The organism is Kitasatospora sp. NPDC005748 (assembly GCF_040630735.1).
In the GTDB taxonomy this organism is placed as follows: domain Bacteria; phylum Actinomycetota; class Actinomycetes; order Streptomycetales; family Streptomycetaceae; genus Kitasatospora.
Genome location: NZ_JBEXYD010000004.1, coordinates 229407 through 286456 on the forward strand (window position 1 = coordinate 229407; position 57050 = coordinate 286456).

47 protein-coding genes and 1 riboswitch (2 of these 48 cut by a window edge) are annotated in these 57050 nt (G+C 74.1%); of the genes, 27 read left to right on the forward strand and 20 right to left on the reverse strand.

The genetic code is table 11. The features are described 5' to 3' along the window. The 4 genes from ABZ495_RS05560 to ABZ495_RS05575 form a co-directional block, all read left to right on the forward strand. On the forward strand, positions 1 to 16 hold the 3' portion of the coding sequence (locus ABZ495_RS05560; protein ID WP_359804389.1) for an MFS transporter. The gene continues 1364 nt to the left of window position 1, outside the view; only the last 16 of its 1380 coding nucleotides appear in the window; its start codon lies off the left edge, out of view; the stop codon is at positions 14 to 16. After that, positions 13 to 1050, forward strand: coding sequence for a TolB-like translocation protein (locus tag ABZ495_RS05565; protein ID WP_359804388.1), 1038 nt, complete (start codon positions 13 to 15; stop codon positions 1048 to 1050). Before ABZ495_RS05560 ends, ABZ495_RS05565 begins: the two co-directional genes overlap by 4 nt. Before the next feature lie 87 nt (positions 1051 to 1137). Further along, positions 1138 to 2037, forward strand: coding sequence for a hypothetical protein (locus ABZ495_RS05570; protein WP_359834545.1), 900 nt, complete (start codon positions 1138 to 1140; stop codon positions 2035 to 2037). 3 nt (positions 2038 to 2040) lie between these two features. Then, the gene (locus ABZ495_RS05575) at positions 2041 to 2688 is read left to right on the forward strand and encodes a hypothetical protein (protein ID WP_359834546.1); all 648 of its coding nucleotides are present in this window, start codon (positions 2041 to 2043) and stop codon (positions 2686 to 2688) included. 86 nt (positions 2689 to 2774) lie between these two features. On the opposite strand, the gene ABZ495_RS05580 is transcribed toward ABZ495_RS05575, so the two are convergent. From ABZ495_RS05580 to ABZ495_RS05615, 8 genes are all read right to left on the reverse strand, one after another. Continuing rightward, positions 2775 to 3710: a hypothetical protein gene (locus tag ABZ495_RS05580; protein WP_359834548.1), complete on the reverse strand. Its 936-nt coding sequence runs from the start codon at positions 3708 to 3710 to the stop codon at positions 2775 to 2777. Positions 3711 to 3754: 44 nt separating this feature from the next. Further along, positions 3755 to 4570 carry a serine hydrolase gene (locus ABZ495_RS05585; RefSeq protein ID WP_359834550.1) on the reverse strand — a complete coding sequence of 272 codons (816 nt, stop codon included), beginning with the start codon at positions 4568 to 4570 and terminating at the stop codon, positions 3755 to 3757. A gap of 283 nt (positions 4571 to 4853) precedes the next feature. Further along, a complete protein-coding gene (locus tag ABZ495_RS05590) occupies positions 4854 to 6317 on the reverse strand; it encodes a M6 family metalloprotease domain-containing protein (protein ID WP_359804384.1) in 1464 nt (487 codons plus the stop codon). Positions 6318 to 6518: 201 nt separating this feature from the next. Continuing rightward, a complete protein-coding gene (locus ABZ495_RS05595) occupies positions 6519 to 7895 on the reverse strand; it encodes a cobyrinate a,c-diamide synthase (RefSeq protein ID WP_359804383.1) in 1377 nt (458 codons plus the stop codon). 131 nt (positions 7896 to 8026) lie between these two features. Continuing rightward, positions 8027 to 8632: a cob(I)yrinic acid a,c-diamide adenosyltransferase gene (gene cobO / locus ABZ495_RS05600; RefSeq protein WP_329490083.1), complete on the reverse strand. Its 606-nt coding sequence runs from the start codon at positions 8630 to 8632 to the stop codon at positions 8027 to 8029. 5 nt (positions 8633 to 8637) lie between these two features. Next, positions 8638 to 10737 carry a putative cobaltochelatase gene (locus ABZ495_RS05605; RefSeq protein WP_359834552.1) on the reverse strand — a complete coding sequence of 700 codons (2100 nt, stop codon included), beginning with the start codon at positions 10735 to 10737 and terminating at the stop codon, positions 8638 to 8640. Then, on the reverse strand, positions 10730 to 12247 hold the full coding sequence (locus tag ABZ495_RS05610) for a cobyric acid synthase (RefSeq protein WP_359804381.1): 1518 nt from the start codon (positions 12245 to 12247) through the stop codon (positions 10730 to 10732). Before ABZ495_RS05610 ends, ABZ495_RS05605 begins: the two co-directional genes overlap by 8 nt. Next, positions 12244 to 13215, reverse strand: coding sequence for a cobalamin biosynthesis protein (locus ABZ495_RS05615; protein WP_359804380.1), 972 nt, complete (start codon positions 13213 to 13215; stop codon positions 12244 to 12246). Before ABZ495_RS05615 ends, ABZ495_RS05610 begins: the two co-directional genes overlap by 4 nt. Before the next feature lie 93 nt (positions 13216 to 13308). Then, positions 13309 to 13501: riboswitch (cobalamin riboswitch) on the reverse strand. A gap of 212 nt (positions 13502 to 13713) precedes the next feature. On the opposite strand from ABZ495_RS05615, the gene ABZ495_RS05620 reads away from it, so the two are divergent. The 3 genes from ABZ495_RS05620 to ABZ495_RS05630 all read left to right on the forward strand — a co-directional run bounded on the left by ABZ495_RS05620 (position 13714) and on the right by ABZ495_RS05630 (position 17559). Then, the gene (locus tag ABZ495_RS05620) at positions 13714 to 14433 is read left to right on the forward strand and encodes a transcriptional regulator (RefSeq protein WP_359834554.1); all 720 of its coding nucleotides are present in this window, start codon (positions 13714 to 13716) and stop codon (positions 14431 to 14433) included. 282 nt (positions 14434 to 14715) lie between these two features. After that, entirely contained in the window at positions 14716 to 15831 is a 1116-nt protein-coding gene (locus ABZ495_RS05625; protein WP_359834556.1) for an alpha/beta hydrolase, read from the forward strand. A 402-nt stretch (positions 15832 to 16233) separates the two neighbouring features. After that, positions 16234 to 17559, forward strand: coding sequence for a hypothetical protein (locus ABZ495_RS05630; protein ID WP_329490089.1), 1326 nt, complete (start codon positions 16234 to 16236; stop codon positions 17557 to 17559). 213 nt (positions 17560 to 17772) lie between these two features. On the opposite strand, the gene ABZ495_RS05635 is transcribed toward ABZ495_RS05630, so the two are convergent. From ABZ495_RS05635 to ABZ495_RS05675, 9 genes are all read right to left on the reverse strand, one after another. Beyond that, the gene (locus ABZ495_RS05635) at positions 17773 to 18597 is read right to left on the reverse strand and encodes a CDP-alcohol phosphatidyltransferase family protein (protein WP_329492295.1); all 825 of its coding nucleotides are present in this window, start codon (positions 18595 to 18597) and stop codon (positions 17773 to 17775) included. Positions 18598 to 18637: 40 nt separating this feature from the next. Next, the gene (locus ABZ495_RS05640) at positions 18638 to 19330 is read right to left on the reverse strand and encodes a phosphatidylserine decarboxylase (RefSeq protein WP_329490090.1); all 693 of its coding nucleotides are present in this window, start codon (positions 19328 to 19330) and stop codon (positions 18638 to 18640) included. 505 nt (positions 19331 to 19835) lie between these two features. Beyond that, positions 19836 to 21038: an acyl-CoA dehydrogenase family protein gene (locus ABZ495_RS05645; protein WP_329490091.1), complete on the reverse strand. Its 1203-nt coding sequence runs from the start codon at positions 21036 to 21038 to the stop codon at positions 19836 to 19838. 183 nt (positions 21039 to 21221) lie between these two features. Continuing rightward, a complete protein-coding gene (locus tag ABZ495_RS05650) occupies positions 21222 to 21725 on the reverse strand; it encodes a MaoC family dehydratase (RefSeq protein WP_359804376.1) in 504 nt (167 codons plus the stop codon). 29 nt (positions 21726 to 21754) lie between these two features. Beyond that, a complete protein-coding gene (locus ABZ495_RS05655) occupies positions 21755 to 22732 on the reverse strand; it encodes a CoA ester lyase (RefSeq protein WP_329490093.1) in 978 nt (325 codons plus the stop codon). Positions 22733 to 22757: 25 nt separating this feature from the next. After that, complete coding sequence (locus ABZ495_RS05660) at positions 22758 to 24797, reverse strand: protein meaA (RefSeq protein WP_329490094.1); 2040 nt, start codon at positions 24795 to 24797, stop codon at positions 22758 to 22760. Further along, the gene (gene ccrA / locus ABZ495_RS05665) at positions 24797 to 26134 is read right to left on the reverse strand and encodes a crotonyl-CoA carboxylase/reductase (RefSeq protein WP_359834559.1); all 1338 of its coding nucleotides are present in this window, start codon (positions 26132 to 26134) and stop codon (positions 24797 to 24799) included. The genes ABZ495_RS05660 and ccrA overlap by 1 nt, the downstream gene beginning before the upstream one ends. Positions 26135 to 26523: 389 nt before the next feature. Further along, positions 26524 to 27432: a TetR family transcriptional regulator gene (locus tag ABZ495_RS05670; RefSeq protein WP_359834561.1), complete on the reverse strand. Its 909-nt coding sequence runs from the start codon at positions 27430 to 27432 to the stop codon at positions 26524 to 26526. A gap of 224 nt (positions 27433 to 27656) precedes the next feature. Further along, positions 27657 to 29432 carry a 3-hydroxybutyryl-CoA dehydrogenase gene (locus tag ABZ495_RS05675; protein ID WP_359804372.1) on the reverse strand — a complete coding sequence of 592 codons (1776 nt, stop codon included), beginning with the start codon at positions 29430 to 29432 and terminating at the stop codon, positions 27657 to 27659. 559 nt (positions 29433 to 29991) lie between these two features. On the opposite strand from ABZ495_RS05675, the gene ABZ495_RS05680 reads away from it, so the two are divergent. From ABZ495_RS05680 to ABZ495_RS05690, 3 genes are all read left to right on the forward strand, one after another. Next, positions 29992 to 31485 carry a glutamine synthetase family protein gene (locus tag ABZ495_RS05680; RefSeq protein ID WP_359834564.1) on the forward strand — a complete coding sequence of 498 codons (1494 nt, stop codon included), beginning with the start codon at positions 29992 to 29994 and terminating at the stop codon, positions 31483 to 31485. 3 nt (positions 31486 to 31488) lie between these two features. Continuing rightward, entirely contained in the window at positions 31489 to 32607 is a 1119-nt protein-coding gene (locus ABZ495_RS05685; protein ID WP_359834565.1) for an amidohydrolase family protein, read from the forward strand. A gap of 357 nt (positions 32608 to 32964) precedes the next feature. Next, the gene (locus ABZ495_RS05690; RefSeq protein WP_329490100.1) at positions 32965 to 34455 is read left to right on the forward strand and encodes a S8 family serine peptidase; all 1491 of its coding nucleotides are present in this window, start codon (positions 32965 to 32967) and stop codon (positions 34453 to 34455) included. Between the two features lie 122 nt (positions 34456 to 34577). Here ABZ495_RS05690 and ABZ495_RS05695 read toward each other — a convergent pair whose 3' ends face one another. Next, the gene (locus ABZ495_RS05695) at positions 34578 to 35471 is read right to left on the reverse strand and encodes a HipA family kinase (protein WP_359834567.1); all 894 of its coding nucleotides are present in this window, start codon (positions 35469 to 35471) and stop codon (positions 34578 to 34580) included. A 41-nt stretch (positions 35472 to 35512) separates the two neighbouring features. Next, positions 35513 to 36400, reverse strand: a complete 888-nt coding sequence (locus ABZ495_RS05700; protein WP_359804368.1) for a winged helix-turn-helix transcriptional regulator — start codon at positions 36398 to 36400, stop codon at positions 35513 to 35515. Between the two features lie 124 nt (positions 36401 to 36524). Here ABZ495_RS05700 and ABZ495_RS05705 point away from each other — a divergent pair, with 124 nt between their 5' ends. The 12 genes from ABZ495_RS05705 (at position 36525) to ABZ495_RS05760 (ending at position 50378) form a co-directional block, all read left to right on the forward strand. Then, positions 36525 to 37340, forward strand: coding sequence for an ABC transporter permease (locus ABZ495_RS05705; RefSeq protein ID WP_359804367.1), 816 nt, complete (start codon positions 36525 to 36527; stop codon positions 37338 to 37340). A 55-nt stretch (positions 37341 to 37395) separates the two neighbouring features. After that, on the forward strand, positions 37396 to 38403 hold the full coding sequence (locus ABZ495_RS05710; protein WP_359804366.1) for an ABC transporter ATP-binding protein: 1008 nt from the start codon (positions 37396 to 37398) through the stop codon (positions 38401 to 38403). Continuing rightward, positions 38400 to 39401, forward strand: a complete 1002-nt coding sequence (locus tag ABZ495_RS05715) for an ABC transporter permease (protein WP_359804365.1) — start codon at positions 38400 to 38402, stop codon at positions 39399 to 39401. Before ABZ495_RS05710 ends, ABZ495_RS05715 begins: the two co-directional genes overlap by 4 nt. Positions 39402 to 39527: 126 nt before the next feature. Next, entirely contained in the window at positions 39528 to 39968 is a 441-nt protein-coding gene (locus ABZ495_RS05720) for an SRPBCC family protein (RefSeq protein WP_359834569.1), read from the forward strand. Positions 39969 to 40155: 187 nt separating this feature from the next. Further along, positions 40156 to 41310, forward strand: coding sequence for a glycosyltransferase (locus ABZ495_RS05725; RefSeq protein WP_359804363.1), 1155 nt, complete (start codon positions 40156 to 40158; stop codon positions 41308 to 41310). Between the two features lie 333 nt (positions 41311 to 41643). After that, complete coding sequence (locus tag ABZ495_RS05730; protein ID WP_359834570.1) at positions 41644 to 43167, forward strand: exopolysaccharide biosynthesis polyprenyl glycosylphosphotransferase; 1524 nt, start codon at positions 41644 to 41646, stop codon at positions 43165 to 43167. A gap of 5 nt (positions 43168 to 43172) precedes the next feature. Then, positions 43173 to 44501 carry an O-antigen ligase family protein gene (locus ABZ495_RS05735; RefSeq protein WP_359834572.1) on the forward strand — a complete coding sequence of 443 codons (1329 nt, stop codon included), beginning with the start codon at positions 43173 to 43175 and terminating at the stop codon, positions 44499 to 44501. After that, positions 44498 to 46207, forward strand: coding sequence for a lipid II flippase MurJ (locus ABZ495_RS05740; protein ID WP_359834574.1), 1710 nt, complete (start codon positions 44498 to 44500; stop codon positions 46205 to 46207). Before ABZ495_RS05735 ends, ABZ495_RS05740 begins: the two co-directional genes overlap by 4 nt. Before the next feature lie 178 nt (positions 46208 to 46385). Beyond that, on the forward strand, positions 46386 to 47222 hold the full coding sequence (locus ABZ495_RS05745; protein WP_359834576.1) for a polysaccharide deacetylase family protein: 837 nt from the start codon (positions 46386 to 46388) through the stop codon (positions 47220 to 47222). Continuing rightward, a complete protein-coding gene (locus ABZ495_RS05750) occupies positions 47219 to 48334 on the forward strand; it encodes a glycosyltransferase (protein ID WP_359834578.1) in 1116 nt (371 codons plus the stop codon). Before ABZ495_RS05745 ends, ABZ495_RS05750 begins: the two co-directional genes overlap by 4 nt. Positions 48335 to 48399: 65 nt before the next feature. Continuing rightward, on the forward strand, positions 48400 to 49218 hold the full coding sequence (locus ABZ495_RS05755; RefSeq protein WP_359834580.1) for a Wzz/FepE/Etk N-terminal domain-containing protein: 819 nt from the start codon (positions 48400 to 48402) through the stop codon (positions 49216 to 49218). Next, complete coding sequence (locus ABZ495_RS05760) at positions 49215 to 50378, forward strand: GNAT family N-acetyltransferase (RefSeq protein WP_359834582.1); 1164 nt, start codon at positions 49215 to 49217, stop codon at positions 50376 to 50378. Before ABZ495_RS05755 ends, ABZ495_RS05760 begins: the two co-directional genes overlap by 4 nt. 34 nt (positions 50379 to 50412) lie before the next feature. Here ABZ495_RS05760 and ABZ495_RS05765 read toward each other — a convergent pair whose 3' ends face one another. Then, entirely contained in the window at positions 50413 to 51657 is a 1245-nt protein-coding gene (locus ABZ495_RS05765; RefSeq protein ID WP_359834584.1) for a glycosyl hydrolase, read from the reverse strand. Between the two features lie 353 nt (positions 51658 to 52010). Between ABZ495_RS05765 and ABZ495_RS05770 the strand changes: the two genes are divergently transcribed. From ABZ495_RS05770 to ABZ495_RS05790, 5 genes are all read left to right on the forward strand, one after another. Beyond that, on the forward strand, positions 52011 to 52940 hold the full coding sequence (locus ABZ495_RS05770) for a hypothetical protein (protein ID WP_359804355.1): 930 nt from the start codon (positions 52011 to 52013) through the stop codon (positions 52938 to 52940). A gap of 203 nt (positions 52941 to 53143) precedes the next feature. Then, positions 53144 to 54742, forward strand: a complete 1599-nt coding sequence (locus ABZ495_RS05775; RefSeq protein WP_329490117.1) for an ABC-F family ATP-binding cassette domain-containing protein — start codon at positions 53144 to 53146, stop codon at positions 54740 to 54742. Positions 54743 to 55114: 372 nt separating this feature from the next. Then, the gene (locus ABZ495_RS05780) at positions 55115 to 55348 is read left to right on the forward strand and encodes a helix-turn-helix domain-containing protein (RefSeq protein WP_049658450.1); all 234 of its coding nucleotides are present in this window, start codon (positions 55115 to 55117) and stop codon (positions 55346 to 55348) included. A 231-nt stretch (positions 55349 to 55579) separates the two neighbouring features. Continuing rightward, the gene (locus tag ABZ495_RS05785) at positions 55580 to 56386 is read left to right on the forward strand and encodes an enoyl-CoA hydratase/isomerase family protein (RefSeq protein ID WP_359834586.1); all 807 of its coding nucleotides are present in this window, start codon (positions 55580 to 55582) and stop codon (positions 56384 to 56386) included. 165 nt (positions 56387 to 56551) lie between these two features. Beyond that, on the forward strand, positions 56552 to 57050 hold the 5' portion of the coding sequence (locus ABZ495_RS05790) for an Asp23/Gls24 family envelope stress response protein (protein WP_359834588.1). It continues 8 nt past the right edge of the window; 499 of the gene's 507 nt are visible here — the first part of the coding sequence; its start codon is at positions 56552 to 56554; its stop codon lies off the right edge, out of view.

Below are 57050 nucleotides of genomic sequence, written 5' to 3' on the forward strand. Positions count from 1 at the left end.
CGAGGTACCGTCGTGACCCCACCGCTCCAAGGCCGGACCAGGGTGCTGATCCTGCTGGTCGCCGTCGTCCTGCTCGGCGCCGTCGGCACCGGCGCCGTCCTGCACGCGGCCGACAACTCGACCCGCACCAAGCAGGCACAGCCCGGCGCTCCGGTGGTCACCCCCGGCCCGGTGTCGCTCCGCCCGCCGGCCGGCGGCCGCCAACTGGTGTTCCGCAACATGGCCTGGGGCCCGCACCTCGACGAGCTCGTCTCCGTACCGGCCGACCAGCCGGACGGCCCGCGGACCTCCTCGGGCGTGCAGTGCCTGCGCTTCTACGCGGCGGCCGGCACCGGCATCTGCCTCCGGGCCGAGCGCGGTGCGCTGCAGGACACCTACCGTGCCGTCGTGCTCGACGACCACCTGCGCGAGCTGAAGTCCTTCCCCGCCGCCGGTATCCCGACCCGCTCCCGGGTCTCGCCCTCGGGCCACCTCGCGGCCTGGACGGTCTTCGTCAGCGGCGACTCCTACGCCGGCACCGACTTCTCCACCCGCTCGTCGATCGTCGACGTCCGCGACTGGAACCTCCGGGAGAACCTGGAGACCTTCGCGGTGATCAAGGACGGCAAGCCGTACCAGGCGTCCGACGTCAACGTCTGGGGCGTCACCTTCGCCGACGACAACACCTTCTACGCCACCGTGGCCACCGGCGGCCGGACCCACCTCGTCCGCGGCGACCTCGCCGCCCGCACCCTCACCACGCTCCACGAGAACGTCGAATGCCCCTCGCTCTCCCCGGACGGCACCCGCATCGCCTACAAGAAGCGCGTCCCCGGCCTGTCCGAGGACTCGCCCTGGCGGCTCTACGTGCTCGACCTCGCCACCATGACCGAGACGGCCACCGCCGAGCAGCGCAACGTCGACGACCAGGCGGTCTGGGTCGACGACGCGACGCTGCTCTACGCCCTCCCCGGCGACTTCGGGGCCGATCTGTGGACCGTCCCGGCGGACGGCGACGGTCTGGCCGAGCGGGTGCTCGAAGCCGCGGTGGCACCGGCCTATCCGGGCTGATCGGGCTGGGTGGTCCCACTCGGAACTTCGGGCGTAGGGTTCCACGTCGAGCAGTGAGAGCGGTGCGAGGCGGGGGAGCGGGGAGCGTTGAAGGAACAGGGGCGGGCTGCGCCCGAGCGGGTGGCCGGCGACTCCTGGCCCGCCCTGTCCGGCCGGCCGGTGCTGCGCCGCACGATCGCGGTGGGCCTGGTGCTCACCATCGCGCTGCTGGCGGCCCTCGCCGTCCGGGGCGTCAACGCGCTCACCCTGGGCCGGGGCGCGATCGAGACCGACCGGGACCGCGCCGAACTCCTGGCCGGCCTCCACCCCTCCCAGCACCCGGGCGCGGGCCGCTACTACGTCCCCGTGGGCGCGGTGTACACCCGCCTCGCCGACGGCGCGCCGGTCGCCTACCTGCACTACCGGCTGGCCGGCGGCCCGGACGTCGGCGTCGACGACTTCCTGCGGACCTACGACCTCCCGGCCCCCGGCCCGGTCGCCCCGCTGCCGTCCGACCTGACGGCGGCCCTGGGCGGCGACGAGCCGATCGAGGCCCAGGAACTGGCCCCGATGCCGGCGCCCTCGGCGAGCCCGACGCCCCTACCGGTCGCGACCCCGCCGGCCGCCGAACCCCCGACCGTCTCCGAACCGCCGTCGGAACCGGCCCCGGCCCCGGCTGAGCCGGTCGCCACCCCGTCGCCCTGCGCCTCGGACGACCCGCCGCCCTCCGCCGACCCCGACACCGAGGCCCACCCCGACCCCGAGGCCCACCCCGACCCCGAGGCCACCGCGGCTCCCGACCCCGAGGCGGCCGAGCCCGTCGCGCCCCGGCCCGCGACGGGCCTCCGCTCCGCCGACGACCCGCCCACCCCGACCGAGACCCCCACCCCCAGCCTCACCCCCACCCCGTCTCCCACCCACCCCGTCGCCGGCCGTCGGATCTACATCGTGACGGTCTCCAACGGCCTCTCGGGCGCCGCCGACATCTACGTCCGCGCCACCGGCTGACCGGTGAGACTGAGGACGACGGTCCACCGGGTGCGGACCGGCCGGGACGAGTACCGGGTGCTGACCGTCGAACCCGGCGAAGGCCGCGCCGTGCTGGTCGACGGCGAGTGGTGGACGGACCTCTTCGCGGACCGCGCCGGTGCCCGCGACCTGGCCGCCGCCTGGGCACTCGCGGCACGCTCGCCCCGCTCGCTGGTCCACCTGCCGCTGCGCTCCGGCCCCGCCCCCGGGTGCGCGGACGAGCACGCCGTCCTGCTGGACCTCGTACTGCTCCACCACGGCCTGGGCTTCCCACCGTCCCGCTGGAAGGAGGTCCGCGCCCGACTGAGCAAGGGCGGCACGCCGCACACCGCGGACCTCCCGGAGAGCGACTTCCCCGCCGAGGACGAGATCGACTACCCGAGCCACCACTACGCCGGATGGCGCGACGGGCTGCACTTCACCGGCGCGGCACGGACTCTCTTCCTCACCGGCACCGCACAGGCCTTCCGCTGGACGGGCACGCTGGTGCGCTCGCTGGACACCCGGGCCGCCCGGCTCGCCCCCACCCACTCCTGCGTCACCCTCGACCACGCCCCCGCCACCCCCACCAGCCGCCCCCCGAAGGGCACCTCAGGAAGGCTCCACATCGCGTACACCCCGCACTGGTGACGGCGCTGTCGCCCGCTCCGCGACCCGGACGGCGCCGGCGCCGATACTGGAGCCACCGCTCGTACCCCTCTCCTGCGGCGCCGCGCTCAGGGCACCTCGCGATCGATGGTGAAGGCCATGACGCTTCCGGGCTGGAGGGGGAAGGGGAGCTGGACGAGACCGGCCAGATTGTTGAACGGTGCCGGAAAGGTGGCCCGGACGCTGGCGCCGTGGGTAGCGCCGAGCGAACTGATCTCCGACGCGTTGACGCCCAGTCGGGTCGGTCTGATCGCGGGATCGATCGTGAGCCGGTACTCGGCGTCGGTGACGTGACGGAAGATCTGGGCCTGGATGCGCACGCGTCGGTCTCTGCCGACGTACTTCCGCGCCGTGACGCTCAGCTCGACCAGGTGGCCGGAGGTGACCTGGGCGTCGTGGGGCACCGAGAAGTGGTCGATCCTGGCCGTCCCGCCGGTGACGGCTTCGTGGGTCGGGGGCTTGCGTTCCAGCTCCCTGGTGTCCACCCGGACGGATCCGATCGCGAAGATCGCGGGGTCGTCCGGGTCGAGATTGTCGTCGATCATCCAGCGCAGCAGGATCTCCGGTCCGGTGAAGCGGTCCAGGCAACCGTCGTCGTTGGAGGAGAGGCACGCGATGCTCACCGTTCTGGGGAGCGTCTCGATGCGGTAGGAGATCCGGAAGCTCTGGTACAGGTAGTCAGGGTGGGCGTCGCCCGGCGGCGGGGGCGCGAGCAGGCAGTCGTAGCGGTAGGCCGACAGCGCGCCGGCGAAGAGCGGATCGCGCACCGGGCCCAGGACGTCCTGCATGCCGCGAAGCACCGCGCTGTCGACCTGCTCGGTGGTCTCGCGGACGGTGAGCGACCCGATGGCCAGGGTTACCACCGCTGCCGACACGAACGCGCCGCCGATGAGGCTCAGGACCGTCGTCACCACCTGCTGGTGTGTCAGCAGGGAGGCGGCCACGACGCAGGCCAGGCCGATGGACAGGGCGAGGACGTTGACCAGGACCAGAATCTTGCGCAATTGTCGTTCCCGTGACGCAGCCACGCGCACCCCCGCGGGCGGTGTCAGTGCGCCGCCGCTTCTGCGATGATCCGGACGATCCGCTCGGAGACCTCCCCGATCTCCTGCGCTGTACGAACGTTATCGGACTGACCATCCGTCAGGAAGACCAGCGCGACGGGTGTCACCGGGTGGAGGACGATCCCGGCGTCGTTCACGACGCCCCGGAGGCTACCGGTCTTGTGCCGCACCGGGAGGTCGTCGTCGAGGCGGGACGGGATCCGGTCGTTGCGGAGGTAGTTGACCAGATACCGCCGGAGGGGCTCCAGATGTGGAGTCCGCTCGATGTGCTCGACCAGTCGCAGCGTGTCCTCCGCGGTCGTGGTGTTCGCCCGGCCCAGGGGTCCGAGCTCCCGCTCGGAGAAGCCGGCCGGGAAGGCCGTGGAGGTCAGTTGCAGGTCCTTGATCGTCGCATCGACCCGCTCCTGTCCCAGGAGGCCCCGGATGTACTCGGCCGCCGGGTTGTCGCTGGTCACCAACGAGAAGCCGCACAACTCCCGTACGGTGAGTGTCGATGCTGCATCCAGCGCCTGCAGGATGCTCGGATACATGGTGCCCGGCAGGTCGCCGACCCGGACGCGCGCATCCATGTCGAGGTCGCCCCGCCGTCCGGCCTCGAACAGTGCGACGCCGAGGATCATCTTGGCCAGGCTCGCGGCGGGCAGTACCCGGTCCGGGTCGTGCGTGACGGTGAGCTGCGGTCCACCGAGGGTCTTCACCAGGACGCTGCGGACTCCCGCGCCGTCGCCGCCCTCCGCGAATGCCTCGACCTGCGCCTCAACGGCGGCGCGCACTGCACCGGAATCGACCATCTGGGCCATCCATTCCTCACGGCGACGGTGTTTGTCAGTCGTCTACCCGACTGTCGGGCTCTCACGCGGTGCGAGGAGGCCTGGTTGGGCGGAGACCCTACGGGACGCGACCCGACCGAGGCGTGTCGGCTCACCTCCAGGGGCGCGGCGGGCCACGGTGAGGAGGGTGGGGCACGATGCAGTGGCCGAGCACGGTCCCGGCGACGGCCGCGGAGGGTGGGATCGGGGCGACGCCTGGTCAGCCGGGTCGGCCAGGCGGCCCGTTCGGCGCGGGCCGCCCGGTGGGGGTGGGTCAGGTGATGGTGACGTCGACGCCCATCTGTTCGGCGCCTGGGGTGCCGGCGATGTCGAGGGTGACTCCGCTCCAGGTGCCGTCGGGCTCGTTGAGGGCCGGTGCGGTGTGCTGGCCGATGCCGGTGTTGCCGAGGGCCGGGTAGAGGTCGGTCCGGTCGCCCCGGTTGCCGGTGCCGAAGATCTTCCCCAGGTCGTTGCGGCCGTCGGCCTGCATCAGCGCGATGGCCAGGTGGTGTTCGTCGTTGACGTTGTCGATGGCTTCGTCCACCACGTAGGCGGCGACGCCCTGGGAGGGCAGGAACTCGTCCTGCCCGCGCTGGCGGCGGTACTCGACGATGATGTACTGGCTCTCCTTCATCCGCTGGGGGTTGCGGACGAACAGCAGGTCGCCGCCCTCGGCGACGGGCCGCAGCGCGATGCCGGTGGTGGTGCTGGAGACCTCCTGCGGGGTGGTCCAGCCGTGGAACATCCGCAGCATGCCGTTCGGGAAGACGGGGGTGACGCCGTCGTTGCCCCAGGAGCCGCCCGCCATCAGGCAGTAGTCCCCGAGGCCGTTGGAGGTCGTCGCCTCGACGCGGCCGGTGTCGTAGAAGTCGGCCCAGCGGGCGGCCAGGTGGCCCCACTCGTGGGCGCAGACGCCGACCGCGCAGTCCTCGGGGACGGTCAGGAAGGTCTGCACCCGCAGGCCGGGCGCGACCAGCACGCCGTCCTCGCCGGGCGGGTTCCACTTGAGGCTCCAGATGTCGCCGGGGCGCTCGGTCTGTTCGGCGCCGGAGCCGGCGTGGACGATGAACAGGGCGGTGACGAGGCCCTCGCCGAGGGCGTCGTAGCCGGCGGAGAAGTCGATGCCCTGGTCGAGCGCGAGTCGTAGCGCGTCGGCCGCCATGCCCTGGGAGTTCCGGGGCGGGTTGCCGGTGCCGGACTGGTTGTCGGTGTAGAAGGAGAGCGGCTGCGGCAGGCGGAACCAGCCGTGCACCTCGCCCTGGATGTCGATGCCGTGCTCGGTCGGGTGGGCGGCGTCGAATCCGCTGACCAGGCGGTAGTAGTCGCGCATCGAGCCGGTCGTGAAGGTGTCGGCACTGAACAGCATCTGTTCGAAGTGGCCGACGGTGTGCTCGGGGCTGTGCGGGTGGTCGGGGAAGTCGACCAGCAGCACCAGGGTGCGGATGGTGCCGCGCAGCTTCTTGGTCGGACGGGTGATCAACTGGGCCCCGGTGCTGGGGCCGGGGCGGACGGCGCCGTCGTCGAGGCCGATGACGTTCTCACCGCGCCGCCGGGAGCGCCAGACGTAGTAGTACTGCTCGAAGGTGAGGCTCGCCGGGATCCGCCGGTGTTCGACGAGGTCCTGGTAGCGGGCCCGGAGTTGGGCGAAGGCCTTGGGGGACAGCGGTACCGGGCAGGCGTGCCGGTGGCCGGTGGGGTCGAGGGGGTGGTGATGCTGCGGGGTTAAGGTGTGACGCATCGTGACGGCTCCTTTGAGCCAGCTCACTCCGCGGGGGAGCATGGCGACCCCGCCGAGCGGGCGGTCGCCGGCAATCGGTCGGCTCGCCAAAGGCGGTCGGGTCTGGCCGGTACCGGTTGCGAAATGGGCGATTTGCGGCTATCAGCCCTATTCTGACGCTCCGCGTGGGCAAAGCACCAGACCCGGGGCGCGCCGGTTCGCTCAGCCCGCGCGGTACGCGGCCGCGGCGGCCGCGAACGAGGCGGCGAGCTGCGGTGATCCTCCCCAGTGCAGGTGCAGGTACGAAGCGTGAACGTTGCCCAGCGTGCCCCCAGTGAAGCCCTCGGTGTTCGGCCCGGTCGGCAGTCGCCAGCCCCAGGCGGGCCGTTCCCCGGCGCCGGGCTCGCAGACCGTGCGGTGGAACTCGTGCCCGCGCACCCGGGTGCCGGTCGGCGCCAGCGGCGAGTCGGTCAGCGCGACGGCCTCCCGGTATCCGAGGGTCAGCCGCTCGGTCATCCGGGCCGAGGTGTCCAGTACGCCGCACATCGGCAGGCCGTCCAACTCCCGCCCGAGGTAGAGCAGTCCGGCGCACTCGGCGGCGATCGGCGCGCCCGAGGCGGCGAACGCGGCGATCGCAGCGCGCAGCGTCCCGTTCGCGCTGAGTTCCCGGACGTACAGCTCGGGGAAGCCGCCGCCGATCACCAGGCCGGCGGTGTCCGCGGGCAGCGCGTCGGCGTGCAGCGGGTCGAACGGCACCACCTCGGCGCCGGCCGCGGTGAGCAGTTCGGCGTTCTCGGCGTACGAGAAGGAGAACGCGGCGCCGCCGGCCACCGCGATCCGGGGCGCGCCGGCCACCCGCTCGACCTCGGCGGCCGGGTCCCACGGCGTGGCGTCCAGCGGGGGAGCCGTCCGGGCCAGCGCCAGGACGGCGTCCAGGTCGACCGACGCGGCGACCAGCTCGCCCATGTCGGCGACGGCCCGCAGCGCCTCGGCCGAACGCTCGACGGCCGGGATCAGGCCGAGGTGGCGGGACGGTGTGGCGACCGCCGCCGAGCGGCGCACCGCGCCGAGCACCGGCACCCCGGAGCCCTCCTCCAGGGCCTCGCGCAGCAGCAGTTCGTGCCGGTCGGAGGCGACCCGGTTGAGGATCACCCCGGCCAGTCGGACCTCCGGGTCCCAGGAGGCGAAGCCGTGCACCAGCGCGGCCACCGAGCGGGACTGCGAGGAGGCATCCACCACCAGCACCACGGGTGCCCGCAGCAGCTTGGCGACGTGGGCGGTGGACGCCAGCTCGCCGCGTCCGGAGGCGCCGTCGAACAGCCCCATCACGCCCTCGACCACCGCGACGTCCGCCCCGGCGGCGCCGTGCAGGAAGAGCGGCGCGATGCGCTCCGGCCCGCACATGAAGGCGTCCAGGTTGCGGCCCGGCCGGCCGGCGGCCAGGGCGTGGTAGCCCGGGTCGATGTAGTCCGGGCCGACCTTGTGCGGCGAGACGGCCAGACCGCGCGCGGCGAGCGCGGCGATCAGGCCGGTGGCGACGGTGGTCTTGCCGGAGCCGGAGGACGGCGCGGCGACGACGAGACGGGGGACGCTGTTCAAGGCTCTACTGCTTTCGCGGACTCACGGACGTGTCACGGGCTTCACGGACGTCACGGACTTCGCCGGCTTCACGGGCCCGAGGGAACCCACGGGCCCGAGGTGACGCACGGATCCCGCGAAGCCCGCCGGGCTCACCACTCGATGCCGCGCTGGCCCTTGCGGCCGGTGTCCATCGGGTGCTTCACCTTGGTCATCTCGGTGACCAGGTCGGCGGCCGAGGTCAGCGCCTCGGTCGCGTACCGGCCGGTGATGACCACGTGCTGGCTGCCCGGGCGGTCCTTCAGCACGGCGACCACCTCGTCCACGTCGACCCAGCCCCAGTGCATCGGGTAGGTGAACTCGTCCAGCACGTAGAAGCGGTAGGTCTCGGCGGCCAGGTCGCGCTTGACCTGCTCCCAGCCCTCCTTGGCGGCCGCCTCGCTGTCCATCTCCATCTCGGTGGAGCGCTGGATCCAGGACCAGCCGGAGCCCATCTTGTGCCAGTCGACGGTGCCGCCCTCGCCGGAGGCGCCGAGCACGCGCAGCGCGTTCTCCTCGCCGACCTTCCACTTCGCGGACTTGACGAACTGGAACACTCCGATCGGCCAGCCCTGGTTCCAGGCCCGCAGCGCCATGCCGAAGGCGGCGGTGGACTTGCCCTTGCCGGGGCCGGTGTGGACGGCGGTGATCGGCTGGGTGCGGCGCTGGCGGGTCGTCAGGCCGTCGTCGGGCACGCTCTCGGGGACTCCCTTGGGCATGTGGATCAGGCCGCCTTTCGCGTCGGGGTGGCTCGGTTGGCACGGTTGTCGCGGACGAGTGAGGCCACGCCCTCGGCCCGCAGCTCGTCCAGGGTCACGGCGGTGGCGCCCAGCCGGACGGCCAGGGTGCGGGCCAGGCCGAGCCGCACCGGGCCGGCCTCGCAGTCCAGCACCACGCTCGCCACGCCCTGGGCGGTGAACAGTCCGGCCGCCTGGTGGGAGCGCGCGACGGCGTCGCGGGAGCCGGTCGCCCGGCCGTCGGTCACCACGACCAGCAGCGGGCGGCGGTGCGGGTCGCGCATCCGCTCGACCCGCAGCACCTCGTGGGCCCGCAGCAGCCCGGCCGCCAGCGGGGTCCGGCCGCCGGTCGGAAGCGACTCCAGCCGGGCCGCGCCCACCTCGACGGAGGAGGTCGGCGGCAGGGCCAGCTCGGCGCTCGCGCCGCGGAAGGTGATCATGCCGATCTTGTCCCGGCGCTGGTAGGCGTCCATCAGCAGGGAGAGCACGGCGCCCTTGACGGCGGTCATCCGCTGCCGGGCCGCCATCGAACCGGAGGCGTCCACCAGGAACAGCACCAGGTTGGACTCGCGGCCCTGCCGGACCTGCTCGCGGAAGTCGTCCTTCTGCAGCAGCAGCGCGCGCGAGTCCCGCCCGCGCGCCACCTGGTGCGGCGCGGCGGCCCGCAGGGTCGCGCTCAGGTGCAGCCGGGCCAGGCGCCCCTGCGGGCGGCGGGCGCGGATGGTGTGGCCGCCGTCGGTCTCGGCGGGGGAGCGGCGGCCCTGGGCGCCCTTCCCGGTGCCCTCCACCTTGAACAGGCGGGTGCGGTACGGCTCGCCGGCCGCCACCGGCGCGGTCTGCGGCGCGCCGCCCCGGCCCTGCTGCGGGACGGCCTCCGGCTCGGCCGGCGCCTGCGGCTCGGGCCCGGCGGCCGCGGAGCCGTCGGGCGTGTCCGCGGGCGCGGGCGCGCCGCCGCCGCCGTCGGGGCCGCCACCGTCGGGGCCGGGGCCGTCGTCCTCGGGGCCGCTCCCCTCGGGGCCCTCGCCGGGCTGCTCCCCCTCCGACGGTCGCTCCGCGGGCTCGGGCTCCTCGGGCCCGGCGTGCTCCTCCAGGGTCCGCTCCAACTGCTCCTCGTCCAGCCCCGGCGCGTCGAAGGGGTTGCGCCGGCGGCGGTGCGGCAGGGCCAGCTGCGCGGCCTTGCGGACGTCCTCCTCCAGCACCTGCGTCCGGCCCGCCCAGGCGGCCAGCGCGACGGCGGTGCGGGCCATCACGATGTCCGCGCGCAGCCCGTCCACCTCGAAGGCGGCGCAGACGGCGGTGATCTGGCGCAGCGCCGTGTCGGTCAGCTCCACCTCGGGCAGCAGCTCCCGGGCCGCGGTGATCCGCCCGGCGAGCGCGCGCTCGTCCTCGGCGAACCGCGCGGCGAACCCGGCCGGGTCGGCGTCGTACGCCAGCCGGCGGCGGACCACCTCGGCGCGCTCGGCCGGCTCCCGGGTGGCGGCGATCTCCACGGTCAGGCCGAACCGGTCGAGCAGCTGCGGGCGCAGCTCACCCTCCTCCGGGTTCATCGTGCCGACCAGCAGGAACCGCGCCGCGTGGCGCACCGAGACGCCCTCGCGCTCCACGTAGGAGCGGCCCATCGCGGCCGCGTCCAGCAGCAGGTCCACCACGTGGTCCTGGAGCAGGTTGACCTCGTCGATGTAGAGCACGCCCCGGTGCGCCCGGGCCAGCAGGCCCGGCTCGTACGCCTTGACGCCCTCGGCCAGCGCGCGCTCCAGGTCCAGCGAGCCGACGATCCGGTCCTCGGAGACGCCGACCGGCAGCTCGACCAGCCGGGCCGGGCGGTGGGTCTCGTCGGCGCCGTCGTGCGCGCCGTCCGGGCAGGCCGGGTCCGGCGCGGCCGGGTCGCAGGCGAAACGGCAGCCGTCGACGGCGGCGATGGACGGGAGCAGACCGGCCAGCGCCCGCACCATGGTCGACTTGGCGGTGCCCTTCTCACCCCGCACCAGCACGCCGCCGACGGCCGGGGAGACCGCGTTGAGCAGCAGCCCGAGCCGCAGGTCGGCCATTCCGACGATCGCGGTGAAGGGGTAGCGGACGTCACTCATGATTCTCCAAGGGGGCCCCGGGCGGCAGGAACGGCAGCGAGCCCGCGGCCGGCACCCCGCCCTCGATCAGCTTCCACAGCGCGTCGGTGTCCGCGTGCTCCTCGATCAGGTCGCCCAGCCGGTCCAGCCGGGCCTCGCGCGCCTCGGCGAACGAGGTGTCCGGCGCGGGCACGAACGCCCGGCCCGACAGAGCGGCGACCTCGCGCAGCAGCGCGCGCCGGAAGCCGTCGTTCTCCAGCGCGCCGTGCCAGGTCGTGCCCCAGACCGCCCCCACCCGGCAGCCGTCCAGGAACGCCTCTCCGCCCTCCACGGTGACGATCCCGTGGTGGATCTCGTACCCCTGGACCGGCTGCCCGTAGGCCTCGCCGACCGGTCGGCCGAGCACCTTCTCGGCGCCGAACCGGACGTGCGTCGGGAGCAGCCCGAGGCCGTCGACGGCACCGGCCTTCGACTCGACCTCGTCGTGGATGGCGCGCGCGAGCATCTGGTAGCCGCCGCAGACGCCGAGGACCGGCAGCCCGGCCGCGGCCCGGGCCCTGAGGGCCGGCTCCAGGCCGCGCTCGCGCAGCCAGGCCAGGTCGGCCACGGTGGCCCGGGTGCCGGGCAGGATCACCAGGTCGGCGTCGGCCAGCTCCTCGGGCCGGGTGGCCCAGCGGACCAGCACCCCGGGTTCCTGGGCCAGTGCGTCCACGTCGGTGAAGTTGGACAGCCGGGGGAAGCGCACCACGGCCACCCGCAGCACGTCGGCGCCGAGCGGCCCGCGCCCCTCGGCGCGGTCCACCACGGTGGTCAGGTCCAGGGAGTCCTCGGCGTCCAGCCAGAGCCCGGACAGCATCGGCAGGGTGCCCAGCACCGGACGGCCGGTCAGCTCGCGCAGCATCTCCAGCCCGGGCGCCAGCAGCCGCGCGTCGCCGCGGAACTTGTTGACGAACCAGCCCGCCACATGGCGCTGGTCCTGCTCCGACAGCAGCGCCAGCGTCCCGTACATCGCGGCGAACACGCCGCCGCGGTCGATGTCGCCGACCACCACGACCGGTAGGCCGGCGGCGGTGGCCAGGCCCATGTTGGCGATGTCCCGGTCCCGCAGGTTGATCTCGGCGGGCGATCCGGCGCCCTCGCAGACCACCACGTCGTAGCGCCGGCGCAGGTCGGCCAGGCACTCCAGCGCTCGCTCCAGCAGGACGGGCTTGCGGTCGCGGTAGTCCAGCGCGCCGACCTCGGCGACCGCCCGGCCGAGCAGCACCACCTGGCTGCGGCCGTCCGCGCCGGGCTTCAGCAGCACCGGGTTCATCGCCGCCTCGGGCTCCACCCGGGCCGCCTGGGCCTGCATCGCCTGGGCGCGGCCGATCTCGGCACCGTCGGCGGTGACGAAGGAGTTCAGCGACATGTTCTGCGCCTTGAACGGCGCCACGGCGACGCCCTGACGGGCCAGCCAGCGGCAGATGCCCGCGGTGACCACGCTCTTGCCGGCGTCCGAGGTCGTCCCGGCGACCAGCAGTGCGTTGCTCATGCGCTCCCCCTTCTCGTCCCCGCCTTGAGTGCCTGCACGACGGCGTGCCCGGCGACGGTCGTACCCAGTGCGAGCAGTCCCACCCGGCGGGAGAGCCGGCAGGCGCGCTCGATGTCGTCCACCGTCACCGGTCGCAGCTCGCCGCCCAGTACCGGCCGGTGCTCGACCCGGGCGCCGTACCGCAGGGTGCCGCCGAGCCGCACGCCGACGGCGCCGGCGAAGGCCGACTCGGCCTGGCCCGCGTTGGGGCTGGGGTGGGCGGAGCCGTCCCGGCGCCAGACCCGCCAGGCCGTCCGGGGCTCGGGCGCGGCGGCGACGGTCAGCAGCGCGGTCAGCCGCGCGCCCGGCCAGCCCGCCACGTCGTCCAGCCGCGCCGAGGCCCAGCCGAACCGGGCGTGGCGCGGCGAGCGGTGGCCGACCATCGCGTCCAGGGTGTTGACCGCGCGGAACGCCAGCAGCCCGGGCGTGCCCGCGAGGGCGCCCCAGACGAGTGCGTTGACCACGGCGTCGGCGGTGTTCTCGGCGACCGACTCGACCACCGCGCGGGCGATCTGCCCCTCGTCGAGGGCGCTCGGGTCCCGCCCGCACAGGTGCGGCAGCCGCTGCCGCGCCGCCGCGAGGTCGTGCGCGGCGAGCGAGCGTCCGATCGTGCGGGCCTCCCGGGTGAGCGACGTGCCGCCGAGCACCGTCCAGGTCGCGGCGGCGGCCAGCGCGGCCCGCCCGAGCGGCCGGCGGCCCAGGGTGCGGTCGGCCGCCAGCGCGCCGGCCGCGACGGTGCCCACGCAGAGCGCCGTGAAAGCCGTTCCGACGGCGCGGTCGTTCCGCCAGATCCGCCGCTCCAGCCGGCCGGCCGCGCCGCCGAAGACGGCCACCGGGTGGCCGCGGCGCGGGTCGGCGAAGCGGGCGTCGGCGAGGTACCCGGCCGCGGCCCCCAGGGCGAAGGCGGCGGCGCGGGTCAGCGGGCGCACGGTGGACAGCAGAGGGCTCGGAAGGTCGGGGCAGCCTGCATCGCGTGCGTGTCCTCACTCAGGGTCCGCGCCCTGGATCGACGTACCGGGGGCGAGAGTCTCCTGGCTTCCGGGTCGAACGCACCCCCGGGCCCGGCGGCGGCTTCTGACGGCCCGCCGCGATGGGCCCCCTCCGGCGCCGTGGCCGGCGGAGGAGGGACTCCGAGTGTGCTCCCCGGTGACAGTGGCGGGACCGCGCCGGACTCGCACCGGCTTCCTCTGCATGCCTCCGTTTGGCTGAAGGATCCCATCACGCGGCCGAACCGTGCGTCAACCAAGGTCACGGAGGGGTTGGTCACAGCGGAGCCGGGCCGCCCGACGCCGTCGCTACCTCCGATCGGCACCCCCCGCAGGGGCATGACAGCCTGTGTGATCGTCCAGTCGCCCGGAGGAGCCTCCGGGCCCGCTTCGTGTGTTCGGCGGCTGGGGGGCGGCCGGACCGCCCCCTACCGTCGGGCCATGCGACGCAGACAGCCACCCGCCGTGCCCCCGGTGCCCTTCTCGCCCGCGGCCGCCCGCGCGCACCGCGCCGGCCTGGGGCTGACCCCCGAGCAGGTGGTCGAGGGCATGGCCGCGCACGGCGTCCGGCTGCTGCCCTCCCACGTGCTCGGCTGGGAGAGCGGCGAGCTGCGCCCCGCCGAGGACGAGTTCATCGCCCTGGCCCGGGCGCTCTGGTGCCCGCCGGCCCAGCTGATGGGCGTCCGCCCGGCCCGGCTGCGGGACTTCCGGGTCGCCCGGGAGCTCAGCCAGGAGAGCGCGGCCCACCGGATCGGCCTCGCACTGGACCGGTACCAGCGGGCCGAGGCGACCGGTCAGTGGGACGGCGACCAGGAGCAGACCCACGCGCTGGCCCAGGTGCTCGGCACGACCCTGCGCGAGCTGGTCGCGGTGACCGGCCGGGCGCAGGAGCTGGACCGGCGGCTGCGGCAGTGCGTGGACGGCCGCTGGCAGGCGCAGCTCCGGCCGATCGGCCGGATCGTGCCGGTGCACGAGGGCGATCTCACCGCCGTGCTGACGGCGCTGCAGAACGAGTACCAGGTCACCTCCCACTGGGGCGCCGGCAGCTGGGGCTCCCCGGCCCCGGCGGCGGACACCCGCGCGGCGGCCCGGCCGCTCGGCGAGCGGTTCTGGGAGCTGCTGGAGCGCCTGGAGCGCCTGGAGACCGAGATCCCGGTCTGACGGGCCGCTACCGCGCCGCCCCCCGCGCGGCGCCTCCCCCTCCCTGCCCTCTCCCTCTGCCGCTTCCCGCGCCGCCGTGACCAGAGGGCCGAGAACCGTGCCGTCGCTTCCCGCAGCCGCTTCCCGTGCCGCCGTGACCCGGCCAAGACTCCCGCCGCGGTGACCCGGCCAAGACCCGTGCCGCCGTGACCCGGACGGCCGCGTCCGGTGGCCGGGTGGCGCCCCCGCGAGTGGACTGATGGGCAGACTGCCCAGTCCGCGACCAACAGAGCGGGGAGCGATATGCGTTGGGGAACCGCAGCCGCCGTGGCGGCCGCCGCCGTCGGCACCGGGGCCGCCGTCCTGCTGATCGGCCGGAGGGCCTCCGAGCGGATGGTCCGCCCGGCTGTCGGCCGTGAGCGGGCCGCCGGCCCCGTCGTGGTGCTGACCCTCGCCGCCGGACGGGCCACCTTCACCCGCAGCGCGGAGAGCGCCCGCCCCGGCCGCTGGGCCGTCGAGTGGGGCGACGGAGGGCACGCGGTGGTCGGCGAGATCCTGCACGCCGACGAGCGGGGCGTCACCCGCCGGCTGGTCCGCGCCGACCGCGGCACCCTGGCCCCCGGTACCGCGGTCCGCTTCACGCCCCGCGTCCACCTCGGCGACCCGACCAGCGCCCTCGGCCTGCCGTACACCGAGACCGCCGTCCAGGGCGAGCTGGGCGCGCTGCCCGCCTGGCGGCTGGACGGCAAGCGGGGCACCTGGGTGATCCTGGTGCACGGCCCCGGCGCCGACCGGCAGCAGACCCTGCCGGTGATGCCCGTCCTGCACCGGCTCGCGCTGCCCGTCCTGGCCATCACCTACCGCGGCGACGAGGGCGCGCCGGCCTCCCCGGACGGCCTCGGCCACTTCGGCGAGACCGAGTGGCGCGACGTCGAGGCGGCCCTGCGGCTGGCCCTGGACAGCGGCGCCGGGCGGGTCATCCTGTACGGCTGGTCGCTCGGCGCGACCATGGTCCTGCAGACCGCGGCCCGCTCCGCCTGGGCCTCCTCGATCAGCGGCCTGGTGCTGGACTCGCCCGTGCTCGACTGGTCGGCCACCGCCCGCCGGGGCGCCGCCCGGGCCGGCTACCGGGGCGCCGCCGCCGAGCTGGGCGCGCTCGCGGCCGAGGGCCGGGCCGGCGTGGATCTGGCCGACTTCGCCCGCCTCGCGGACGGCACCGACCTGCGGGTGCCCACGCTCCTCCTGCACGGGCCCGACGACGCGCTGGCCCCCTGGCAGGCCGCCGCTCGGCTGGCCCACCGCCGCTCCGACGTGGTCGGCCTCCAGGCCGTCCCCGGCGGCGAGCACGCCGGCCTCTGGAACGCCGACCCCGACCGCTACGAGGAGCACCTGCGGCGCTGGCTCACCCCCCTGCTCTGAGGCCCGTCGCGGGCGGTCCCAGCCGTGTTCCGGACAGCCCCTCGGGCCCCTTCCCGCACCCCGTCCGCCCCGTCCTTCCCCATACTGGCGTGTCCGCGTCACACAGATCCGGCCAGGCGGTTTGGCCTCTGTTGCCCGATCTTGTCGACCCCCTGCGACCACCTGTCGGTAGTCGGGACCGATCGGATGTGACAGAAGGCCGGTACAAGGGGAAGACTGCTCGACGTGACGTCTCGGAATCCGCGCGACCGTGATGCCCAGCTCCCGCCGACGATCGGCTCCGGTGCGACGGTGACCCGTCTCCCCGGAACTGCCCACCGCCCCGCCGGCGCCAGGCCGGGCGGCTCCGGCGTACCCCGCCGACGAGGCCCCGCACCAGCCCCCGGCCGTGGCCGGGTCCCGGTGCCGGACGGCTTCCCCGCTCCCGCCGAGCTCGCCCCGCTGGCCCGTCGGATGCTGATCGACGCCGTCCGCATCGCCCGCTGGGCCGGTGAACTCGCCGAGGTCGACAAGCGCGGCGAGCTGCTCCCCGAGGACGCCCGCGACGCGGGCCGCGCCCTCGCCATGACGGTGGGCGCCGCCGGCAAGGCCTGGGGCCAGGCCCTGCTGGTCGGCCTGGTCGAGGCCCGGGACGGCGGCGCCGCCCCCGGCTGGCGCCTGCACGCCTGGGAGCACGACGACGAGGCCGTGGTCCGCGGCTGGTCCGCCCTGTTCGACGCCTGGACGCTGCTCGCCCCGGTGCCGCCCGCCGCCCTGCGCGGCGTGTTCGCGGTGCTCGCCGGGCAGGCCGTCGACCAGGCGCCGCAGCTGCTCTCCTTCCTCCACCTGGTGGCCGGCCCGGTCGCCGACAGCGAACTGCTGGAGCTGCTGCGCCGGGGCCTGGACGAGCGCCGGGTCGGCGGCGGCGACGGCGCGCTGGGCCTCTCGCCCGTGCCGCACGCCGCCTCCGCGGTCTCGGCCGTCCGCGGCACCTGCCGCGAGCCGCAGATCGACACCCCGGCCGCGCCCTCCGACGTGGCGGCCGTGCTGGACTGGATGCTGGACGGCCTGGCCGCGGTCGGCGCGGTGGTCCGCAAGGACGACGCCGCCGAGCTCTCCCCCCTCGGGCACTGGGCGGTGCGGGCCAAGCTGGAGGAGATCTGCACCGTCGCCCAGACCGCCGCCGGACACATCGAGCAGAGCGCCTTCGAGCTGCTCAACGCCTGCGCCGACTACTCGCCGGGCCCGGCCCGGGCCGAGTTCCGCGCCTGGGTGGCGGCCCGACCGGCCGACCGGGCGGTGGCCGAGCTGCTGGACGCCGCCCAGGGTGACGACGCACTGGTGCGCGGCCTCGCCTTCGAGGCGCTGCGGGTGGCCGGCTCCACCGCCGAGCAGGCCGTCCGGGCGGCCGTGGACGCCCCGGTGCTGCGCCCCTATGCGCTGCTCTGGCTGGCCGAGCAGTCGGACGAGGGCGTCGCCCCGGCCGATGTGCTGGGCGCGGAGGACGCCGCCTGGCTCTGGGTGGACACCGCGGCCGCGGTGCTCGACCACGGCGAGACCGAGCTGCTGGTGGGCCATGTCGAGGGCGCCTCGGCCGGTGACCCGGTCCGGCTGTTCGCCCGGGCCCGGCAGTCCGGCCACCCGCGGGCGGCGTCGGTGCTGACCGCCGTCTCCGGCGTCCACCCGGACCCGGTCGTGGCCCGCGCGGCCCGGCGCTCGGCCTTCAGCGTCCACCGCGGCGGCGCGTAGCCGTCAGGACGCGCCGTGGCGGCGCGGAGCCGCTCGGCCTGACCGTGGCGGCCCCACGGCCGCCACCCGGCCCGGCAGGGCCGCAGCCGGCCTCCACGGGGCCGCACGCCGCCCGCACGGCCGTCACCACCGGCCCGGCAAGGGCCGCAGGGCATGCGAGAGGGCCCGGATCCGTCGAGCGGATCCGGGCCCTTCGTCGTACGTCCCTCGGGGTCAGCCGAGCCGGGACTCCGCCCGGCGCGCCCGGACGTCCCCGACCTTCTGGCCGACCTTGCGCCGGATCACCAGCAGCGGGGCCATCGCGGCGAGCGCGATCTGGCCGTAGGCGCCGATGTGCAGCAGGTAGTCGCCGCCCTTCAGGCCGGTCGCCCAGGCCGCCAGGCAGCCGATCGAGAGCACGATCCAGCAGAGCGTCGCGGTGGCCAGCAGCCCCTGCGGCTTCGGGTACTCGATCCGGCTCATCATCAGGTACGCGGTACCGGCGATGGCGAGCAGACCGGGCAGGAACGGCGGGTCGAGCAGCACGATGGCGATCACCGTCATGGCGCCCATCGGGCAGGGCATGCCCTGGAACACCCCGGGTCGCATCTTCACGGCGGAGAACCGCGCCAGCCGCAGCACCACGGACAGCAGCACCGTCAGCGCGATCAGCGCCGAGAGACGGCTGTCGGAGCCCGGCGAGACCATGCCCCAGACCGCGACGAAGTAGGCCGGCGCGATGCCGAAGCTGATCAGGTCGGCCAGGTTGTCGAGTTCGGCCCCGAGGGCGGAGGAGCGCAGCTTGCGCGCCACCAGTCCGTCGAAGAGGTCGCACATCGAGCCGATCAGCAGCAGCGTCACCGCGGTGGCGGCGCTGTGCTTGTCCGGCGCGGCGTCCGGGTTGGTGATGTGCGGGACGAGGACCCCGGTGGTGATCGAGTAGATCGCCAGGAAGCCGCAGACGGCGTTCCCCAGGGTCAGGAAGTCGGCGGTGGACAGGTGCTGGGGAGAGCGCGGGGCGCGCAGCTCGCGGTCGCGCGCCCAACGGCGGCGGCGCAGGGCCGTCTCCTCGTCGTCCAGGCCGACGATCGTCTCAGGTTCAGTCACGGTCAAGGCGCGTCACCCCGGCTGTGGTCTTCTGGCCGACCTCGACGCCGACCTCGACGCCGGCCGGCAGGTAGGTGTCGACCCGGGACCCGAAGCGGATCAGACCGATCCGATCGCCCTGCTCGACCTTGGTACCGGCGTCGACGTACGGCACGATGCGGCGGGCCACGGCCCCCGCGATCTGCACCATCTCGATGTCGCCGAGCTCGGTGTCGAAGTGCCAGACGACCCGCTCGTTCTGGTCGCTGTCCTTGTTGAACGCGGGCACGAAACCACCCGCGACGTGCTCGACGGAGGTCACGGTGCCGGGCAGGGGCGCCCGGTTGACGTGGACGTTGAGCGGGCTCATGAAGATCGCCACCCGGGTGCGGCCGTCCGGCCAGGCGTCGATGCTCTGCACCACGCCGTCGGCGGGGGAGATCACTCTGCCCGTGCCGATCTCACGCTCGGGGTCGCGGAAGAACCACAGCATGCCGGCGCTGAGCGCACAGGCGGGCACCGCCGCCAGGGCCCACGCGCCATTGCGCCGGGTGAGGGCGGTGGTCACGGCTGCCGTGGCGAGGGTGGGGACGAACCAGGGGGTGGCTCCGCGCGCGATGGTCACGCGGGGTCGCCGGCCGGCCGTCGTGGCGGCGAGGGCATCGCTGTCCGTGACGGAGGTGTGAGGGGACGGGCTGATGGGCATCGAAGACCTTTGTCGCGGGGGATCATGGCCGCTGGACGGGGGCCACCGCGGGGATCGAGTAATAAAGGGACGGCGTCTGTCCCGGTGGATGCTATCGGGACCACACGGTGGGTGGGCAACCCGCCTGCTCGGTCATGTGTCCTGCGTGCGGCGCAGCTGCGCCTTCTGTGTATACGACCGTAGCTCGACCCGCTCCGGTTCCCAAGGGTCCGGGCGGGGCTGGTGACTCTTGTCTCAACAGGCATGCCCGGGGAACCCCGGGCCGTCGGCGCAGGGGCGCGCGCGGGGTGCGCCGAAGCGGCCGCAAGGCGCGTGACAGCAGCTGTACGCCCTACGGCCGCTTCGGGAGCCGTGCCGGACCCCAGGCGGACCAGGCCGGGGTCGTGGTGGCACGGCGGGGTGCCGGGACGGGCCCGCACGCCCGTCGACCGGCCGTCACCGGGCCGTCAACCCGCCGGGCGGAGCGTCACCGCGCCGCCCGGGCGAGTCTTCGTACTGGTCGTCCTCACTCCGCGATGCGGTACTCCTCCAGCAGACGACGTCCGACGATCATCTTCTGGATCTCCGCAGTACCTTCACCGATGAGCAGCATCGGAGCCTCGCGGTAGAGGCGCTCGATCTCGTACTCCTTGGAGAAGCCGTAGCCGCCGTGGATGCGGAAGGCGTCCTCGACGACCTCCTTGCAGTACTCGGAGGCGAGGTACTTGGCCATGCCGGCCTCAAGGTCGTTGCGCTCGCCGCTGTCCTTCTTGCGGGCGGCCATCACCATCATCTGGTGGGCGGCCTCGACCTTGGTGGCCATCTCGGCGAGCTTGAACTGGATCGCCTGGTGCTCGGCGATCTTCTTGCCGAAGGTGGAGCGCTGCTGGGCGTAGGAGATGCCCAGCTCGAAGGCGCGGCGGGCGACGCCGCAGCCGCGCGCGGCCACGTTGACGCGGCCGACCTCGACGCCGTCCATCATCTGGTAGAAGCCCTTGCCCGGGGCGCCGCCGAGGACGCGGTCGGCCGGGACGCGGACGTCCTGGAGGATCAGCTCGGTGGTGTCGACGCCCTTGTAGCCCATCTTCTCGATCTTGCCGGGCACGGTGAGCCCGGGGACGGTCGGGTTCGGGCCGAAGCCCGCCGTCTTCTCGATCAGGAAGGTGGTCATGTTCTTGTACGGGGAGCTGCCGCCCTCGTCGGTCTTGCAGAGCACCGCGACCAGGGTGGACGTGCCGCCGTTGGTGAGCCACATCTTCTGGCCGTTGAGGACGTAGGAGTCCCCGTCCCTGACGCCCTTGGTGGAGATCGCGGAGACGTCGGAGCCGAGGCCCGGCTCGGACATCGAGAAGGCGCCGCGGATCTCGCCGGCGGCCATCTTCGGCAGGAAGTAGTCCTTCTGCTCCTGGGTGCCGTGCGCGTTGATCATGTGGGCCACGATGAAGTGGGTGTTCACGATGCCGGAGACGGACATCCAGCCGCGTGCGATCTCCTCCACGACCAGGGCGTAGGTGAGGAGCGATTCGCCGAGGCCGCCGTACTCCTCGGGAATGGTGAGGCCGAAGAGGCCGAGCTGCTTCATCCCCTCCACGATGGCGGTGGGGTACTCGTCCTTGTGCTCCAGCTCGGTCGCGACCGGAATGATCTCCTTGTCGACGAAATCCCGCACGGTGGCGAGGATGTCCCGCTGGATCTCGGTGAGGCCGTCGGTCTGTGCGAGGCGTCCCATCGTGCGGCTCCTGTGGCGAAAGAGGGAGAGGGTGGGGGGAGGGCAGAACAGCGGGGGGGGGGGATTTTCCGGGGGCCCTGCCGGCGTGGCTGCGGCAGCAGGGCCCCCGGTACCGGGGTGGGGATCGGCCGATGACGGCGGCCTACCCGTCCGGGGCTCCTGGGTGGTACGGCTCTGGCCGGGCTAGGACAGCGGAGTCGGGCGGCCGGGCTGCTCGCCGCCGCGCTCCTTGATGTAGGTAGCCGTCGGCACCATCACCTTGCGGCGGAAGATGCAGACGACCGTGCCGTCCTGCTTGTAGCCCTTGGTCTCGACGTACACGATGCCGCGGTCGTCCTTGGACTTGGACGGCCACTTGTCGAGCACGGTGGTCTCGCCGTACAGGGTGTCGCCGTGGAAGGTCGGCGCGATGTGGCGCAGCGACTCGATCTCCAGATTGGCGATCGCCTTGCCGGAGACGTCCGGGACGGACATTCCGAGCAGCAGCGAGTAGATGTAGTTGCCGACCACGACGTTCTTGCCGAAGTCGGTCGTCCGCTCCGCGTAGTTGGTGTCCAGGTGGAGCGGGTGGTGGTTCATGGTGAGCAGACAGAAGAGGTGGTCGTCGTACTCGGTGACCGTCTTGCCGGGCCAGTGCTTGTAGACAGCGCCGACCTCGAACTCCTCGTAGGTGCGTCCGAACTGCATCTCAATGGTCCTTAGGAGGTCAGGAGGGGTCAGGCCTGCGGGGGCTCGAACTTGGAGGTGCGCTCGAACCCGGCGGCGCGGCCCTTGCCCGCGATGACCAGGGCCATCTTGCGGCTGGCCTCGTCGATCATCTCGTCGCCGAGCATCGCGGAGCCCTTGGCACCGCCCGCCTCGGAGGTGCACCAGTCGTAGGCGTCGAGGATCAGCTCGGCGTGGTCGTAGTCCTCCTGCGAGGGCGAGAAGATCTCGTTCGCGGCGGAGACCTGGTCCGGGTGGAGCACCCACTTGCCGTCGAAGCCGAGCGCGGCGGCGCGGCCGGCCACCTCGCGGTAGCCCTCCTGGTTGCGGATCTGCAGGTAGGGGCCGTCGATGGCCTGCAGGTCGTTGGCGCGGGCGGCCATCAGGATGCGCATCAGGATGTAGTGGTAGGCGTCGGCCGGGTAGCCCGCCGGCTGCTCGCCGACCACCAGGGACTTCATGTTGATCGAGGCCATGAAGTCGGCCGGGCCGAAGATGATCGTCTCCAGGCGCGGGGAGGACTCGGCGATCGCGTCGACGTTGATCAGGCCCTTGGCGTTCTCGATCTGCGCCTCGATGCCGATCTTGCCGACCTCGAAGCCCATGGTCTTCTCGATCTGGGTGAGCAGCAGGTCGAGCGCCCGGACCTGCTCGGCGTCCTGGACCTTCGGCAGCATGATGCAGTCGAGGTTGGGGCCGGCGCCCTCGACGACCGTGATCACGTCGCGGTACGTCCAGTGGGTGGTCCAGTCGTTGACGCGGACGACCTTGGTCTTCTTGCCCCAGTCACCGTTGTTCAGCGCGTCGACGATGTTGTGCCGGGCGCTCTCCTTGACCAGCGGGGCGCAGGCGTCCTCCAGGTCGAGGAAGACCTGGTCGGCCGGGAGGCCCTGGGCCTTCTCCAGGAAGCGCGGGTTGCTGCCCGGTACGGCGAGGCAGGAGCGGCGGGGGCGGAGCCGGTTGACGGGGGTGTCGCTGGCGTTGCTCATGAGGGGTGGTCAGTTCCTTCCACGATCAGCTGGTGGACGCGGCGGTGGTGGGCGTCCACGGCTGGAGCCTGTTGGCCAGCCGGATCTCGTCCACGATCCGGCCGATGATGGTGGTGATGCCGAAGTCCTTCGGGGTGAACACGGCGGCGACGCCGGCGGCCTTGAGGGCCTCGCCGTCCGCTGCCGGGATGATGCCACCCACGATCACCGGGACATCCTCCACCCCGGCCCGGCGGAGCCGGTGCAGGACGTCGGGCACCAGCTCGGAGTGCGCCCCCGAGAGGATCGACAGGCCCACGCAGTGCACGTCCTCCGCGACGGCGGCCGAGACGATCTGCTCGGGCGTCAGCCGGATGCCCTGGTAGACCACCTCGAACCCGGCGTCACGGGCCCGGACGGCTATCTGCTCGGCGCCGTTGGAATGTCCGTCCAGGCCGGGCTTGCCGACCAGCAGGCGCAGCTTGCCGACGCCGAGCTCGGCGGCGGTGGCGGCGACCGCCTCGCGGACCGCGGCCAGCTCGCCGCCGGGCTCGGCGGCCACCGCGACCGGGGCGCCGCCGACGCCGGTGGGCGCGCGGTACTCGCCGAAGACCTCGCGAAGGGCGAAGGCCCACTCGCCGGTGGTGACCCCGGCGCGGGCGCAGGCGAGCGTCGCCTCCATCAGGTTGACGTCGGTGCCGGCGACGGCCTTGAGCTCCTCCAGTGCCTGCTGGGCGGCGGCCTCGTCGCGCTTGCCGCGCCACTCCTCCAGTGCGGCCAGCACGGACTGCTCGGAGGCCGGGTCGACCACCATGATCGCGGTGTCGAGGTCGGCCGTGAGCGGGCTCTCCTCGGTGGTGTCGAAGCAGTTGACCCCGATGATCTTGTCCTCGCCGGACTCGATCCGGGCCCGCCGGGCGGCGTGCGAGGCGACCAGGTTGGACTTCAGGTAGCCGGACTCGACGGCCGGGATGATGCCCCGGTTGCCCGCCTTGACGCCCATCTCCAGCACCTTGGCGATCTCGGCCTCGGCGCCGGCCAGCAGCTCGGCGGTCTTGGTCTCGATCACCTCGGAGCCGTTGAAGAGGTCCCCGTACTCCAGCAGGTCGGACTCGTAGGCGAGCACCTGCTGGATCCGCAGCGACCACTGCTGGTCCCACGGGCGGGGCAGGCCGAGCGCCTCGTTCCAGGCGGGCAGCTGGACGGCCCGGGCCCGGGCGTCCTTGGAGAGCGTGACGGCGAGCATCTCCAGCACGATCCGCTGGACGTTGTTCTCCGGCTGCGCCTCGGTCAGGCCCAGCGAGTTGACCTGGACGCCGTAGCGGAAGCGGCGCTGCTTGGCGTCCTGGATGCCGTAGCGCTCCAGCGTGACCTTCTCCCAGAGCTGGGCGAAGGCGCGCATCTTGCACATCTCCTCGACGAAGCGCACGCCGGCGTTGACGAAGAAGGAGATCCGGGCGACCACCTCGCCCATCCGCTCGGCCGGCACCTGGCCGGAGTCGCGCACCGCGTCCAGCACCGAGATCGCGGTGCACATCGCGTAGGCGATCTCCTGGACCGGGGTGGCGCCGGCCTCCTGCAGGTGGTAGCTGCAGATGTTGATCGGGTTCCACTTGGGGATGTTGCCGACGGTGTAGGCGATCATGTCGGTGATCAGCCGGACCGAGGGCCCGGGCGGGAAGACGTGCGTCCCGCGCGAGAGGTACTCCTTGACGATGTCGTTCTGGGTGGTGCCGGTGAGCTTGGCGATGTCGGCGCCCTGCTCCTCCGCGACCACCTGGTAGAGCGCCAGCAGCCACATCGCGGTGGCGTTGATCGTCATCGAGGTGTTGGTCTGTTCGAGCGGGATGCCCTCGAACAGGGCGCGCATGTCCCCGACGTGGCCCACCGGGACGCCGACCCGGCCGACCTCGCCGCGGGCGAGGACGTGGTCCGAGTCGTAGCCGGTCTGGGTCGGCAGGTCGAAGGCCACCGACAGGCCGGTCTGCCCCTTGGCGAGGTTCTTGCGGTAGAGCGCGTTGGAGTCGCTCGCGGTCGAGTGCCCCGCGTAGGTGCGCATCAGCCAGGGGCGGTCGCGTCCGGCCATCAGATGTTCCGGAAGCGGTTGATGGCGTCGATGTGCTTCGCCCGGAACTCCGCGTCCCGCACGCCCAGGCCCTCCTCCGGCGCCAGGCAGAGCACGCCGACCTTGCCCTGGTGCTTGTTGTGGTGCACGTCGAGGGCGGCCTGGCCGGTGTCCTCCAGCGAGTAGACCTTCGAGAGCGTCGGGTGGATCTTGCCCTTGGCGATCAGGCGGTTGGCCTCGAACGCCTCGCGGTAGTTGGCGAAGTGCGAGCCGACGATGCGCTTGAGCGACATCCACAGGTAGCGGTTGTCGTACTGGTGCATGAAGCCCGAGGTGGAGGCACAGGTGACGATGGTGCCGCCCTTGCGGGTGACGTAGACCGAGGCGCCGAAGGTCTCGCGGCCCGGGTGCTCGAAGACGATGTCCACGTCCTCGCCGCCGGTGAACTCGCGGATCTTCGCGCCGAGCCGCTTCCACTCGCGCGGGTCCTGGTTGTGCTCGTCCTTCCAGAACTTGTACCCCTCGGCGGAGCGGTCGATGATCGCCTCGGCGCCCATCGCCCGGCAGATCTCGGCCTTCTGGTCGTTGGAGACCACGCAGATCGGGTTGGCGCCACCGGCCAGCGCGTACTGGGTGGCGTACGAGCCGAGGCCGCCGCTGGCGCCCCAGATCAGCACGTTGTCGCCCTGCTTCATGCCCGCGCCGTTGCGCGAGACCAGCTGGCGGTAGGCGGTGGAGTTGACCAGGCCGGGGGAGGCGGCCTCCTCCCAGGTCAGGTGCTTCGGCTTCGGCAGCAGCTGGTTGGTCTTCACCAGTGCCAGCTGGGCCAGGCCGCCGAAGTTGGTCTCGAAGCCCCAGATCCGCTGCTCCGGGTCCATCATCGTGTCGTTGTGGCCGTCCGGGGACTCCAGCTCGACCGAGAGGCAGTGCGCGACGACCTCGTCGCCCGGCTTCCAGGCGTTGACCCCGGCGCCGGTGCGCAGCACCACGCCCGCGAGGTCGGACCCGAGCACGTGGTACGGCAGGTCGTGGCGCTTGGTCAGCGGGGAGAGCCGGCCGTAGCGCTCCAGGAAGCCGAAGGTGGAGACCGGCTCGTAGATCGAGCTCCACACGGTGTTGTAGTTCACGGCGCTGGCCATGACGGCGACCAGAGCCTCGCCCGGGCCCAGCTCGGGCAGGGCGACCTCGTCGAGGTGGAGGGACTTGCGGGGGTCCTTGTCGCGGCTGTCGAGGCCGGCGAACATCTGCTCCTCGTCCTTGTGGAGCGTGACCGCCCGGTAGGACTCCGGCAGCTTGAGCGCGGCGAAGTCCGCCGCGGTGCTGTCGGAGTTGAGGATCGCGTCGAGGATTTCCTTCATGGCTGCCTCCGAAGGCGTACCTGTGTGAGGGGCACAGGGCGTCTGGGGGAGCCGGGAGCGGACACCGGCTTCGCTGAGATGGGTGGTTGGGTGGTCTGGCGGGTGGCCTGGCTGGGACCGTGCGGTGGATCTGCGGTGGACCTTGCTGGGCACAGCTCCCGGGGTGTGGGAGCGCCGGACGACGGCGCGCCGTGGTGGGGAGCCGCGGCGCCGCGACTGGTGGGTAACAAGGTAGTGGCACCCTGTGCCACTCGTAAAGACACCGGGTGTCATCAATTCAGGTGAATCAAATCCGCGTTCGAGCGCCCGTCGGCGGGTGCGCGAAGGGCCCGCACCGGATCGTCGGTACGGGCCCTTCGGGCTGCTCTGACCTGCGGAAACGCTACTGCTCAGGCCTGCCTGGCACTGCTCAGCGCGGCCCTGATGCTGTCCACCACGACGTCCAGCGGAGCGTCGGTCCGGGCCACTGTGATGAGTACCTCACCTCCGGGGCTGGCACTCAGTGCGCTCGCGGCCGCCTCCTCCAGGGGGGTCACACTGGCACCGGGTGCCACCAGGGACCCCCGCCGTCTCACCCCCGGTGCCGCGGAGGCCCAGAAGGTCCGCCGGATCACCTCGAAGGAGTGGTCCAGCTGCGCCTCCACGTCGCCCCGCCCACCGGCCCTCAGCCAGCGCCGCAGTACGTGGTTGTGGGCCGCGACGACCGCCGCCGCCGACACCTCGGCCAGCATCGAGTCGTCCTCGCCGGCCCGCTGCCAGCCCGAGGGGATCTCGCCCCCGGTGTCGAACCGGCCCAGCAGGTAGCGGGTGAACAGCCGCTCGTACCGGGCCACCACGGCGATCTCCCGCTCGCGCAGCGCCGGCACCTGACGGATCAGCTGGTACCGGGCGACCGAGACCGCCGGGGTGGAGGCGTACATCCGCAGCACCTCCTTGATACCGCGGCAGACCACGTCCAGCGGGTGCTCGTCGGACTCGGCGCTGGCCAGCAGGTCGGCCACCCGGACGAGGGTGTCGTCGTGGTCCGGGAAGATCGCCTCCTCCTTGGACCGGAAGTACCGGAAGAAGGTCCGCCGGGCCACGCCGGCGGCCGCGGCGATCTGGTCGACCGTGGTCTCCTCGTAGCCCTGCGAGGCGAAGAGCTCCATCGCCGCCGTGGCCAGGTCCTGACGCATCTGCTGGCGCTGCGCGGCCGCCCGGCGGTTGCCGGGATTCCCCTCGGCGCCGGTCCCGGACGGCCGGTCGGCGCCGCGCGGTCCGGCGGAGTGCTGCGGGGAGGCTGACTGAACCCGATCCATGCCCGGAACGCTACACGCCCCCGGCACCGGCGCCGCGGGCCTTCCCCGTCGTACCGGGGCGACCGGTCCGGTCACGGCCGGTCTCGGCCAGCGCGCCGACACCGCCCCGGGGCTCCAGCCGGTGCGCGGCGACCCGTACCCGGGCTGCCCCGGCAGGAGCGGTGCCGGGCCCGTCCCGGTGGGGCCCGTGCCCAGCGGCGCGGCGCCCCCGACCGACGGCGTGGTCACCGGCGCGCGTGGTCGCGGAACCCGCGGCCGGTCTTGCGGCCCAGGCAGCCGGCCGCCACCAGGTGCTCCAGCAGCGGCGCCGCCGCCAGGCCCGGCTCGCGGAACTCCTGGTGCAGCACCTGCTCGATGGTCAGCGAGACGTCCAGGCCGACCACGTCCAGCAGCTCGAAGGGGCCCATCGGGTAGCCGCAGCCGAGCTTCATCGCGGTGTCGATGTCGTCCACCGTCGCGTAGTGCTCCTGCAGCATCCGCACGGCGTCGTTCAGGTACGGGAAGAGCAGCGCGTTCACGATGAACCCGGCCCGGTCGCCGCACTCCACCGGGTGCTTGCGCACCTTGGCGCAGATCTCCAGCGCCGTCGCGGTGACGTCCGGCGCGGTCAGCACGGTGGAGACCACCTCGACCAGCTTCATGGCCGGCGCGGGGTTGAAGAAGTGCAGGCCGATCACGTCCTGCGGCCGCGAGGTGGCCGCCGCGCAGCTGATCACCGGCAGCGAGGAGGTGGTGGTGGCGAGCACCGCGCCCGGCTTGACGATCTTGTCCAGGGTGGCGAACAGCTCGCGCTTGACCGCGAGGTCCTCGGCCACCGCCTCGACCACCAGGTCGACGTCGGCCAGCTCGGTGTACTGCCCGACCGGCGTCACCAGGGCCAGCGCCGCGTCGCGCTGCTCCTCGGAGAGCCGGCCCTTGGCCACCGAGCGCTCCAGCGACCTGGCCAGCTGCGCCTTGGCGCGCTCGGCCTTCTCCTGGCTGCGGGCGGCCAGCAGCACCGGGTACCCGGCCTTGGCGAACACCTCGACGATGCCGGTGGCCATCGTGCCGGAGCCGCAGACGCCGACCCGGCGCACCTCCCGGCCGGGCGCCTTCGCCGCGGTGGCCCCGGTGGCGGCGCCGACCACCTTGGACGAGCCGGGCGCCTCGTAGGTGTAGAAGCCCCGGCCGGACTTGCGGCCCAGCAGCCCGGCGGAGACCAGCTGGCCGAGGATCGGCGCGGGTGCGTGCAGCCGGTCCCGGGACTGCTCGTACATGGCCTCCAGGACGGTCCGCGCGGTGTCCACGCCGATCAGGTCGAGCAGCGCCAGCGGTCCCATCGGCAGCCCGCAGCCGAGCCGCATCGCGGCGTCGATGTCCTCGCGGGTGGCGTACTTGGACTCGAACATCGCGGCGGCCTGGTTCAGGTACGCGAAGAGCAGCCCGTTCACCACGAAGCCGGCGCGGTCGCCCGCCGCCACCGGCTCCTTGCCGAGGTCGCGGGCGAACGCCGCGGCGTCCTCGGCGACCTGCGGGGCGGTCAGCACGGTGCGGACCACCTCGACCAGCTTCATGGTGTGCACCGGGTTGAAGAAGTGCAGGCCCAGCACGCGCTCCGGGCGCGCGGTGGCGGCGGCGATCCGGGTCACCGACAGCGCGGTGGTGCCGGTGGCCAGCACTGTCGCGGGCGGGCAGATCCGGTCCAGCTCGGCGAAGAGCTCCCGCTTCAGCTCCAGCTGCTCGGGGACCTCCTCGATCACCAGGTCCGCCGGGGCGGCGGCGTCGAGCGCGTGGCCGACCGAGATCCGCGCGAGCAGCGCGGCCCGGTCCTCGGCGGTGATCCGCTCGCGGGCGACGGCGTGCGCGGTGGCCTCCTCGATCCGGGCCAGGGCCCGGGCAGCGGAGTCCTCGGTGGCCTCGATGCCGATCACTCGGCGGCCGCTCTGCGCGACCGCCACCGCGACACCGGCACCCATCGTGCCGAGGCCGACCACGGCGACCGTGGGGAAGGGACGCTCCATCTGTCCTGACTCCTTGTCATAAGGGCCCGCGCGCGCTCCGGCGGACGCGCCGCCGGAGGAGGGTCCGCGCGCGGGGGCATGGGGAGATGACGGTTGCGGCCCACCGGCGCAGCCGCCGGTCCGCTCCGGCCGTGCTGCGGGTGTGCCGTGGTACTCAGGCGCTCGGGGTGAAGGAAGCGGCTCTGATACGAGGCGAGAATCCGGCCCGCCGCGACCCGCGGCTACGACCGGTGAAGACGCACCGCCCGCCGCCGGACCGTTCCGCGCGATCACGCGCCGGCCGGCGACCCCGTCGGTGCGGCTCCCGAAGCCCGACGGTGGTGCGTGCGGACACTGTAGCGAAGCTACTCGCCAGTAGGAAGGGGGCGGGCGCCACCGGATTCCCGGCCGCCCCGGGTCGCCGCCGGCCCGCGCCCGGGGCGGCCGGGTCCCGGGATCCGCGGCGGCCCGGTGTGCGGCCCGGGGTGCGACCCGCAGGAGTGAACGGGTGGACAGGCGTCCGCCGGAACCACCCGATAGGGGAATTCCCCCTGGTCGGCGGGCACGACAGCATGGCCGCATGAGCACCGGAGCCGTCTCCTCCGCCGGCCTCGCCGACCCGTCCGAGCCCACCCGGGGCGCGGCTCCCGCCGCCGCGTCCGGGCCCGCCGCCGCGCCCGACCCGTCCGCGGGCCCGGCGGTCGCCGTTGCCCTGCCGCCGCGGGCCGAGCGCGGCGGCAGGGCGCAGGCGGCCGTCGAGCGGCTGCGCCCGGCGGGGGTCGAGGCGGTCGCCGTCACCTGGGTGGACAACGCGGGCATCGCCCGGGTCAAGGCCGTCCCGCTGGACGGGCTGGTGCACGCCGCCGAGTGGGGTGTCGGCACGGCGCCCTGCTTCGACGTCTTCCTGGCCGACGACTCGATCGTCACCAGCCGGTCGGTCGGCGGGCCCACCGGCGACCTCCGGCTCTACCCGGACCTCGACCGGGTGGTCCCGCTGGCCGCCCAGCCCGGCTGGGCCTGGGCCCCGGGTGAGCGGTACACCCAGTCCGGCGCCCCGCACCCGGGCTGCCAGCGGCTGTTCGCCCGCCGGATGACGGCCGCCGCCGCCGAGCGCGGGATCACCGTCAAGGCCGGTATCGAGGTCGAGTGGGTGGTCGCGCTCGCCGGGCCGGCACAGGAGGAGCCCCGCTACCCGACCGACGGCCCGGCCTACGGCATGCAGCGTTTGACCGACCTCTGCGACTACCTGCGCGAGGTGCTGCACGCCCTCGGCGCGCAGGGCCTCGCCGTCCTGCAGATCCACCCCGAGTACGCGCCGGGCCAGTTCGAGGTGTCGGTCGCCCCGGAGGGGCCGGTCGAGGCCGCCGACACCTCCGTCCTGGTCCGCCAGACCGTCCGCGCCGTCTCCGCCCGGCACGGCCTGCGCGCCTCCTTCGCCCCGGTGGTCGAGGCCGGTTCGGTCGGCAACGGCGGCCACCTCCACCTCAGCCTCTGGCGGGACGGCCGGAACCTCGCCCGCGGCGGAGCCGGCCCGCACGGGCTGACGGCCGAGGCGGAGGGCTTCCTCGCCGGAGTGCTCGGCGCGCTGCCCGAGCTGCTGGTGCTCGGCTCCTCCAGCCCGGCCGGGTACCTGCGGCTGGTGCCCTCGCACTGGGCCGGCGCCTACCAGTGCTGGGGCCTGGAGAACCGGGAGGCGGCGCTGCGGCTGGTGACGGGCTCCACCGGGGAGCGCGCCACCGCGGCCAACGCCGAGATCAAGTGCTTCGACGCCACCGCCAACCCGTACCTGGCGATCGGCGGGGTGCTCGCCACCGGTCTCGCCGGGCTGGCGCAACGGCTCGCGCTCCCGCCCGAGTTCACCGGCGACCCGGCCGAGGCCGCGCCCGGCACGGTGCCCCGGCTCCCGGCGGGTCCGGGTGACGCGCTCGCGGCCTACCAGCAGTCGGCGGTGCTCCGCGAGGCGCTCGGCGAGCCGTTGTACGAGGCGGTGCTGGCCGTCCGCCGCGGCGAGAGCGAGCGCCACGCCTCGGCCACCCCGGAGCAACTGGTCGCGGCCACCCGCTGGCGGTACTGACCGGTGCGCTCGCTGGAGGTGCCGGCGCTGGTCGACCACCACTGCCACAGCGTGGTGGTGGCCGACCTCGCCGACGGCGCGCTGGCCGGGCTGCTCACCGAGTCCGACCGCCCGCCCGCGCCCGGCACCACGCCGTTCGACAGCGCCCTCGGCCTGGCCGTGCGGCGCTGGTGCCCGCCCGCGCTGGGGCTGCCCGTGCACGCCCCCGCCGCCGACTACCTGGCCCGGCGGGCGGAGCTGGGCGCCGCCGAGGCCACCCGGCGGCTGCTGGCGGCCGCCGGGCTGGACACCTGCCTGGTGGACACCGGCCTGGCCGAGGCGGCCGGCCACCCGCTGCTCCCGCTCGGCGAGTTCGCCGAGGCGGCCGGCGCCCGGGTGCGCGAGGTGGTCCGGCTGGAGTCCGTCGCCGAGACGGTCTCGGCGTCGGCCGGGTCCTGGCCGGCCCTCGTCCGCGAGGCGCTGGCCGCGTCGGCGGTCGGCGCGGTGGCGGTCAAGTCGGTGGTGGCCTACCGGCACGGCCTGGCGGTACCGGCCGAGCGCCCCGCCCCGGCGGCGGTGGTGGCGGCCGCCGGGGAGTGGCTGCGCGCCGGGCGCGGCCGGCTGAGCCACCCCGTGCTGCTGCACCACCTGCTCTGGACGGCCCTCGACGTCTGCGCCGAGCTCGGCCTGCCGCTCCAACTGCACACCGGGTTCGGCGATCCGGACCTCACCCTGCACCGGGCCGACCCGTCGCTGCTGACCGACTTCGTCCGGGCCGCCGAGCCGAGCGGCGTTCCGCTGGTGCTCCTGCACGGATATCCCTACCACCGGCAGGCGGCCTGGCTGGCCCAGGCCTTCCCGCTGGTGTACACCGACCTCGGGCTGACGGCCTCCTACGTCGGGCCCCGGGTGGCCGCCGTACTCGGCGAGATGCTGGAGCTGGCGCCGTTCGGCAAGCTGCTCTTCTCCACCGACGCCTACGGATTGCCGGAGCTTTACCTGGTGGGCGCCGCCCAGTTCCGGCACGGCCTGGGCACCCTGCTGGACGGCTGGCGCGCGGACGGCGCCTGCTCGGCGGCCGACGGCCGCCACCTCGCCCGGCAGGTCGCGGCGGACAACGCCCGTCGCCTGTACCGGCTCTGAGCGGCGGGCGGGCGCGGTAGCGGTCCGGGCCGGCCGGCCGGTGGAGCGTCCGGCCCTGGTCGGCGCGGTGCGGGCGCCCCGGCGGCGGCCCCTGACCGGGTGCGCCGAGCGGCCCCGGTGGCCCGGGAATTGTGGATCGTCTACGCCCCGGTGAGGGAAAGCGCGCGCGGGCCGGATATTCACCGTATGGATTGACACCGGGTCGGATCGGCCGGAGCCGCACCCCTCGGAAGTGGCCGAACGGTGTCGATTAGATGACTACCTCTTGCGGATTACAACGCATGTTCACTAGCGTCCCGATCATTCCACTGCACCTGCCATCCGCAGCTGCACGACGACTCGGGAGGGCCAACCCCTATGAGTGTTCCTCGGATCAGCCGGACCCGGTACGCCGCAGTGGGCGTCGCCCTCGCCGCGGCCAGTGCCCTGGCACTGCCCGCCGGGACCGCCGTCGCCGCCTCCGGGGCCGAGCCGACCACCGGGCCGCTGCTGAGCTACGTCGTCAACACCCAGGCCAACCACGGCCAGGTGCAGAAGGTCGAGAAGGCCGTCACGACCCTCGGCGGCACCGTGGTGTACTCGTACGAGCAGATCGGCGTGGTGATCGCCCGCTCGACCGACACCCAGTTCGCCGCCAAGCTGCGGAAGGCGAAGGGGGTCCAGTCGGTCGGCACCAGCCGCACCAAGGGCATCACGGCCGCCGAGACGCAGAAGGCCGAGGTCGCCGCCGAGCCGGTCACCGCCGCCGCGGCCGGCCAGGAGCCCTACTGGGCCAACCAGTGGGACATGCGTCAGATCGGCGTGGACAAGGCCCACAAGCTCTCCCTGGGCAGCCGCAACGTGACCGTCGGCGTGCTGGACTCCGGCATCGACGGGACCCACGAGGACCTCGCCGCCAACGTCGACGCCTCGCAGTCGGTCTCCTGCATCGACGGCGGCAAGCCGAACACCGACTGGGCGGCCTGGCAGCCGGGCCCCGACGGCGACCACGGCACCCACGTGGCCGGCACCATAGCCGCGGCCAAGAACGGCAAGGGCATCGAGGGCATAGCCCCGAACGTCAAGCTGGCCGCCGTCAAGGTCGTCGACGACGGCGGGTTCATCTACCCGGAGTACGCGATCTGCGGCTTCGTCTGGGCCGGTGAGCACAAGTTCAAGGTGACCAACAACAGCTACTACGTCGACCCGTGGATGTTCAACTGCCAGAACGACGCGGACCAGGCGGCGATCACCACCGCCGTGCGCCGCGCGGTCGAGTTCTCGCAGCGCAAGGGCGTCCTCAACGTGGCCGCGGCGGGCAACGAGAACATCGACCTCGCCCACAAGACCGTGGACGTCAGCAGCCCGGACGACACCACCCCGGGCACCCGCCCGATCACCCAGGACTGCCTCAACCTGCCGACCGAGCTGGACGGCGTGGTCTCGGTCTCCTCGGTGGGCGTCAACGGTGACAAGTCGTACTACTCCAGCTACGGCAAGGACAAGGTGACCGTCGCCGCCCCCGGTGGCGACCGGCTCTACCAGATCCCGGACACCCCGGACAAGAACGGCCGCACCCTCTCCACCATCCCCGGCGGCCGCTACGGCTACATGCAGGGCACCTCGATGGCCTCCCCGCACGCGGCCGGCGTCCTGGCGCTGCTCGCCAGCACCTTCCCGTGGGCGAGCCCGGAGGAGCTGACCGAGCTGCTGACCAACCAGGCCGAGTCGCACGCCTGCCCCTCGGGTCCGTACAACCCGGGCGGCACCGGCACGTGGGCGGCCACCTGCGAGGGCGGCGCGGACGACAACGGCTTCTACGGCGCGGGCATCATCAACGCCGAGAAGGCGGTCCAGTGGTGGCGCTGACGCGCTGACCGCACGGTAGGCGCCGACGGCCCGAGCGGCCGGCGCTGATCGAACCAAGGGGTGGGGAGCGGGACTTCGGGTCCGCTCCCCACCCCTCACGGGTAGCGGGGGCGCCCCGGCCCTCACTCGAAGTGGTGGTCCCAGACCGTCTCGACCGCCGGCTTGCCGTGCAGGTCCGGCACCTCCTGGAGCCAGGCGGGCCGGCCGGCCCGGCTGGCGGCGGCGCGCCGGCGCTCGGCCTCGCGCACCTGCTCGGGCGTGGCGAAGCCGTCCGGCAGCCAGTCGCGGGAGCGCGCCGCACGGGCGGCGAGGTGGGCGACGTAGGCGTGCCGCACCGCCGCCACCGAGTCGAAGCCGGGCTCGTCGGCCAGCCACGCGTCGGGGACGAGCCCCACGACCTCCTCCAGCAGCGCAGGGGTGACCAGCGGCCCGAGCTCGTCGTCGGCCAGCGCGACGTCGGGGGCGTAGCCGCCGAGGGCGTGGGCGCTCAGGTCGTAGCGCTTGCCCACCGAGCCCGCGGCGGCGGACCAGCGGTGGTGGAAGACCAGCGCGGCGCCGTTGTCGATCAGCCAGAGCTTGCCGTGCCAGACCATCAGATTGGGGTTGTGCACGCTGCGGTCGACATTGCCGGTGAGCGCGTCCAGCCAGACCACCCGGCCGGCCTCGGCCGGCCCGACGGGGATCATGCCGGGCCTGAAGTCGCGGGCGCCGGGCAGCAGGTCCATCCCGAGGTTGAGTCCGCGGCTCGCCCGGAGGATGTCCTGGACCTCCGGGTCGGGCTCGGAGTCGGCGACCGCCGGGTCGAAGTCGACCAGCCGGATTTCCGGCACCGGCAGGCCGAGCCGCCGGGCCAGTTCACCGACGATCACCTCGGCCACCAGGGCCTTGCGGCCCTGCGCGGCACCGATGAACTTGACCACGTAGGTGCCGAGGTCGTCGGTCTCCACGACGCCGGGGACGGAGCCGCCGGCCCGCAGCGGATCGACGTAGCGCACTGCTGTCACCTGATCGAGCACATCCGTCACCCTAACCCGTGCGCCTTCCGGGCCCGACCCGTTCAGCGGCTTTCCAGCGCCACCTCGCGCGCGTCCGCGAGCGCCTGCCGGACGGCGGCGGGGATGTCGGTGACCGGGAAGGCCACCCGGCGCACCACCCGGGTGCGGTCCAGCACGAGCACCGCCCGCTTCAGCCGCAGGCCCTGGCCGACGTGGAAGGTGGGCAGTCGCAGGGCGGCCGCCAGCCGGACGTCCAGGTCGGACAGGAGGGGGAAGGGGATCTCCTCCGCCGCCGCGAACTCCCGCTGTTCGTCGGGCCGTTGGGTGGATACCCCGCGCAGCGCCAGACCGGCCGCGCGGAACTCGGGGTACGCCTCGCGGAAGAGCCGGTTCTCCAGCGTGCAGCCGACCGCGCCGGGGATGTCGCCCCAGCCCGGCGGCAGTGGCCCGGGGCGGCCGGTGGCCGGGTAGCAGAACAGCACCGTGGCGCCGGCCGCCGGATCGACCGGGTCCAGCTCGCCGCCGGTGTGCGCGGGCAGGGTGAGCGCCGGCAGCCGGGTGCCGGGCAGCGCCGCCAGCCGGGCGGCCTCCGCGCTGTCGGGCGCGGCCGAGCCGGAGAGCGCGCCGTCGCCGAGCAGCCAGCGGTCCGCCCAGTCCTGCATCGCGACCAGGACCGGCAGCAGCGCCCGGCCGGCCTCGGTGAGCCGGTACTCGTGGCGCACCGGGGCGCTCTGGTACGGCACCCGGACCAGCACGCCTGCCTCGGTCAGGTGGCCGAGCCGCTCGGTGAGGACCTTCCGGGAGATGCCCAGCTCGTGCTGGAGCTCGTCGAAGCGCAGCAGGCCGCGCGCCGACTCGCGGACGATCAGGATGCTCCACCAGTCGCCGATCACGGCCGCCGACTGGGCGATCGCGCAGGTGGCGTCCCGCGCGGGTACCTCTTTGAGCACCGTCGCTCCTCTCACGTCCAGGACGGTCCATCCTCGCACCCCCTTGCGAGTTCCGAAAGGGAACTTGTAAGTTCCTGATGAAAACTCACGCGGAACGAGTGCGCCTGAGGACGAACGAGAACGAATGGGGGAGCAGATGTCCGTCGCCTGGGCGACGCTGCGCCGCACCTGGACGATGACCTTCCGGGCCTACCCGTGGTCCTACGCCGTCGGCTGTCTGCTGATCGGCGTCTTCACCCTCGGCCTGTCCTACCTGGGCCTGCACGCCATCGGCGGCGGCTCGGTGGCCGAGGACTTCACCGCCCGCACCGGAGGCGCCGACTACCTCGGCTACATCGCGATCGGCGCGGCCGGCTACATGTTCACCGTCCGGATGCTGCTCTGGAGCAGCAAGGCGCTGATCACCGAGCAGCGCCAGGGCACCCTGGGCGCGCTGTTGATCGCCCCCGCCGGGCGGCTGCCCTACCTGCTCGGCTTCACCGGGTTCGCGCTGCTCAACACCGCCGTCGAGGTCGGCCTGCTCGGCGGGTTCGCCGCGGCGCTCGGCGTCACGCTGCCCGCCTGGCACCCGCTCGCCGCCCTCGCCGGGCTGCTCGCGCTCAGCGCCGCCGTCTTCGCCGTCGCGGTGCTGCTCGGCGCGCTGATGATCGTCGCCGGCGAGGCGCACATCTCGCAGAACACCGTCTTCCTCGCCGTCTCGCTGCTCTGCGGCATCACCTTCCCCAACAGCTACCTGCCGGTGCCCGCCCGGTGGCTGGCCGAGCTGCTGCCCGTCACCTCCGCGATGGACGTGCTGCGCGGCGCGCTCGGCCGGGGGCAGCCGCTCACCGAGCTCACCGCGCGGCTGGTGACCTGCCTCGCCCTCAGCCTGGGCTACCTGCTGCTCGGTCTGCGGCTGCTGCCCGCCGCCGAGCGCCGAGCCGCCGAGCGGAGCTTCTGAACCGCCTCCGAACGGAGCCCCCGACGCATGGACCACCCGAACCGGAGCCAGTGACATGATCCGCACCACCGCCCTGCGCAAGACCTTCCGCAGCCGGGAGAAGGGCCTCTTCGGCCCGCGCGCCGTGAAGACCGCCGTCGACGGCCTCGACCTGGAGATCCCGGCCGGCCGGGTCACCGGACTGCTCGGCCTCAACGGCGCGGGCAAGACCTCCACCATCAAGATCCTCGCCACCCTGCTCCGTCCCACCTCCGGCACCGTCACCCTGGACGGCCTCGACCTGGTCGAGCACGCCCGCGCGGCCCGGCGCCGGATCAACCTGATCGCCGGCGGCGAGCGGATGGTCTACGGCAAGCTCACCGGCGCCGAGAACCTCCGCTACTTCGGCCACCTCTACGACGTCCCCGGCGCGGTCCTGCGCCCCCGGATCGGCGAACTCCTGGAGCTGGTCGGCCTCACCGGAGCCGCCGACACCCCGGTCGAGCGGTACTCGCGCGGCATGACCCAGCGGCTCTCGATCGCCCGCGGCCTGATCAACGACCCGGCCTACCTGCTGCTCGACGAGCCCACCCTCGGCCTGGACGCGCCGATCGCCCGGGACCTGCGCCGGGTGGTCGCCGCCCTCGCCGCCGAGGGGCGCGGCGTGCTGCTCACCTCGCACTACCTGACCGAGGTCGAGGAGCTGTGCGGGCACGTCTACGTGATCTCCGGCGGGCGCCACCTCGCCGCCGGCAGCCCGGCCGAGCTCAAGGCCGCGACCGGCAGCCACCGCAGCGTCCGGGTCACCGTCACCAATCCCTCTCCCGAACTGGAGGCCGCCGTGGCCGACTTCGCGCTCCGCCTCGGTGTCCGCGCCGAGCTCGGGGCCACCGGGCAGGGCGGCCTGCTGGTCACCGTCCGCCATCCCGAGGACGTGGCCGGCCCGCTGGCGGGGGCGATCGTCGCCGCCGGCGGGTCGATCGGCGGGCTGGAGGTCACCGAGGCCACCCTGGAGGACGCCGTCCTGGCGCTCACCGACACCGCCCCGGCGCCCGCCGGCGCCCCCTCGGAGGTGGCCGCGTGACCGGCCCGTCGACCCGGCCGGCGCACCCCGCGCCGCCCTCCGTCGAGCTGCTGCTGCTCGCCGCGGCCGACCGGGGCGCCCGGCCGCCCCACCCCGTCGGCCGCATCCTCCCGCCACCCCGCCCGGGCACCCGCCGCCCGCCCCGCCCGGACGGCGACCGCCTCGCCACCCGGCCGCTGCGGCACGCCGGCAAGGTGTTCGCCGCCGAGGCGCTGAAGCAGCACCGCACGCTCTTCGGCCAGCCGCTGGTGCTCGCCTCGATGCTGGTCTGGCCGGTGCTCCAACTGGCCGCCACCTACTACACGCTGCACCCGATCGCCGCCGGCTCGGCCGCCGCCGCCCGCTGGCCGCTCGCCGCCGACCCGGCCAAGCTGCTCGGCTTCCTCGCGACCGGTGCGCTGGCCTGGGCGTTCTTCTTCTCGCTCGTCCAGTCCGCGTGGAACTTCGCCTACGAGCGCACCACCGGCACGCTGGAGCTGCTCTTCCTCTCGCCCGCCGACCGGCTGGTCCTGATGCTGGCCAACGGCGCCGGCGCACTGCTGCAGAACGCCTGGCTGCTCACCTGCTTCCTGGGCGCCGCCGCCTTCGGCTTCGGCAGCCTGGACGTCGCCGGGCCCTGGGTCTACCCGGTGGTGCTCCTCGCCCTGCTGCTGCCCGCGGTGGCCTGGGGCGCGCTGCTCAACAGTCTGATGGTGTTCTCGCGCGACTCCACCTTCGTCTACACCGTGCTGGACGATCCGATGTGGTTCGTCGCCGGGGTCCGGCTGCCGGTCTTCGCGCTGCCCGGGGTGCTGCGGATGCTCGGCGCGGCGCTGCCGCTGACCGGCAGCCTGGCCGTGGTCCGCGGCGCGCTGCTGGAGCGGGAGGGGGTCGGCGAACTCGCCCCCGGGCTCGGCCGGCTGGCCGTGCTCTGCGTGCTGCTGCTGGCGGGCGCGGCACTGGCGCTGCGCCTCGGCGAGGCGCGGGCGCAGCGGACGGGGGGCCTGCGCCTGTCCTGAGCCCGGCCCGGCGCGCCCCGGCCGGCCGGGACGCGGTGCCACCCCGAGCCCCTGCACCGTCCCGGGCCGTGCGCTGTGGTTGGCTAGCCGGTGAAACCGGACGTACCAGACGAGGAGAGCACGGTCATGGGACAGGTACAGGCCACCACCGAGCGGGTCTACGACGCGGCCCCCGAGCGGGTCTACGAGGCGCTGGCCGACTACCAGGTGACCCGCCCCAAGCTGCTGCCGGCGCAGTACAGCGAGTACGAGGTCCGGGTCGGCGGCACCGGCGCGGGCACCCAGGTGCACTGGCGGCTGCAGGCCACCGAGAAGCGGGTGCGGGACTGCCTGTTCACCGTCTCGGCGCCGACGCCGGACCAGCTGGTGGAGAAGGACGCCAACTCCAGCATGGTGATCACCTGGACGGTCGCCGCGGCCGGTGAGGGCCGGTCGAAGGTCACCGTCTCGGCCACCTGGCAGGGTGCGGGCGGCATCGGCGGCTTCTTCGAGCGCACCTTCGCGCCGAAGGGCCTGAACCGGATCCACGACCAGATCCTGGCCAACCTGGCGGCCGAGGTCCGCTGAGACCGGGCGCGTCCGGGCCGGCGGGGGAGGGCCGCCGGCCGGCCGCCCCGGGCGCCGGACCAGCAAGAAGATTCGACGGCCTCGCCCACCCGTACGACAAGCAAGCCGTACGGGTGGACGGCCGCCACCTGCGGGTGACGACGGCCCCCGGGCACGGCGGAGCCACCCTAGGCTCGCCGCCGTGCATATGACGATCCTTCACATTTCGCAGCCCGTCGACGGCGGGGTCGCCCGCGTCGTCGTCGACCTGGTCCGCGGCCAGCGCGAGGCCGGCCACCGGGTCCTGGTCGCCTGCCCGCGCGGCGGCCGGCTGGCCGAGGAGGCCGCCGCCGCCGGGGCGCTGGTCCAGGACTGGCCCGCCCGCCGCTCGCCCGGCCCGTCCGTCGCCGCCGAGGCGTGGCGGCTGCGCCGGATCGTCCGCGCCGCCGCGCCCGACATGGTCCACCTGCACAGCGCCAAGGCCGGACTGGCGGGCCGGCTGGCCATCCGGGGCGCGATGCCGACCGTGTTCCAGCCGCACGCCTGGTCGTTCGCCGCCGTGGACGGCGCGCTGGCCGCGGCCACCCTGCGCTGGGAGCGCTACGCGACCCGCTGGGCGCACCGCCTGCTCTGCGTCAGTGTCCAGGAGCGGGCGGACGGCGTCGCCGCGGGCCTGCACGCCGACTGGGCGGTGGTGCCCAACGGTGTGGACGTGCGCCACTACGCGCCCGCCGACCGCCGGGCCGCCCGGATCGCGCTCGGCCTCGACCTCGACGCGCCGCTGGCGGTCTGCGTGGGCCGGCTCTGCCGCCAGAAGGGCCAGGACGTGCTGCTCGACGCGTGGCCCGAGGTGCTGCGGCTGGTGCCGCAGGCCCGGCTGGCCCTGGTCGGCACCGGTCCGGAGGAGGCCCGGCTGGCCGCCGCCGTCCGGGAGTCGGCCGAACCGTCCCGGATCCGGCTGGCCGGGGAGGTGCCGGATCCGCGGCCGTGGCTGGCGGCGGCCGATCTGGTGGTGCTGCCCTCGCGCTGGGAGGGGATGGCGCTGGCGCCGCTGGAGGCGATGGCGGCGGGCCGGCCGGTCCTGTTGACGGACGTGCCCGGAGCCCGTGAATGCCTGCCTCCGACCGAGCGGAAGTGCGCGGTCGTGCCGCCCGAGGACGCCGCCGCGCTCGCCACCCGAATGGCCGAAGCATTGTCCGACCCGATCGAGTGCGAGCGACGCGGTGCGCGCCTGCGCGAGCACGCCGTGGCGCGCCATGACGTGCGATCGGTGGTCGAACAGGTGGACGCGCTCTACCGCGATCTACTGGGCGCCGGGCCGGCGGCCGGACGCCGCCGTGCCCGTGTCCCAGAGCGGATCTGATCGTTTCACATGCCGTGAATGCCCTCCACTGGGAGCTGTCGTATTCGCACCCTCAACCGGTTTGTGGGCGAGGGGTGAAATCGGAAATACCTATTAATGGGCGGCTGGAATGAAATGGCAAGTCAACTTCCAGCATCCAGGGCCACGTTCGGTACTGTCTGATTTTGCCTGCTTCATTTCGATTTCACGCCGGGAATTCGCGAGAGAACCGAAAGCCGCCAGCGGCAGCAGGTGCAGTCAGGACCGCGCCCACCGGGCCGGGACGGCCGCCCCGGGCCAACCGGTGCCGGGCCGCCGTCACCCCGGGCACACAGCAGGGGAGTTCGTGCGCTGATGACCATTGACCACGACAGCGTGCCACGGCCCGGTCGGCCCCTGTCCGGCCCGCGCCGGCCCGCCACCGGACTGCTCGACCGCCCCGCCAGGTCCGCACAGACCCGCAGCACCCCGGCGCTCCGCCGCCACCGCCGACCGGTCCGCTCCCGGCTCGCCCTGCCCGTCACCCTGGCCGCCGTCGACGCCTTCGCCCTGTGCACCGCCACCGGGCTCGCCAACCGGGCCCTCGACCCCGCGGTCCGGGTCGATCCGCTGCTGGGCGTGGCCGCCCTGCTCCCGCTGCTGCTCCTGCTCAACCTGGCCGGCGGCCTCTACCGGGCCCGGCTCACCCTCTCCGTCCTCGACGAGCTCCCCGCGCTGACCGTCCGGGCCGTCGTGGCCACCGCCTTCGCCGTCACCCTGGCCGGCTGCCTGGACGGCCGCTGGCCCGACACCGGCCCCGCCACCCCGGCCCGGCTGACCGCGCTGCTCGGCGCCCAGCTGCTGCTCGCCGTCTGCGGCCGGACGCTGCTCTTCCACCTGGTCCGCCGGATCCGCCGCAGCCGGCCCAGCCCCGTACTGGTCCTCGGCGCCGGCCGGCTCGGCCGCCGGGTCGCCGAGGCCCTCAGGGAGCGCGGCGAGTACGGCATGCGCCCGGTCGGCTTCCTCGACCCGGACCCGCCGCTGCTGGCCGGCGACACCGACCTGCCGGTGCTCGGCGGCCGCGAGGTGCTGGAGCGCGAGGTCCGCCGCCACCGGATCCACCACGTCGTCGCCACCGCGGGCGCCGCCGACGAGGCCGAGACCGCCGCCGCCCTGCGCGACGCCGCCCGGCTCGGCTGCCAGGTCTGGCTGGTGCCCGCGCTGCGCGAGTACGGCTCCCTGGAGAACGGCCACTCGACCGGCGGCGACCACCTCTGGGGCTTCCCCTGCCTGAAGGTGGACCGCCCGGCGATGCGCCGCCCCGGCTGGGCCGCCAAGCGCGCCCTGGACGTCACCGTCGCCGGCCTCGGCCTGCTCGCCCTCGCCCCCGTACTCGCCCTGTGCGCGCTCGCCGTCCGCTTCGACACCGGCCCCGGCGTGCTCTTCCGCCAGCAGCGCACCGGGCTGGACGGCCGGGTCTTCACCGTCCTCAAGTTCCGCACCCTGCGCCCCAGCAACGAGCACGAGTCGGCGACCCGCTGGAACATCTCCCAGGACCACCGGATGGGCGCCGTCGGCAAGCTGATGCGCCGCAGCTCCCTGGACGAGCTGCCGCAGCTGTGGAACGTGCTGCGCGGCGACATGAGCCTGGTCGGCCCGCGCCCCGAGCGCCCCTACTTCGTCATGCGGTTCAGCCAGGCCTACCCCGAGTACGCGGACCGCCACCGCGTCCCGGTCGGCCTCACCGGCCTCGCCCAGGTCAACGGCCTGCGCGGGGACACCTCCATCGAGGACCGGGCCCGCTTCGACAACCGCTACATCGAGAGCTGGAGCCTCTGGCAGGACGTCAAGATCCTGTGCCGCACCGCGGCCCTGATGCTCCACCCGGACGGAAGCTGACCAGCGTGGCCCTCACCCTCGATCTCGTCCCGACGCCCGCCCGGGCGTTACACCGGACGGTCGCGGCGCTCGCCGCCCGGCCCAGCCTGCTCGCGGCCGCCACCGTGCTGCTGGTCTGCGTCCCCACCGGCGAGAAGGACGTCACCGCCGCCGTCCACGTCACCGCCGCCGACCTCGCCTCGCTGGCCCTGGTCGCGGTCACCGCCGTCGAGCTGCTGCGCGGCCGCACCCCCGCGATCGGCCGGACCGCCGCCGTGCAGTTCGGCGTGATCGTGTTCGCCGCCGCCGTCGCCACCGTCGGCTCGATCGACCCGGCCGCCAGCCTCACCGGCTTCGTCCGGCTCACCCAGGTCTTCGTCCTGGTGCCCGCCGCCGTCCTCTGCTCGCTGCGCGACCGCACCGACCGGCGGCTGGTGCTCGGCTCCTTCGTCGCCGCCGCGCTGGTCCAGGGCGTGGTCGGCGCCCACCAGTACCTCACCGGGACGGGCGCCTCCTACACCGGCCGGCCGATCCGCGCCGTCGGCACCTTCGGCGCGCTCGACATCATGGCGATGTCCACCGTGGTCAGCTACGGCCTGCTCGCGGCCCTCGCGCTGGGGCTCGCCGAGCGAGGCCCGGCCGGCCGGCCGCAGCTGCGCCGAGCGATGTTCGCGGCCGCGGCCTTCCTGGCCTTCCCGCTCGCCGTCTCGTTCAGCCGCGGCAGCTGGATCGCCACCGGCGCCGCCGCCGCCGTCCTGCTGCTGCGGGCCGACGCCCGGCTGGCGGTCCGCAGCGCCGTCCTCGGCCTGGCCGCCGCCGTCGTGCTGATCGGCGGCCTCGGCCTCGGGGCCTCCGGCGTCACCGCCCGGATCAGCTCCATCGGCTCCGTCTCGGCCGCCCCCGACCAGTCGGTGTCCGACCGCTACGACCTCTGGTCCACCGCCGGGCGCATCTGGCAGGACCACCCGGTCAGCGGCGCCGGCCCCAAGGCCTTCCAGCAACTGCGCGACAGCAACGCCCCGTTGCGGCTCTCCTCGGGCAGCGACGCGGCCGACGCCACCATCGGATTCCAGCGCGAACCGCTGCTCTCCCCGCACAACATGTACCTCCTGGTCCTCAGCGAGCAGGGGCTGATCGGCATCGTCGCCTACGCCGCGCTGTTCCTCGGTCTGCTGATCGGGTGCCTGCGCCGGGCCCGGGGCAGCGGCCTCGCGGCGCTCGCCCTGCTGGTCTGGGTCCTGGTCGACTTCCTCTACGCGGACATCGGCGGCACCACCACCGTGCTGACCTCCGTCGTCCTCGGCCTCGCCGCCCGGACCGCCGCCGGCGCCACACCGGAGGCGACCCCCCGATGACCACCGACCGGCCGACCGCGCTCACCCCGACGCTGCCGGCCCCCCGCTCCGCACCCGCCGCCGAGACCACGGCGGCCTCCCGGCGCGGCTTCCTCGCCAAGGCCTTCGGCATCACCGCCGTGCTCAGCGCCGCCGGCTCCGCCCTCGGCCTGCTCCGCGACCTGCTGCTGGCCCGCTACTTCGGCGCCAACCAGGGCACCGACGCGTTCCTGGTCGCCTGGACCGTCCCGGAGACCGCCGCACCGCTGCTGATCGAGGACGCCATGTCCTTCCTCATGGTGCCCGCCTTCGCCCTGGCCCTGGTCCTGCGGGAGGAGCACCCCGACGGGCCCGACCCGGTCCGCCAGCTGGTCCGCGCGACCCTGCCCTGGCTGCTGCTGGCGCTCACCGCGCTCTCGCTCGGCGTCGCGCTCGGCGCCCCCCAGCTGGTCGACCTGCTCGCCCCCGGCCTGGCCGACCCCGGGCTCGCCGTCACCTGCACCCGGATCACCGCCTGCACCGTGCTGCCCTTCGGCGTGGCCGGCTACCTCGCCGCCGCACTCCGGGCGCACCACAGCTTCACCGCCCCGGCCGGCATCTACGTCGCCTACAACGTCGGCATCCTCGGCGTCCTGCTCAGCTGCCAGGCGCTCTGGGGCGTCCGCTCCGCCGCGATCGGCGTCGCCCTCGGCAGCCTGCTGATGGCCGGTCTGCTGGTCGTCCCGTTCCTGCGCCGGCTGCGGTCCGGCCGCGCCGCCGCGGGCCGCCGGGCCCGCCCCGCACTCGTGCTGATCCCGCTCGCGCTGCTGCCGGTGGCCGCCTTCACGCTCACCCGGCAGGCTCAGGTCTTCATCGAGCGCTTCCTCGGCTCCGCGCTGCCGCCCGGCACCATCTCGCACCTCAACTACGCCGCCAAGGTCTCCCAACTGGCCATGACGGCGGCCATCCTGATCTGCACGGTGACCTTCCCGCTGGTCGCCCGGGCGCTCGCCGCCGGGGACCTCACCGCCGCCCGCGACCGGGTCGAGAAGGACCTCGGCCAGGCGGCCGCGGTCGTCCTGTTCGGCACCGCCTTCCTGCTGGCCTGCGCCCCCTCGGTGGTCGCCCTGCTCTTCCAGCGCGGCGCCTTCGGCGCCCAGGACACCGCCGCCACCGCGGCCGTCATCCGCGTCTACAGCTTCGGACTGCCCGCGCAGGCGCTGATCGGCGTGATGATCCGCCCCTACTTCTCGCTCCGCCCGGTGGTCCGCCGCGCCGGCGACCCGAGCACCGACGACGGCGGCCGCCGGCTGCTCGACTGGTACCCGGCCGCCGCCATGGTGCTCGGCCTGGTGGTCACCGTCGCCGTCGGCCTGCTCGCCACGCCCCGCTTCGGCGCCCTCGGCCTGGCCGCCGGGAACGCGGCCGGCATCACCACCACCGCGGCGCTGCTGCTGCGCGGGCTCGTCCTGCGCGGCATCGCGCTGCGCCTGCGGCTGGTCCTCGGCGGCCACGCCCGGTTGCTGGGCGCCGCCGCCGGGGCGGCCGTCCTCGGCACCCCCGCCGCCGGACTCCCCGCCGACCCCCTGCTCTCGACGCTGCTCGGGGGCCTCACCGTGGCGCTCGCCTTCGCCGCCCTCGGCACCGGTCTCGGTGCCCGCGAGGTGCGCGGACCGGTCCTCGCCGTCGTCCGGGCCCTGTGCCCGCCATCCGTTGCCGATGAAGGGAAGCCTCCCCATGGACGCTGAACGGGGATCCGTACGGTCGGTGCTGTCGGGCGTACGCCGCTCCGGCGCGCCGGCGGCAGCCGGTCCACGGACCGAGGTGCCGCGCGCCGAGGGCCGCCGCCCGGGGGCACAGCTGCCCCAAAGTCGCCGACCCGCCACCCGGGCACCCGTCCAGGAGGCCACCTCGCCGTGGATCCTGATGTACCACTCGGTGGCCGTCGAGGAGGACGACCCGTACCAGCTGACCGTCAGCCCGGAGCGCTTCGCCGAGCAGATCGCCTGGCTGCACCGGCGCGGCCGGCGCGGCGTCTCGGTCCGCGAGCTGATGCGGGCCAGGGCCGCCGGCCGGGCCGACAACATGGTCGGCCTGACCTTCGACGACGGCTACGCGGACTTCGGCCGTTTCGCCGTACCGATTCTGCAGGCGTACGGGTTCACCGCGACCGCCTACGTGGTGGCCGACCTGCTGGGCCGGGCCAACGACTGGGACGTCAAGGGCCCGCGCAAGAAGCTGCTCACCGTCCAGGAGGTCACCGAACTCGCGGCCGCCGGCTGGGAGATCGGCTCCCACGGCCTCGGCCACCAGGCCCTGCCCGGCCTGCCCGCCGACGTCCTGGCCACCCAGACCCGGGAGAGCCGGCGCGTGCTGGAGGAGGTCGTCGGCGGTCCGGTCACCGGTTTCTGCTACCCGTACGGCGCCGTCGACCTGCCCGCCACGCTGGCCGTGCGCGACGCCGGCTACGACTACGCCTGCGCCATCGCGCACTCCCCGCTCACCGGCCGCTACGCGCTGCCCCGCTGCTACGTCGGCGACCGCGACGGCGCCTGGCGGCTGCGCGCCAAGCGCGGCCGCCTCCGCCTCCGCGACACCGTCACCGAGCTGCGCCGCAACCGCCTCGCGGCACGCTCCGCGTCGAAGGGCCGGGCCGGCGCCGAGCGCGAGGAGCCGCAGGGGAGCGCCGGGGCCCGGAGCACCGCGGGCGGGTCCGAGCGCCCCGCCGGGGAGCGTGCGGGCCGGCGGGGGGCCGACCGGTGAGGGTGCTGCACATCGTCACCGGTCTCGCCTCCGGCGGCGCCGAGCGCCAGCTCCAGCTGCTGCTGCGCCACCTGCCCGCGCACCAGCACTGCGAGGTGGTCGCGCTGACCAACCCCGGCACGGTGGCCACCGCGCTGCGCGCCGAGGGCGTCACCGTCCACCACCTGGCGATGCGCGGCAACCGCGACGTCGGCGCGCTGCCCCGGCTGGTCCGGCTGATCCGGTCCGGCCGCTACGACCTCGTCCACACCCACCTCTACCGGGCCGGCCTGTACGGGCGGCTGGCCGCCCGGCTGGCCGGCGTCCGGGCGGTGGTGGCCACCGAGCACTCGCTGCACGCGGGGGTGATCGAGGGCCGCCCGGTCACCCGCGGCGTCAAGGGTCTCTACCTGGCGGCCGAGCGCCTGGGCACCACCACCGTCGCGGTGTCCCGGCAGGTCGCCCAGACCCTGCACGCCTGGGGCGTGCCGCCGGGCCGGGTCGAGCTGATCCCCAACGGCATCGACGCCGCCCGCTACCGCCGTCCGGACGCCGACCGGGCCGCGGCCCGGCACCGGCTGCGCGCCGACCTCGGCCTCCCGGCGGCGAGCTGGGTGGTCGGCGGGGTCGGCCGGCTGGTGCCCGGCAAGCGGTTCCACGTCCTGCTGGAGGCGCTCGCCGGCCTCGACCCGGCCGCCCGGCTGGTGCTGGTCGGCGAGGGCCCCGAACGCGGCGCCCTGGAGCGGCGGGCCGCCGAACTCGGCGTCCGCGACCGCCTGGTCCTCACCGGCGAGCGCGACGACGTCCCCGACCTGCTGGCCGCGCTGGACGTGCTGGCCGCCCCCTCGACCGCGGAGACCTTCGGCCTCGGCGTCCTGGAGGGCCTGGCGGCCGGCCTGCCGGTCCGCCACAGCGCCTGTCCGGCCCTGGACGAACTCCCGCCGGCCGCCGCTCCGCAGGCCCGCCGGATCCCCTCCGACGCCGCCGCCTACACCACCGCGCTGCGCGAGCTGCGCCACCTCAACGACCACAGCCCCGAGCCCCTGCCCCGGCCCCCGGCGGTCGGCCACTACGACATCGTCCGGGTGGCCGCCGACCTCGGCGCCCTCTACGACCGCCTGGCACCCGCTTGAGCCGCCGGCAGCCGCCGAACCCCCGGGCCGCCGGCCGGGCGGCCCCCATATCCAAGGAGCACCCCATGTCCGAACCGCGCCGAAGCGTCCGCAGCCTGGCCCGCCGCTGGTGGCCGGTGGTCCTCGCGGTGCCGCTGGGCGCCGCCGCCGGCGCCGGGTACGCCGTCGTCGCGCACCCCTCGTACGCCGCCAACTCCTATGTGATCGTGGTGCCGGAGAACCAGGGGGAGAGCGCCTCGGCGATCAACTTCGCCCAGGCGTACGGCCGGCTGGCCGGTCAGCCCCAGGTGCTCGCGGCCGCCGCCGCCGAGACCGGGCACAGCCGCACCGAACTGGAGACCCTGGTGCACGGCACCACCTCCCCGGACGCCCCGATGATCGAGATCACCGGCACCGGCGCGCGGCCCCGGGAGGCGGTGCTGGCCGCCGACGCGGTCGCCCGGTCGCTGGTCGCCTTCGCCAACACCAGCAGCAAGGAGACCGGCGTCCGGCTGGTCCCGCTGGCCCCCGCCGCCGAGCCCGACAAGCCGACCACGCCGTCCGCGCAGCTGGACGTCGCGGTCGGCGCCGCCGCCGGGGTGCTGATCGGCGCGCTGGTCATGATGACCCGCCGCCGGAGCGGTGAGGCCGGTCCGGCCGCCGTGGCGACGCCCGGCACGGAGCCCGCCGCCCCGGCCACCCCGCGCCCGCGCGCCGAGGAGGCCCCGGTGGCCGAGGCCCCGGCCCCGGCCGAACCGGCCGCGGCGGAGCGGCCCGGCACCGGGCAGGCCGTCCCCGAGCAGGCCGCCCCGGCGCAGCCCACGAGCGGGAAGGCAGCCGGCGGGAAGTCGCCCGCCGAGAAGGCCCCGGCCAAGGAGAAGAGCGCCGCCGGGAGCGGGCGATGAGCACCGAGGCGGCGGCCACCACCGGTTTCCCCGCCCAGGCCGGCGCGCCCCGCTGGACCACCGAGCTGCACCGCGAGGACGATGCCCTGGACGTCCTCGCCGAGGAGTGGGACGACCTGGTCACCCGCTGCCGGACGGCCACGTTCTTCCAGGCCGCGGTCTGGCAGCGCTCCTGGTGGCGCCAGTACGGCCGCCCGGGCGACCTGCTGGTCCTGCTGGTCCGCCGGAACGGCCGGCTGGTCGGCGCGGGAGCGTTCCGGCGGCGCCCCGGCCCGCTCGGCGGGCTGACCGGCCTCGGCGACGGGCTGATCGACTTCACCGACATCCTGCTCGACGACTCCTGCGCCGATCGCGCGGCGGCCGAGTTCGCCGCGGCCCTGCCGCTCACCCGCCCCTGGCACAGCCTGGAGCTGCGCGAGGTGCACCCCGAGGCGGCCGTCCAGCGGGTCTTCGAGCAGTGGCGGGGCCGGCGGCGCCGGTTCGGCGACTCGCTCTGCCAGTACCTGCCGGCCGTCCCGATGGAGCAGTTGCTCAAGCGGGTGCCCGGCAAGACCGCCCAGCGCAGCCGGGTGAAGCTCCGCAAGATCGCCGAGGCCGGGGTCGAGGTCCGTTCGACGCCCCCGGAGGAGGTGCCCGAGGCCCTGGAGGGGCTGCTCCGACTGCACTTCGAGCAGTGGCACGAGCGCGGCGTCACCCCGGAGCACCGCACCGGGCGGTTCGCCCGGCACCTCGCCGAGTCCACCACCGGCCTGGTCGCCACCGGCCGCGCCGCGGTGCACCAGTACTGGCTGGACGGCGAGCTGGTCGCGGTGAACCTGCTGCTGCTCTGCCCGTCCTTCGGCGGGCTCTACCTGTACGGCGCGCACCCCCGGCTGCGCGAGCGCCTGGACATCGCCGGTCTGCTGTTCGGGGCGGCGCTGGACGAGACGGTCGACGCCGGGATCCCGCTGCTCAGCCTGTTGCGCGGCCAGGAGCCCTACAAGCAGCGCTGGCGGCCGGACCAGCTGTTCAACCAGCGGCTGCTGTTCGGTCCGCGCGGGCCGGCGCCGGCGGCCGCCGCGCGGGCCGGCTCGGTCCGGGCCCGGCAGGTCGCGGTGCACGTCCTGCGCACCCGGCTGCCGAGGCTCAAGGAGGCGCTGGCGGCCCGTCGGCGGAGCTGAGCCCCGCCCCGCCTGCGGGGCCGGCCGCCCGCCTTCAGCGCCGGGCCGGCAGCCCGCCCGGCGCGGGTGCGGCGGACGGTGAGGGCGGAGTGGCGGGCGAGGGGGACGGTGCCGCGGACGGCGAGGCGGGTGCGGAGGGGGTTCCGGAGGCGGCCGCGGTCGGCGAGGCGCCCGGCGAGCCCGACCCGGCGGCCCCCGGCTGCGGGGTGACCGCCGGGGGCGCCGGCACAGCAGTCACCGGGGCCCCCTGGGACCCGGCCATCAGCTGCTTGAACCGGCTGCTGGAGCGCGGGTTCTGCGCGCACTGCCAGAACCCGTGCGGGCAGTAGTCGGTGACCGTCTGGTAGCTGGTGTCATGGGTGCGGATCCACTCCACCATCCGCTGCACGAACTCCGGGTTGTCGCCGTTGCGGAACAGCCCCCACTCCGGGTACGAGACCGGCTTGCCGCGCTTGGCGGCGAACTCGACCTGGTCCTGCAGCCCGTACGGCTCGCGGACGTAGTCGTCGAAGGTGGCGCCGGCGGGCTGGTCGTAGCTGTCCATGCCGATGATGTCGACCACGTCGTCGCCGGGGTAGCACTTGGTCCACGGGATCGCGTCCAGCCCCCGGTTGGGGGTGAAGTCGAAGCGGAACCGCTGACCGGGCACCGAGCGCATCACGGAGACGATCCGCCGCCAGTACGCCTTCCAGGCGGTCGGGTCGGGCTTGCAGCGGTGGGTGTAGGTGGTGCCGTTCATCTCCCAGCCGAGGGTGAGCACGGTGTCCGCCCCGCCGAGCGCCACCAGCCGGCGGGCGAGCCGCAGGAAGTGCCGGTCGAAGTCCCCCCGGGCGCCCTGGGCGAGCAGCTTGGCCACCTCGCCGTCCGGCACGGCGGCCTCGCTGGGCACCAGCATCGGGACGCCGAGGATCAGCATCCGGGAGGGGTCGGCCAGCCGCCACTGCGACCACATGCCGAGCACCACCGGCTCGCCCTCGACGTCCGCCCAGCTGTTGCCGGCCAGATAGGTGTGGCCGACCTGCACGTTGGCGTTGTTCAGCCACTGCGCGTAGCGGCCCAGCTGGGGGATGTACTTGTCCCACGAGCCGACGAAGGCACCGAACGGGGCCTCGTGCTTCGGCCGCTGGACGACCGGCCGGGGGGCGGCGCCGCGGGGCTGGAACGCGTCCGAGGAGAGGGCGTGCCGTTCGGTCTGGCTGAGCGGGGTCCCGGTGGGGACGCTCGCGGTGGTCAGCATCAGCAGGGCGGCGGCAGCCAGCGTCAGGCGGCCGAGTCGCATGGTCTCTCCTCCGGCGTCACGGGGCGGGGACAGCGGGACGGACCGTGATACCCCGCTCGCAGACAGTAGGCCCCGCAGGCGTCGGAAAAGCCGAATGTCACCCTAAAGTGGGCGGTATTCGAACGCCGTCTGCCGCAACGTGCCGTGTATCACCTCTGTAACAGTCCGGACGGCCTTGGAGGCCGTACCGCGGCCGCCCGCCCGGAGCGCCTCCCGGGCGGCCGCGGGTCCGACGGCGCAGGTGGGCGGGCGGATCCGGCGAAGGGCGCGAATCGGCCGGCCGCGCCCGCGCCGCCCCGCCGTCCGGCCGGGTCCGGCTGACTCGTGACGGTGTCGAAAGGTACGCTCCGCCCGTGTCCTGGAAGCCGCTGCGTGTCCTCACCCCCCGATCGATCCTCCCTGCCCTGGCGGTCCTGCTGGTCCTTGTGGCGGGCGCGGCCGCGCATGCCAACAAGCCGGTGCCGTTCGGTGACCGGGTGGCCGGGCCGGGCGGCGCGGACGCCAGCCCGGTCAACTCGCAGTCGTTGGGCGCGGACGGTCTGGAGCTGAAGGTGGGCCCCGGCCTGGAGGCCCACAACCGGGACACCGGCGAGCCCGCCTGGTCCTACCGCCGGGAGGGCGCCACCGCGCTGTACCTGGCGATGGCGGGCGAGAACGCCGTGGTGGTCTGGGACGACGGCCTGGTCACCTCGGTGCGCCCCGGCGACCACGAGGTGCGCTGGCACCGCGCGGTACCCGGCCTAGCGGACTGGATGAGCGGCCAGGGCGAGCCGGGCGCCGAGAAGCGGACCGACGAGCAGCGCAGGCAGCTCCAGCGGGAGCGCGCCGCGGCGGCCCTGCACACCGTCCAGCAGTCCGCGCCCTGGGTGGCCGTGGTCACCCCCGAGCTGACCATGGGCTTCCGCGACGCCGACGGTGACCTCCGCTACAACTCCAAGCCGGCCGGCAACTGCGTCTACGACCCGACCCGCACGGTGGGCACCGACTTCGCGGTGCTCGTGCCCCGCAGCTGCGCCAACAGCACCGGCCAGCCGGTCTCCGGTGGCATCACCGGCTACCGGCTGGACAGCACCGGCTGGCAGCTGGCCGCCGGCCCGGGGGTGTCGCTGAAGGCCCTGGACGGCCGCCGGGTGCTGATCTCGGACGGTCCGATCGTCGGCCCCAAGGTGTTCGACACCCAGGCGGCGGCCCCCGAGGCGGCCTGCGGCAGCCCGGCCGAGCCCTTCGCCGCCGTCCGCCCGCAGGGCAGCTGTGACGCCGCGGAGGACGCCCCGCAGTCCTGAGACCGGTACCCCGGCGGTAAAAGCCTCCGGGCCCCGTCACGGGGCCCGGTAGACTTGCCGTCATGGCTGTTCTCTCCGGGCACTAGCGGACGAGCGGCGCCGCCCCCGGGCGGTCCGCCGGTCTGCCGACGTCGCCCCCTTCCGCTGCCCCGGCCCTGTGCCATGCCCAGGCGCCCGCCCACGTCCCAGGAGTAGTCCCAGCCATGATTTCCGCCAACGCCCTTGAGCTGCGCGCCGGCGCCCGCATCCTGATCGAGTCCGCGAGCTTCAAGGTCGCCCCGGGTGACCGGATCGGTCTGGTCGGGCGCAACGGCGCCGGGAAGACCACGCTCACCAAGGTGCTGGCCGGCGAGGGCCTGCCGGCCTCGGGCACGGTCACCCGCTCCGGTGAGGTCGGCTACCTCCCGCAGGACCCGCGCACCGGTGACCTCGACGTCCTCGCCAAGGACCGCATCCTCTCCGCCCGCGGCCTCGACAGCGTGCTGAAGAAGATGCGCGAGAACGAGGAGCGGATGGCGAACGGCAAGGGCGCCACCCGGGACAACGCGATGAAGAAGTACTCGCGCCTGGAGACGGAGTTCCTCACCAAGGGCGGGTACGCCGCCGAGGCCGAGGCCGCCACCATCGCCGCCGCGCTGGGCCTGCCGGACCGCATCCTCGAACAGCAGCTGCACACCCTCTCCGGTGGTCAGCGCCGCCGCGTCGAGCTGGCCCGGATCCTCTTCTCGGACTCCGACGTGCTGCTGCTCGACGAGCCCACCAACCACCTCGACGCCGACTCGATCGCCTGGCTGCGGGACTTCCTGAAGACCTACAAGGGCGGCTTCATCGTCATCTCGCACGATGTCGAGCTGGTCGAGACGGTCGTCAACAAGGTCTTCTACCTGGACGCCAACCGCTCCGCGATCGACGTCTACAACATGGGCTGGAAGCAGTACCAGCAGCAGCGCGAGGACGACGAGAAGCGCCGCAAGCGCGAGCGGGCCAACGCGGAGAAGAAGGCCGCGACCCTCAACGCGCAGGCCGACAAGATGCGTGCCAAGGCGACCAAGACGGTGGCCGCGCAGAACATGGCCCGCCGTGCGGAGAAGCTGCTGTCCGGCCTGGAGCAGGTCCGGCTGAACGACAAGGTCGCCAAGCTGCGCTTCCCGGACCCGGCGCCCTGCGGGAAGACCCCGCTGACTGCCGCCGACCTCTCCAAGTCCTACGGCTCGCTGGAGATCTTCACCGGCGTGGACCTGGCCATCGACCGCGGCTCGCGGGTCGTGGTGCTGGGCCTCAACGGCGCGGGCAAGACCACCCTGCTGCGGATGCTGGCCGGGGTGGAGAAGCCGGACACCGGTGAGGTGATCCCGGGCCACGGCCTGAAGATCGGCTACTACGCCCAGGAGCACGAGACCCTGGACCCGGAGCGCACGGTGCTGGAGAACATGCGCTCCTCGGCGCCCGACACCGACCTGGTCCAGATCCGCAAGATCCTCGGCTCCTTCCTGTTCTCCGGCGACGACGTCGACAAGCCGGCCGGGGTGCTCTCCGGTGGTGAGAAGACCAGGCTGGCGCTGGCCTCGCTGGTGGTCTCCAGCGCCAACGTGCTGCTGCTCGACGAGCCCACCAACAACCTCGACCCGGCCAGCCGCGAGGAGATCCTGGGCGCGCTGCGCGAGTTCAGCGGCGCGGTCGTGCTGGTGACCCACGACGAGGGCGCGGTCGACGCGCTCCAGCCGGAGCGGATCATCCTGCTGCCGGACGGCGTGGAGGACCTCTGGAGCCCGGCCTACAACGACCTGGTCTCGCTCGCCTGATCCGGCTCCCTTGATCCGGCCTGGCCTCCGCCCGGCCTCCGCCGGCCTGGAGTAGACGCCTCGTCCACTTTTCGGACCAGAAAGACTAGTACTTACGGCGTGTCCGGGAATGAAGAGGTCCGGGATTCCGTTTGAGAAGCTTCCGTCGGCCCGCCACTCGATCGTGGTCGGGCCGACGCTGCTGATCAGCTCTTTCGCGCCGAATGGCGGTATCGCTCCGGGGGCGTGCACTCTGCGTGAGCGCCCTTGTGCGCTCGGATCACCACCGACGGAACGCGCATTCCCGGCATCGACCTTGTCGAATGGGTGGCCAGGAGGCTGTGGATGGGTGATCATGGGAATCTGACCGAGCAACGCTACGAGGAGGCACGGGTGGCCGAGACTCTGAAAAAGGGCAGCCGGGTGACCGGTGCCGCGCGTGAGAAGCTCGCGGCCGATCTCAAGAAGAAGTACGACTCCGGGGCGAGCATTCGCGCTCTCGCGGAGGAGACCGGTCGCTCGTACGGCTTCGTGCACCGGATGCTGAGCGAGTCCGGAGTGATCCTCCGGGGCCGCGGCGGTGCCACGCGGGGCAAGAACAAAGCTACTGCTGGAGCCAGCTCCTGACGGTCCGTCAGTTCTTCGACGGATGACTCGGCGGCAGGGCGCGGGCCGGATGGACGACGTCGGTCGTCCGCCTCCGGTCGGAGCGAACCGGCCGCCGATCGTCATGCCCGCCGCCGTCCGTCCGGGCCCGGCCCGGACCTGTCCGAAACACTGGGCGCCGCTGCCCTGCCGCAGCGCGCCCAGTTTTGTTACTCTCCGGTAGCCAAGTCCCTCGCCACCGGAGGTCCCCGCATGACCGCCCCCGCCACCGACCCGCAGGCCCCGAGCTGGGAGCAGGACGGCGTCCGCCTGGAGATCGACGGCGAACTCGCCGTCGTCACCCTCTGTCAGCCCGAACGGCGCAACGCCCAGTCGCCCGCGATGTGGCGCGCGCTGGCCGCAGTCGGCCGGGAGCTGCCCGGCGCCGTCCGGGTGGTGCTGCTGCGCGCCGAGGGCCTCTCCTTCTCGGCCGGCCTGGACCGCGCGATGTTCACCCCCGAGGGGATCCCCGGCGAGGTCACCTTCCTCCAACTGGCCGCCGCCGAGGACAAGGACCTCGACGACACCATCGCGTACTACCAGGAGGCCTTCTCCTGGTGGCGCCGGCCCGACGTGGTCACGATCGCCGCCGTCCAGGGCCACGCCGTCGGCGCCGGCTTCCAGCTCGCCCTCGGCTGCGACCTGCGCGTGGTCGCCGACGACGCCCGGTTCGCCATGAAGGAGACCTCGCTCGGTCTCGTCCCCGACCTGGCCGGTACCAAGCCGCTCACCGAGCTCGTCGGCTACGCCCGGGCGCTGGAGATCTGCGCGACCGGCCGCTGGGTCGGCGCCGAGGAGGCCACCGCGATCGGGCTGGCCAACCTGGCCGTCCCCGGCACGGAGCTGGACGCCGCCGCCCGCGACCTCGCCGCCGCGCTGCTCGCCGCCCCGCGCAGCGCCGTCATCGAGACCAAGGCGCTGCTCCAGGGTGCGGGCGGACGCTCGTACGACGAGCAGCGTTCGGCCGAACGGGCGGCACAGGCTCGCCGCCTGCGCGATCTGGCCGGCATCGGCGACTGACCGCACGAGCACGCCGAAGGCCCGGCTCCGGGGGACCGCCCCCGGAGCTGGGCCTTCGGCGTCGCGGTTCCCCCGGTCGCCGCTCCGGGGGCGCGAATCGTGGCGAAATGACAGAGTTGGAGCGATTTGCGATATAGCTGGAGCCGTACGACGGGAGAACCACCCATGCCTGACACTCCGACGCCCGCCACCATGCACAAGAGCCCGTCCGCCGCGCCCGGACCGGTCGCCCCGGCGGCCGACACCGGCCGGGGGGTGACCGACCGCGGCCGTACCGCCCTGGCCGTCGGTGTGGTCGAGAAGATCGCCGGTATGGCCGCCCGCGAGGTCTCCGGCATCCACGCCCTCGGCTCCGGCCTGTCCCGGACCTTCGGCGCGATGCGCGACCGGGTGCCCGGCGGCAAGTCCGCCGTCGGGCGAGGGATCAAGGCCGAGGTGGGGGAGAAGCAGACCGCCATCGACATCGCCCTGGTCGTCGAGTACGGCGTGGTCATCCCCGAACTGGCCCGTCAGGTACGGGAGAACATCATCGACGCGGTGGAGCGGATGACCGGCCTGGAGGTCGTCGAGGTCAACATCGCGGTCAACGACGTCCATCTGCCCGACGAGCCGGACGTCGAGGAGGAGGAAGAGGAGAGCGTCCCCTCCGGACAGCGGCCCAAGT

What these genes read in the sequence shown, in the direction of transcription:
- ABZ495_RS05705 (WP_359804367.1), top strand. Translation starts at nt 36,525, where the DNA reads ATGGGGGAGCAGATGTCCGTCGCCTGGGCGACGCTGCGCCGCACCTGG.
- ABZ495_RS05660 (WP_329490094.1), bottom strand. Translation starts at nt 24,797, where the DNA reads ATGGCCGGACGCGACCGCCCCTGGCTGATGCGCACCTACGCGGGGCAC.
- ABZ495_RS05675 (WP_359804372.1), bottom strand. Translation starts at nt 29,432, where the DNA reads ATGGAGCGTCCCTTCCCCACGGTCGCCGTGGTCGGCCTCGGCACGATG.
- ABZ495_RS05740 (WP_359834574.1), top strand. Translation starts at nt 44,498, where the DNA reads ATGACCACCGACCGGCCGACCGCGCTCACCCCGACGCTGCCGGCCCCC.
- ABZ495_RS05775 (WP_329490117.1), top strand. Translation starts at nt 53,144, where the DNA reads ATGATTTCCGCCAACGCCCTTGAGCTGCGCGCCGGCGCCCGCATCCTG.
- ABZ495_RS05625 (WP_359834556.1), top strand. Translation starts at nt 14,716, where the DNA reads ATGCGTTGGGGAACCGCAGCCGCCGTGGCGGCCGCCGCCGTCGGCACC.
- ABZ495_RS05760 (WP_359834582.1), top strand. Translation starts at nt 49,215, where the DNA reads ATGAGCACCGAGGCGGCGGCCACCACCGGTTTCCCCGCCCAGGCCGGC.
- ABZ495_RS05720 (WP_359834569.1), top strand. Translation starts at nt 39,528, where the DNA reads ATGGGACAGGTACAGGCCACCACCGAGCGGGTCTACGACGCGGCCCCC.
- ABZ495_RS05785 (WP_359834586.1), top strand. Translation starts at nt 55,580, where the DNA reads ATGACCGCCCCCGCCACCGACCCGCAGGCCCCGAGCTGGGAGCAGGAC.
- ABZ495_RS05590 (WP_359804384.1), bottom strand. Translation starts at nt 6,317, where the DNA reads ATGCGTCACACCTTAACCCCGCAGCATCACCACCCCCTCGACCCCACC.
- ABZ495_RS05680 (WP_359834564.1), top strand. Translation starts at nt 29,992, where the DNA reads ATGAGCACCGGAGCCGTCTCCTCCGCCGGCCTCGCCGACCCGTCCGAG.
- ABZ495_RS05670 (WP_359834561.1), bottom strand. Translation starts at nt 27,432, where the DNA reads ATGGATCGGGTTCAGTCAGCCTCCCCGCAGCACTCCGCCGGACCGCGC.
- ABZ495_RS05765 (WP_359834584.1), bottom strand. Translation starts at nt 51,657, where the DNA reads ATGCGACTCGGCCGCCTGACGCTGGCTGCCGCCGCCCTGCTGATGCTG.
- ABZ495_RS05710 (WP_359804366.1), top strand. Translation starts at nt 37,396, where the DNA reads ATGATCCGCACCACCGCCCTGCGCAAGACCTTCCGCAGCCGGGAGAAG.
- ABZ495_RS05650 (WP_359804376.1), bottom strand. Translation starts at nt 21,725, where the DNA reads ATGCAGTTCGGACGCACCTACGAGGAGTTCGAGGTCGGCGCTGTCTAC.
- cobO (WP_329490083.1), bottom strand. Translation starts at nt 8,632, where the DNA reads ATGCCCAAGGGAGTCCCCGAGAGCGTGCCCGACGACGGCCTGACGACC.
- ABZ495_RS05585 (WP_359834550.1), bottom strand. Translation starts at nt 4,570, where the DNA reads ATGGCCCAGATGGTCGATTCCGGTGCAGTGCGCGCCGCCGTTGAGGCG.
- ABZ495_RS05605 (WP_359834552.1), bottom strand. Translation starts at nt 10,737, where the DNA reads ATGAGTGACGTCCGCTACCCCTTCACCGCGATCGTCGGAATGGCCGAC.
- ABZ495_RS05620 (WP_359834554.1), top strand. Translation starts at nt 13,714, where the DNA reads ATGCGACGCAGACAGCCACCCGCCGTGCCCCCGGTGCCCTTCTCGCCC.
- ABZ495_RS05745 (WP_359834576.1), top strand. Translation starts at nt 46,386, where the DNA reads ATGTACCACTCGGTGGCCGTCGAGGAGGACGACCCGTACCAGCTGACC.
- ABZ495_RS05690 (WP_329490100.1), top strand. Translation starts at nt 32,965, where the DNA reads ATGAGTGTTCCTCGGATCAGCCGGACCCGGTACGCCGCAGTGGGCGTC.
- ABZ495_RS05645 (WP_329490091.1), bottom strand. Translation starts at nt 21,038, where the DNA reads ATGGGACGCCTCGCACAGACCGACGGCCTCACCGAGATCCAGCGGGAC.
- ABZ495_RS05725 (WP_359804363.1), top strand. Translation starts at nt 40,156, where the DNA reads ATGACGATCCTTCACATTTCGCAGCCCGTCGACGGCGGGGTCGCCCGC.
- ABZ495_RS05640 (WP_329490090.1), bottom strand. Translation starts at nt 19,330, where the DNA reads ATGCCCATCAGCCCGTCCCCTCACACCTCCGTCACGGACAGCGATGCC.
- ABZ495_RS05610 (WP_359804381.1), bottom strand. Translation starts at nt 12,247, where the DNA reads ATGAGCAACGCACTGCTGGTCGCCGGGACGACCTCGGACGCCGGCAAG.
- ABZ495_RS05730 (WP_359834570.1), top strand. Translation starts at nt 41,644, where the DNA reads ATGACCATTGACCACGACAGCGTGCCACGGCCCGGTCGGCCCCTGTCC.
- ABZ495_RS05655 (WP_329490093.1), bottom strand. Translation starts at nt 22,732, where the DNA reads ATGAGCAACGCCAGCGACACCCCCGTCAACCGGCTCCGCCCCCGCCGC.
- ccrA (WP_359834559.1), bottom strand. Translation starts at nt 26,134, where the DNA reads ATGAAGGAAATCCTCGACGCGATCCTCAACTCCGACAGCACCGCGGCG.
- ABZ495_RS05755 (WP_359834580.1), top strand. Translation starts at nt 48,400, where the DNA reads ATGTCCGAACCGCGCCGAAGCGTCCGCAGCCTGGCCCGCCGCTGGTGG.